The sequence below is a fragment of the Paenibacillus sp. J14 genome, assembly GCF_000518465.1.
Classification (GTDB): Bacteria; Bacillota; Bacilli; order Paenibacillales; family Paenibacillaceae; genus Fontibacillus; species Fontibacillus barengoltzii.
The window spans coordinates 1-49766 of sequence record NZ_JADQ01000035.1 but is presented as its reverse complement, the minus strand read 5'-3'; the positions used below and the strand labels follow the sequence as shown (position 1 = coordinate 49766).

The 49766-nt window shown below is 51.6% G+C and carries 39 protein-coding genes and 4 pseudogenes; 36 read left to right on the top strand and 7 right to left on the bottom strand.

The annotated features are described in order from the left end of the window. Positions 1–238 (bottom strand): annotated as a pseudogene (locus tag M891_RS25840) (DDE-type integrase/transposase/recombinase); the annotation flags it as partial. A gap of 204 nt (positions 239–442) precedes the next feature. On the opposite strand from M891_RS25840, the gene rpsF reads away from it, so the two are divergent. From rpsF to M891_RS0114015, 25 genes are all read left to right on the top strand, one after another. Beyond that, positions 443–727, top strand: a complete 285-nt coding sequence (rpsF, locus tag M891_RS0114135; protein WP_009223358.1) for a 30S ribosomal protein S6 — start codon at positions 443–445, stop codon at positions 725–727. A gap of 40 nt (positions 728–767) precedes the next feature. After that, a complete protein-coding gene (gene ssb, locus M891_RS0114130) occupies positions 768–1250 on the top strand; it encodes a single-stranded DNA-binding protein (RefSeq protein WP_028539301.1) in 483 nt (160 codons plus the stop codon). A gap of 21 nt (positions 1251–1271) precedes the next feature. Beyond that, the gene (rpsR, locus tag M891_RS0114125) at positions 1272–1541 is read left to right on the top strand and encodes a 30S ribosomal protein S18 (RefSeq protein ID WP_009223360.1); all 270 of its coding nucleotides are present in this window, start codon (positions 1272–1274) and stop codon (positions 1539–1541) included. Positions 1542–2172: 631 nt separating this feature from the next. Next, complete coding sequence (locus tag M891_RS0114120; protein WP_036700534.1) at positions 2173–3912, top strand: peptide-binding protein; 1740 nt, start codon at positions 2173–2175, stop codon at positions 3910–3912. A 128-nt stretch (positions 3913–4040) separates the two neighbouring features. Further along, positions 4041–5012, top strand: coding sequence for an ABC transporter permease (locus tag M891_RS0114115; protein WP_028539299.1), 972 nt, complete (start codon positions 4041–4043; stop codon positions 5010–5012). After that, the gene (locus M891_RS0114110; RefSeq protein ID WP_016314564.1) at positions 5009–6025 is read left to right on the top strand and encodes an ABC transporter permease; all 1017 of its coding nucleotides are present in this window, start codon (positions 5009–5011) and stop codon (positions 6023–6025) included. Before M891_RS0114115 ends, M891_RS0114110 begins: the two co-directional genes overlap by 4 nt. Continuing rightward, positions 5992–7020 (top strand): ABC transporter ATP-binding protein, encoded by a 1029-nt coding sequence (locus M891_RS0114105; protein WP_016314563.1) that lies wholly within the window; start codon positions 5992–5994, stop codon positions 7018–7020. Before M891_RS0114110 ends, M891_RS0114105 begins: the two co-directional genes overlap by 34 nt. After that, positions 7017–8057, top strand: a complete 1041-nt coding sequence (locus tag M891_RS0114100) for an ABC transporter ATP-binding protein (RefSeq protein ID WP_028539297.1) — start codon at positions 7017–7019, stop codon at positions 8055–8057. Before M891_RS0114105 ends, M891_RS0114100 begins: the two co-directional genes overlap by 4 nt. Before the next feature lie 284 nt (positions 8058–8341). Next, on the top strand, positions 8342–9430 hold the full coding sequence (locus M891_RS0114095) for an LCP family protein (protein ID WP_028539296.1): 1089 nt from the start codon (positions 8342–8344) through the stop codon (positions 9428–9430). A gap of 169 nt (positions 9431–9599) precedes the next feature. Next, positions 9600–10025, top strand: a complete 426-nt coding sequence (locus M891_RS0114090) for a CBS domain-containing protein (RefSeq protein WP_016314560.1) — start codon at positions 9600–9602, stop codon at positions 10023–10025. Between the two features lie 88 nt (positions 10026–10113). Further along, the gene (locus M891_RS0114085) at positions 10114–10416 is read left to right on the top strand and encodes a MazG-like family protein (RefSeq protein ID WP_028539295.1); all 303 of its coding nucleotides are present in this window, start codon (positions 10114–10116) and stop codon (positions 10414–10416) included. 6 nt (positions 10417–10422) lie between these two features. Next, positions 10423–11343 (top strand): DUF2232 domain-containing protein, encoded by a 921-nt coding sequence (locus M891_RS0114080; RefSeq protein ID WP_016314558.1) that lies wholly within the window; start codon positions 10423–10425, stop codon positions 11341–11343. An 11-nt stretch (positions 11344–11354) separates the two neighbouring features. Next, positions 11355–13337 (top strand): DHH family phosphoesterase, encoded by a 1983-nt coding sequence (locus M891_RS0114075; protein WP_028539294.1) that lies wholly within the window; start codon positions 11355–11357, stop codon positions 13335–13337. Next, entirely contained in the window at positions 13334–13777 is a 444-nt protein-coding gene (gene rplI / locus M891_RS0114070) for a 50S ribosomal protein L9 (RefSeq protein ID WP_009223371.1), read from the top strand. Before M891_RS0114075 ends, rplI begins: the two co-directional genes overlap by 4 nt. Position 13778: 1 nt before the next feature. Then, entirely contained in the window at positions 13779–15140 is a 1362-nt protein-coding gene (dnaB, locus tag M891_RS0114065) for a replicative DNA helicase (RefSeq protein WP_009223372.1), read from the top strand. 368 nt (positions 15141–15508) lie between these two features. Further along, positions 15509–17170 carry a pyridoxal phosphate-dependent decarboxylase family protein gene (locus tag M891_RS0114060; RefSeq protein ID WP_028539293.1) on the top strand — a complete coding sequence of 554 codons (1662 nt, stop codon included), beginning with the start codon at positions 15509–15511 and terminating at the stop codon, positions 17168–17170. Between the two features lie 79 nt (positions 17171–17249). After that, positions 17250–18956 carry a methyl-accepting chemotaxis protein gene (locus M891_RS0114055; protein ID WP_036700545.1) on the top strand — a complete coding sequence of 569 codons (1707 nt, stop codon included), beginning with the start codon at positions 17250–17252 and terminating at the stop codon, positions 18954–18956. 354 nt (positions 18957–19310) lie between these two features. Continuing rightward, positions 19311–20597 carry an adenylosuccinate synthase gene (locus M891_RS0114050; protein ID WP_028539291.1) on the top strand — a complete coding sequence of 429 codons (1287 nt, stop codon included), beginning with the start codon at positions 19311–19313 and terminating at the stop codon, positions 20595–20597. Between the two features lie 174 nt (positions 20598–20771). Then, positions 20772–21470 (top strand): hypothetical protein, encoded by a 699-nt coding sequence (locus M891_RS0114045; RefSeq protein ID WP_028539290.1) that lies wholly within the window; start codon positions 20772–20774, stop codon positions 21468–21470. A 243-nt stretch (positions 21471–21713) separates the two neighbouring features. Then, positions 21714–23261: a M23 family metallopeptidase gene (locus tag M891_RS0114040; protein ID WP_028539289.1), complete on the top strand. Its 1548-nt coding sequence runs from the start codon at positions 21714–21716 to the stop codon at positions 23259–23261. 316 nt (positions 23262–23577) lie between these two features. Further along, positions 23578–24297: a response regulator YycF gene (gene yycF / locus M891_RS0114035; protein ID WP_028539288.1), complete on the top strand. Its 720-nt coding sequence runs from the start codon at positions 23578–23580 to the stop codon at positions 24295–24297. Position 24298: 1 nt separating this feature from the next. Further along, positions 24299–26122, top strand: coding sequence for a cell wall metabolism sensor histidine kinase WalK (gene walK / locus M891_RS0114030; protein WP_028539287.1), 1824 nt, complete (start codon positions 24299–24301; stop codon positions 26120–26122). Further along, a complete protein-coding gene (locus M891_RS23955) occupies positions 26119–27501 on the top strand; it encodes a YycH family regulatory protein (protein ID WP_051417008.1) in 1383 nt (460 codons plus the stop codon). Before walK ends, M891_RS23955 begins: the two co-directional genes overlap by 4 nt. A gap of 329 nt (positions 27502–27830) precedes the next feature. Further along, the gene (gene yycI / locus M891_RS0114020; RefSeq protein WP_016314548.1) at positions 27831–28580 is read left to right on the top strand and encodes a two-component system regulatory protein YycI; all 750 of its coding nucleotides are present in this window, start codon (positions 27831–27833) and stop codon (positions 28578–28580) included. Positions 28581–28589: 9 nt separating this feature from the next. Beyond that, positions 28590–29396 carry an MBL fold metallo-hydrolase gene (locus M891_RS0114015; protein ID WP_009223382.1) on the top strand — a complete coding sequence of 269 codons (807 nt, stop codon included), beginning with the start codon at positions 28590–28592 and terminating at the stop codon, positions 29394–29396. A gap of 244 nt (positions 29397–29640) precedes the next feature. Here the strand turns inward: M891_RS0114015 and M891_RS0114010 are convergent, their stop codons facing one another. Beyond that, the gene (locus M891_RS0114010; protein ID WP_028539286.1) at positions 29641–31038 is read right to left on the bottom strand and encodes a family 4 glycosyl hydrolase; all 1398 of its coding nucleotides are present in this window, start codon (positions 31036–31038) and stop codon (positions 29641–29643) included. Positions 31039–31174: 136 nt separating this feature from the next. Here M891_RS0114010 and M891_RS0114005 point away from each other — a divergent pair, with 136 nt between their 5' ends. After that, a complete protein-coding gene (locus M891_RS0114005; RefSeq protein WP_051417006.1) occupies positions 31175–32056 on the top strand; it encodes an AraC family transcriptional regulator in 882 nt (293 codons plus the stop codon). Between the two features lie 54 nt (positions 32057–32110). On the opposite strand, the gene M891_RS0114000 is transcribed toward M891_RS0114005, so the two are convergent. Both M891_RS0114000 and M891_RS0113995 read right to left on the bottom strand, forming a co-directional pair. Further along, positions 32111–33883, bottom strand: a complete 1773-nt coding sequence (locus M891_RS0114000; RefSeq protein ID WP_028539284.1) for a sensor histidine kinase — start codon at positions 33881–33883, stop codon at positions 32111–32113. Next, a complete protein-coding gene (locus M891_RS0113995; protein ID WP_009223386.1) occupies positions 33880–34641 on the bottom strand; it encodes a response regulator transcription factor in 762 nt (253 codons plus the stop codon). Before M891_RS0113995 ends, M891_RS0114000 begins: the two co-directional genes overlap by 4 nt. Positions 34642–34905: 264 nt before the next feature. Between M891_RS0113995 and M891_RS0113990 the strand changes: the two genes are divergently transcribed. From M891_RS0113990 to M891_RS0113980, 3 genes are read left to right on the top strand one after another with little or no spacing between them, the layout of a single operon-like run. Continuing rightward, on the top strand, positions 34906–36270 hold the full coding sequence (locus M891_RS0113990) for an ABC transporter substrate-binding protein (RefSeq protein ID WP_232228347.1): 1365 nt from the start codon (positions 34906–34908) through the stop codon (positions 36268–36270). Positions 36271–36305: 35 nt separating this feature from the next. Then, entirely contained in the window at positions 36306–37196 is an 891-nt protein-coding gene (locus tag M891_RS0113985) for a carbohydrate ABC transporter permease (RefSeq protein WP_009223388.1), read from the top strand. Between the two features lies 1 nt (position 37197). Beyond that, positions 37198–38043: a carbohydrate ABC transporter permease gene (locus M891_RS0113980; RefSeq protein ID WP_050769681.1), complete on the top strand. Its 846-nt coding sequence runs from the start codon at positions 37198–37200 to the stop codon at positions 38041–38043. A 42-nt stretch (positions 38044–38085) separates the two neighbouring features. On the opposite strand, the pseudogene M891_RS0113975 reads toward M891_RS0113980, so the two are convergent. Beyond that, positions 38086–38607, bottom strand: a pseudogene (locus M891_RS0113975) (6-phospho-beta-glucosidase); the annotation flags it as partial. A gap of 173 nt (positions 38608–38780) precedes the next feature. After that, positions 38781–38990 (bottom strand): hypothetical protein, encoded by a 210-nt coding sequence (locus tag M891_RS0113970; RefSeq protein WP_016314543.1) that lies wholly within the window; start codon positions 38988–38990, stop codon positions 38781–38783. Between the two features lie 404 nt (positions 38991–39394). Here M891_RS0113970 and M891_RS0113965 point away from each other — a divergent pair, with 404 nt between their 5' ends. The 7 genes and pseudogenes from M891_RS0113965 to M891_RS25835 form a co-directional block, all read left to right on the top strand. Next, positions 39395–40663 (top strand): S1C family serine protease, encoded by a 1269-nt coding sequence (locus M891_RS0113965; RefSeq protein WP_028539280.1) that lies wholly within the window; start codon positions 39395–39397, stop codon positions 40661–40663. 103 nt (positions 40664–40766) lie between these two features. Beyond that, positions 40767–42464 (top strand): glycerol-3-phosphate dehydrogenase/oxidase, encoded by a 1698-nt coding sequence (locus M891_RS0113960; protein WP_028539279.1) that lies wholly within the window; start codon positions 40767–40769, stop codon positions 42462–42464. Positions 42465–42594: 130 nt separating this feature from the next. Further along, positions 42595–44016 (top strand): CAP-associated domain-containing protein, encoded by a 1422-nt coding sequence (locus M891_RS0113955; protein WP_028539278.1) that lies wholly within the window; start codon positions 42595–42597, stop codon positions 44014–44016. Between the two features lie 177 nt (positions 44017–44193). Beyond that, entirely contained in the window at positions 44194–44361 is a 168-nt protein-coding gene (locus M891_RS24985; protein WP_009223395.1) for a CxxH/CxxC protein, read from the top strand. 176 nt (positions 44362–44537) lie between these two features. Next, positions 44538–45017, top strand: coding sequence for a 23S rRNA (pseudouridine(1915)-N(3))-methyltransferase RlmH (gene rlmH, locus M891_RS0113945; protein WP_028539277.1), 480 nt, complete (start codon positions 44538–44540; stop codon positions 45015–45017). 1139 nt (positions 45018–46156) lie between these two features. Continuing rightward, positions 46157–49105 carry an SIR2 family protein gene (locus M891_RS0113935; RefSeq protein ID WP_028539276.1) on the top strand — a complete coding sequence of 983 codons (2949 nt, stop codon included), beginning with the start codon at positions 46157–46159 and terminating at the stop codon, positions 49103–49105. A 242-nt stretch (positions 49106–49347) separates the two neighbouring features. Next, positions 49348–49443 (top strand): annotated as a pseudogene (locus M891_RS25835) (antibiotic biosynthesis monooxygenase); the annotation flags it as partial. Between the two features lie 131 nt (positions 49444–49574). Here the strand turns inward: M891_RS25835 and M891_RS25830 are convergent. Continuing rightward, positions 49575–49766 (bottom strand): annotated as a pseudogene (locus tag M891_RS25830) (DDE-type integrase/transposase/recombinase); the annotation flags it as partial.

Below are 49766 nucleotides of genomic sequence, written 5' to 3'. Positions count from 1 at the left end.
CCAGGGCTTCCCAAACGCGCTCAATGACGGGCATCGCCTCCTGGTAAGCTAATGGCCGATTACGTTTCGATTTCGCTGGTGTCAGCGCAGGAGGGTTCGTGAGAGCGCGGATAGCATGCTTCCGATGGCACCCCAGCACCTTCACGGCGTTGTCAAGGATTGCAGATTTCTCATTTCGCGATTTCGCTCTCATGTATTGATCAGCCAAGGTACGGATTACTTCACGTCGTGTTTTCATGCTCAGTTTCAAAACACATCCCTTCGGTAACATTTCGATGTGAGTGAACCGATGCCTCTTTAGTAACATTTTAACTGAGTGATCGCGGATCCTTGCGTGCCGACTTTGGATTTGATATACTATTACGGTGCGAGTTTACTCTCGCTCCTTGCTCCCAAACGGGACACGTATTGGGGGCCATAGTCCAAGAGGAGGTGAATCAGAATGCGCAAATACGAAGTGATGTACATTATTCGTCCTGACGTTGAACAAGAAGCTGTTCAAGCTACAGTCGAAAAATTCCAAGGCATCATCCAAAACGGCGGTGAAATTACCAAACATGAAGTTTTGGGCAAACGCCGGCTTGCGTATGAGATTAACAAGGTTCGTGATGGAATTTACGTTCTCGTGAATTTCACCGCTGCTCCAGAAGTTGTTGCTGAGCTGGAACGGATCTTGAAGATTTCCGACGAGGTTATCCGTTATCTCATCACGAAAGACGTAGCCTAATTCAAGTTTGAGTAACCATTGCCCGAAGGAGGGGATTTGATTGTTGAACCGTGTCATTCTCATCGGACGTCTTACCCGGGATCCGGAGCTGCGATATACGCCAGCTGGCGTAGCGGTAACTCAGTTTACTCTTGCTGTGGACAGACCGTTCACCTCGCAAGGGGGCGAACGTGAGGCGGATTTCATCCCGGTTGTTACCTGGAGACAGCTTGCCGAGACTTGCGCGAATTATTTGCGTAAAGGGCGGTTAACGGCTGTTGAAGGACGTATTCAAGTACGGAACTACGAAAATAACGAAGGTAAACGTGTATACGTAACCGAAGTTATTGCCGATAATGTCCGTTTCTTGGAATCGAACCGCGAGGGCGGTGCAGGTGGCGGCGGTACGCGGGAAGAGTCTCCATTTGGAGGCGGCAGCGGCGGCAACAGCCGTGGCGGCGGATTCTCGCGCAGCAATCAGAACGATCCTTTCTCCGACGACGGGAAACCGATCGATATATCGGATGACGATTTGCCATTTTAACAACGGAAAGGACTGAAAAGCATGAGCTTCAAGCAAAGAGAAGGCGGAGACGACAAAAGACCGGCTCGCCGCGGCGGCCGCAACAAACGTCGTAAAGTGTGCTACTTCACTGTGAATAAAATTACTCACATTGACTATAAAGATACGGAGCTGTTGAAGAAATTCATCAGCGAGCGCGGCAAAATTTTGCCTCGTCGTGTAACTGGCACTAGCGCGAAATACCAACGCCTTTTGACGATCGCGATCAAACGCTCCCGTCAAATCGCATTGCTTCCATACACAACGGAATAAGCGTGATCAGTTAGAACAACAACCGAACCTCAGGGTTCGGTTGTTTTTTGTTTCTATACAAAAAGGACTTAAGTCATAGAGCTTCGCTTACGACAAATCCAAGTAAACCTATTTAAAATAAAGTCGATTTATGACGAGAAAGATAGAACGAACTCGAAAAATGTTAACATCAATAGTACAGGACAAGTAAGAAAAATTAACGTTCAACTTTTTGTAAACGCTTTATATTAATTATTTCTATAAAATACTAGTAAATCAGGGTTAATTAGGGGCCAACAAACGTTTAAAAAAATTATTGACGTAAGATATTTTCACATGTATTATGATCAATAATTGAACTGGTGCATATCCCTGATAGGGACCGGCTTAAGATGCTTATTAACCGATGGTTTATATCAAACCTATGTCACACTTTGTTACAAACGGCTGACGTTGTGTCTCTGTTTTTAGGGTATAAGTCATGGGGAGATAGAGCCATAGGGGCGTAAGTGAGTTGTTTTGTCCAGGATTACGCACTGTGAGAAGCAACTAGAGAGTGATGAAGGGGGAGGTCGAAAGGAACATCCTGGCAAGAGGAAAGGCATGACGAACTGCACGTTCTCAACAATTAAACAAGGAGGAGTCAACTCACATGGTGGCAAAGAAGAGAAGATTATGGTCCATCTTACTTATTTTATCTCTCGTAGGTATTTTGTTTGCAGGTTGCAGTACCAATAACACAGCTTCCAATTCGCCGACTCCGACAGAGAACAACACAACTCCAGAAAACACAACGGAACCGGAAACAGAACCATCGGCAGATGAGCCGGTAGACGGAGGTACAATTGTCCTTTCAACTTTTTCGGATATTGTTACTTTAAATCCTATCTTTATTGGTGATACTTCTTCCGGAGATGTGGAGCAGTTCCTTTTCTCCAAACTGTACGATCTAGACCGTGAAGGAAATGTAGTTGTCGAGCCTTGGTCTTTGGCAGCCGAGCCTCCACAAATTTCTGAGGACGGTTTAACTTATACCGTGAAGCTGAAAGATACCGCAAAATGGAGTGACGGGCAGCCGGTAACGGCCGACGACATCGTATTTACATTTGATACGATTCGTAACCCAGAAACGGGTTCCCCAGCGATCAGCTCCTTCGATAAGGTAGAGAGCGTTACAAAAGTGGATGATTTGACCGTCAACATTAAGTTGCAATCCGTTTACGCTCCGTTCTTATATACGCTGGTTACCGATTTGGTCCCTTACCATGTGTTGAAGGATGTTCCTGTGAAGGAACTTCAACAACATCCATATGGTACAGATCCATCGAAAACCGTAACGAACGGGCCATGGAAGTGGACAGAATGGAAACAAGGCGAAAGCCACACGTTGGATCTCGATCCAAACTACTGGGGTACGCAGAAGCCGCATATTCATCAAGTCATCTATAAAATTTATGCCGACCAAAACACCCAAGTTCAAGCCTTGTTGAAAGGTGATGCAGACCATATCAGCGCCATTCCGGTGACGCAGGTTGAAGCTGTTAAATCGAATAAGGATATTAACGTCATCCAAAAACCGGGTCCGACTTACGAATACGTCGGGTTTAACTTCGATCCGAAGAACTTCCCGGACAACTACGGTTTGTTCCAAAGTCAAAAGACAAGACAGGCGATTGCATACGCAATTAACCGTCAAGGGATGGTTGATAATGTCTTGAAAGGTGTCGGTGCGCTGATGAACGCTCCGTTCCTGCCGGACACTTGGGCGGATCCGAAGGATGCTGCTGTCAACTATAACTATGATACGGAGAAAGCAAAACAATTGCTGGCAGAAGACGGTTGGGTTCCTGGCAAAGACGAGATCCTTGAGAAAGACGGTCACCGCTTCTCCTTCGAACTGCAATATAACGCCGGTAACAGCCGCCGTGAACAAGTGGCTGCGATTATCCAGCAAAACTTAGCAGATGTTGGTATCGAAGTTACGCCTAAAGGCATCGACTTTGCCGCATGGATCGATCAGAACGTCAACCCAGGTAAGTATCAAGCCATTTTGTTGGCATGGTCTCTGAACAACCCGGATCCGGATGCAGAAAGCATTTATTCCTCGAAATACTTCCCGCCGGCAGGTCAAAACACCGGCTGGTATAAGAACGAAAAGCTCGACCAATTGTGGGTAGACGGATACTCCACAGTTGATCAAACGGAACGTCAAGCGATCTATAAGGAACTGGCGAAGGAAATCTCTACAGACTTGCCATATGTCTTCCTTTATCAATATGGTAACGCCATCGGTACGGGTCCAAGAGTTCATTGGAAAGAAGAAGACCGTCCAGAACCATCGTTGGGCTACGGATACTACTTCCATCTGATCAACTGGTGGGTAACGGAATAAGAAGAAGAGCGGATACAGGAAATAGAACCGCAGGAGGGGGAAAGGGAGTATTCTCTTTCTCCTTCTCCCTTTCAAGCTCTATTTTTATCCTGTGGTTCTATACCTAACTATGTTTAGGAGGATAAAAGATGACAGAATATCTGATCCGTCGCTTGCTGCAATCGGTCTTGGTCATTTTCTTGATCACCGTCGTGACGTTTTTGCTGATCCATGCCGCTCCAGGGGGACCAACGCAAGTCTTCCTTGCTCCGGGTTTATCGCCGGAAGCATTCGAGCAGCAGAAGCAAAACCTCGGTCTGGATAAACCCTTACCCGTTCAATATCTCCGGTGGGTTGGGGACTTGCTGCAAGGTGACTTAGGATATACGTTCAAAAACCATTTGCCAGTTGGGGATTTATTGTGGCCTCGTATCGGGAATACGTTCGTTTTAATGGGCTCCGCTTGGTTGTTAACCTTGATTATTGCGCTCCCTTGGGGCATTTATAACAGTACAAAAGAATATGGATTATCTGATCAAACGGCATCCTTTATTTCTTATATCGGATTTGCGATGCCAACCTTCTGGTTCGGTATACTTTTGCAACAGTGGTTCTCACTAGGCCTCGATTGGCTTCCCCTATCGGACATGCACTCCAGGGGGAAGGAAGACAGCCTGCTTGACCTATTACTGCATCTAGTGCTTCCCATCACGGTATTATCGTTAGGATTCCTTGCTTCTTATATTAAGTATGCCCGTGCAAGTATGTTGGAGGTCCTTGAAATGGACTACATCCGCACGGCTCGGGCAAAGGGTGTTAAGGAAAGAAAGGTTGTGTTCCGACACGCCTTACGGAATGCGCTTATTCCGATCATCACCATTTTAGGACTGGATTTACCGCTGCTTGTCGGCGGCGCTGCCCTCACGGAAAACGTGTTTAACTGGCCGGGGATGGGGCGCCTCTATGTCGAGATGGCTACGGCACGGGAGTATTCTGTTCTGATGGCGATTACGATCGTTACTTCGGTTATGGTTATCCTTGGTAGCTTACTCGCGGATATTTTATATGCCATTGTAGATCCACGGGTTAAATTGGGTGGAAAGGGGACGAAAGCTGCATGAGTGATCTCAAGGTAACGATATCGCCGGGAACATCTCCCGACGTGCCAACTCCTGAACCAAGTCATGCATCGGATCCCCAGAATGCGGTAGCTGCACTTCCAGCCAAGAAGCCGCTGGGTCCTTGGGGCCTATTATGGAGAAAATTCTCGCATAATCCCTATGCAATGACAGGGTTAGTCGTGTTACTGATTTTTATTCTGGCTGCGATTTTTGCCCCTTGGCTTACCAAGTATGATCCGGCCAAGATCGATCTGATGTTCCCGAATCTCCCAGCAGGGACCGATGGGCACCTGTTAGGCACGGATGAATTAGGACGTGACGTGTTCACAAGACTGCTGTATAGTGCAAGAATTTCCTTATTAATTGGTTTTTCCGTCGCCGTAGCTTCGGTCATCATCGGTTCGATTATCGGTGCGTTATCCGGTTATTTCGGCGGATGGGTCGATACGGTCTTCATGCGGATCGTCGATGTGATGAACTCGGTACCTACGTTGTTCCTTAACATTTTGGTACTGGCGATTTTTGGGTCGGATATGAAATATATGATTATGATTTTGGCCTTTACCAGCTGGATGAGTATTGCACGGTTGGTGCGCGGGAATTTCCTTCAATTGCGGGAAATGCAATACGTTGAAGCTGCGCGTGCCATCGGGGTATCGAATACAGGCATTATTTTCCGTCATTTATTACGGAACTCTACGTTTCCGATTATCGTTAACGCAACCTTGATGGTTGGTTCGGCGATTTTGAGCGAATCGGCTTTGTCTTACCTTGGTTTAGGCATCCAACCACCGGCAACAAGCTGGGGATTGATGTTAAGTAATGCGCAAGAATTTATGCTCGTTGATAAAATGCAGGCAGTTTATCCCGGCTTATGCATCTTGATCGTCGTTCTGGCGGTGAACTTCATCGGGGACGGCATCCGCGATGCGCTGGATCCAAGACAGAATCTGAATAAATCCCGGAGGAGGCTGGCAAAATGGCGGAGAAACTTCTCGAAATCCGGAAACTGACGGCGGGCTTCTTAACGGAAAATGGGGTTGTGAAAGCGACCGACCGGATCTCGTTATCCATAGAAAAGGGACAGACGGTTTGCTTAGTTGGTGAATCGGGGAGCGGAAAGAGCGTGACCTCACTCGCCATCATGCGGCTGATTGATTATGCCGGCGGAGTGATCATGGATGGCAGCATTAAGTTTCGCGGTCAGGATTTAGCCACCAAGAAACAGGAAGAGATGCGGCAGATCCGCGGCAACCAAATTGCGATGATCTTTCAGGATCCCATGTCGGCGTTAAACCCGGTATTTACGGTAGGGGAACAGATTGCCGAAAGCTTGCGGTTGCATCAGAATAAGGATGCGGATGAGGCTTGGAATATGGCTGTTAACCTGTTGAAGCTCGTAGGCATCCCTGCGCCGGAAATTCGCGCCAAGCAATATCCCCATGAATTGTCGGGCGGCATGTGCCAACGGGTCGTCATTGCCATTGCCTTAGCCTGCAACCCAGAGCTGTTGATTGCTGACGAACCTACGACCGCGCTGGACGTGACGGTACAGGCGCAAATCCTTGATTTGCTGCGGAAGCTGCAGGCCGAGCTCGGCATGTCCATTCTGCTGATTACCCATGATATGGGCGTAGCTGCGGAAATGGCAGATCGGGTCGCTGTTATGTATGCGGGGGCGATCGTTGAAGAAGGTCCAGTGGAAGATATCTTCAATCAACCCAGTCACCCATACACCACAGGGTTGCTCCAATCGATCCCTGGATTTGAAGGGGAACGGGGAGGAGAACTGTACACGATCCAGGGGACAATCCCGCCAATCGGTCAATTGCCTTCCGGCTGCCGGTTCCACCCCCGCTGCCCGCATGCGAAGGAGGTTTGTCGGCAGAAGGAACCACCGGAGTTTATGATCGGAGCAGATCATCGCGCTTCCTGCTGGCTCTATGAGGATAAGCCGGTAAGCAAAAGCGATGACCACAGCAGCAGAGATGAGGTGAAACCCGCATGACGACAGAAACGGCGAATGTAGAAGTAAAGCGACCGAGCGGTTTGAAGTCCGATGAGATTCTGGTAGATATCCGCGGGATTAAGAAGTATTTCCCGATTCATAAAGGCTTGCTCAGCCGGGTCGTTGGTCAAGTGAAAGCGGTAGATGACGTATCCTTAGCGATTCGAAAAGGGGAGACCTTCGGGCTCGTCGGAGAATCCGGCTGCGGCAAGTCAACGCTGGGACGTGTCATTCTTCGCTTGCAAGGAGCCACGGAAGGAGAAGTCATCTACCAGGGGCGGGACATTCATTCTTTACGGGGGCAAGAGCTGCGGAAGCTTCGGGAAGAGATGCAGATTATTTTCCAGGATCCGTTCGGTTCCCTAAATCCTCGTTTTCTAGTAAAAGACATCATCGGCGAACCTTTACGCGTTCATCGCAACCTATCTTCCAAGGAAATAGATGCTAGAGTCGTGGAGCTCATGGAATTGGTAGGGCTGGATGCCAGCCGGCGCAATCGCTATCCGCACGAATTTTCCGGCGGTCAGCGGCAACGGATTGGTATTGCCCGGGCAATAGCTCTGAATCCGAAGTTTATCGTCGCGGATGAGGCGGTATCGGCGCTGGACGTGTCCGTGCAATCACAGGTCATTAACCTGTTGATGAAGCTGCAACGTGAGCTCGGATTGACGTTCCTCTTCATTGCCCATGGCCTTAACGTCGTTCGGCATATCTCCGATCGGGTCGGCGTCATGTATTTGGGTAAGCTGGTAGAGGTCGGAGAAACGGAGACGTTATTCAATTCTCCGCTGCATCCATATACAGCCGCTTTATTGTCGGCCATTCCAAAGCCGACGCCAGGTCGGAAGCGGGAACGGATCGTGCTACAGGGGGATGTTCCTTCTCCCGCAAATCCGCCTTCCGGATGCCGCTTCCACACCCGCTGTCCGTTTGCCCAGGAGCAATGCGCCAAGGTGGAACCGCCATTGATTGAGGCAGCTCCCGGACGCCAAGTGGCCTGCCACTTCCCGTTGCAACCGGAGACCGTGTTGGCTTAAACAGACGCCTTCTCGCAAAAAAACAGGCTGGTTCATGACGGTAGAGGTCCGATCTCCGGTAGGAGCGGGCCTCCCTTCTTTTTTCGTCCAAGCTTCATTGGTTAGTAGACCAGCATCTACATATCCCGCATTGTTGTACCCGATTTCCTCGATGTGTTATAGTACAAAGCGGTAGAGTTGTTTTGAAAAATGATAGATAAGTTAAGCAAGGATGAGTAAAAACGTAGTGATATGGCAGATAGAGAAGGAAATCAACCAGAATGGCGATGGAGGCGTAAAAAACCATGATCGAACGTCGTAGCAGAAAGAAGATGAAATCGAAGAATAAACGCAAGAAAATCGCGTGGATTGTACTCATAGTTCTGTTGGTGGCGGGGGCCGGGGGATATTTGTTCCGCAAGCCGCTTGCCGTGATGGCCTTTGACTTGTTCCTGTCAGGCAAAGTTGAGCAGACGTTGGAACGCTCGTATTCGCCAATTGAAGGGGAAGAGCCCCGTCCGGTGGAGCCGGTGGAAGAGAAGATGAAGCCATTCAGCACTCTGCTGTTAGGTGTGGATCAACGGAATAACGAGCCAGCTCGCTCCGATACGATGATCTATGCGGTGGTGCGTCCGGAGGATGCCAAGGTGTTGCTGATCTCCATCCCGCGCGACACGTATACCGAGATCGTCGGCAAGGGTAAGGAAGATAAGATTAATCATGCGTATGCGTTTGGCGGGGAGAAGATGGCCAAGGATACGGTGGAGAACTTCATCGGCTATCCGGTGGATTACTATGCAGCCGTGAACTTCCAAGGGGTGCGTGACATCGTGGACGCGCTGGGCGGTGTAGAGCTGCCGATTACGAAGGATATTGTCAATAAACAAGCGGATCATGAGAAGTTTACGATTAAGGCAAATAAACCGTTGTACGACGGTACGGAGGCGCTCAACTTCGTCCGTTATCGGGAAGACAGTGATTTTAACCGGACAAAACGACATCAGGTGTTCCTGAACGCCATGGTGAACCGGATGTTAAAGCTGAACCAAGTGACAAAAATCCCTGAATTAATCAACCTGATGGGGGATAATTTTAAGACCGACTTGCCGCCAAGCCAAATCATCGAATTGTCCAAGAAGGTCTTGTTGGGAGATACTTCTCCGCAAATTAGCGGCTTTACGATTTTAGGCAAAGGCATTCGGATCAATGGGGTTTATTATGATAAAGCGAATGAAGAGGATGTTGATTTCGCCAAAGAGATGATCGACAATTGGCTGAACCCGGATACGGAGGCGTTTGAATTGATCCTTCCGGAATCCCGTGATGCAGAGAAGACAGATGCGGGGCAAAACGGCGCGCAGGGAACGGCGGCAAATACGAGCAAGAATGAGTGATCGTGGGGCATCATACCTTAGATTATAATGTGAATATACCCTGATTTCAGACAACGGCAGTCCGGAGTTCCGGCTGCCGCTTTCATGCCGCCGGTTCTGGAACAACTTCGGTTTCGAAACGTATCAAATAGGGGAGTCTGAATGAAAGGATGAGGAGGATTTCGTTCTCATGAATATAGCGTTTTTTCTGCTTCCGAAAAATGACGTGGTCACCATGACGTTGGAGTCCACGTTACGCCAGACGCTGGAGCGTATGGAGTATCACCGTTATACGGCCGTGCCGATCATCGATCACGATGGGGTGTATGTCGGTACGGTCACGGAAGGCGATTTATTATGGCACATGAAAAATTCGAGCGGCAAGATTACTTTTGAGACCGCTTCAAAATTTCTCCTGAAGGACGTGCCGCTGAAGATGGACATCAAGCCGGTACGAATCGATGCCGATATGGAGGATTTGATTAATCTGGCGAAGGTGCAGAACTTCGTGCCGGTTGTCGATGACCGGTGCCGGTTTATTGGGATCGTGCGGCGTAGTCAGATCATCGAATATTGCGAGAAGTTCGTGACCCGAAATACGGCACAAACCCAATAAATCCTAAAGGTTTGCGTCTTTTGTCGCGTTTGCTATATGCTATAATGAAGAATAAAGCTTTTTTCGGGGAGGGTCGAAGCTGTCCGAGATGCAAAGGGAAATGGATGTAGCCAAGCGTGCCAAAGTGATTGAATGGCTCAAAACGGAAGTAGTCGATCACGTATCCCGTTTGTTTAAGGCATTATGGGAAGGCAGCACGACACGGGTAACGGACAGTCTTGCCAGCCTTATCGTCAGCAGTTATATTTTGGGGCGGAGACTCGGTGTTTCCTATCGGGATATGGATGACAGTATCTTGGAGAAACTGAGAAAACATAAGCAGGAGGGTCACCAGCTCGAGGATTGGTATCAAGATATTTCTACCCTGGAAGAACATATGTCTAAGAGGTGAACCCATTTGAAGTTACGCTGGACATCGGTGGCCTGGAGCGCCGTATATTTGCTGCTTCTGTTGTCACTTGCAACTCCGCTGACCGTGATCACGATGTTTTTTCTGATCGTGCCGGGTATTTTGCTGTACACCACCTTGTCGACAAGAGCGTTTCTTGTGCACGTCGCGGTGGTCTGGCTGGCGGTTGCATTGATCTTCGGCCCGCTGATCTTGTTGCAGGCCGTCTATTTTATTGTTCCTTCGATCGTGATGGGCTATTTATATAAGAAAAGAAGCCCGGCGTTCCGCACGGTCATGGCGGGAGCCGGCACCATTTTGCTGGAGTTTTTGCTGGTACTGCTGATCAGCACCGTCTTCTTCAACTTTAATCTGGCGAATGCGATTGAGGACCTGGTGAATGCGGCGATGGCTCCGTTCACGAATGTCGCTGACAGCTCGTTGACTGGCACCATTGTCTGGTCGCCAGAGATGAGCCAGCAATTCTCCAGCTTGACGGTGCGGATGATTCCCTTTACGATGATCGTCTGCTCACTGCTCATGGCTGCAGTAGCCCATGCCATCTCCCGGCCTACGTTGTCCAGCTTGGGTCATGCGGTGCCGAAGATGCCGCCGATCCGTGATTGGCGGTTGCCGCGTTCGCTGATTTGGTACTATTTGATCGGCGTATTGCTGCAGTGGTTTGGCGGAGAAGCAGTAAGCCAAGGATTCTTGGGCACGATTGTGCTGAATCTGATGCCGCTGCTGCAATTTCTCTTCATGGTGCAAACGGCAAGCTTCTTCTTCTTTGCCGCCTACCATCGCAAGTGGAATCCGGTGATTCCGATTCTGCTCATTGTAGCGCTGTTGTTTATTCCGCCGCTTCGAATCGTGGGGATTTTGGACATTGCATTCCCGCTGCGGGATATGATTACGAGACCAAGACGATAGGGTGAGAAGGCATGCCAAATGTTTTGCAAAAACGTTGGTACGGTTACCAGACCGTATGGATGTTCATGCTCCAGTTGCTGCTCGTCATCTTCGTCTCCTTCTTTAATTGGATCCTGGGACTGGTTTGCTTATGTCTCGTGAGTGTGCTGACCTTCAGCATGCTGCGGGCGGAGCGGCAGTTCCGCCAAGAGCTGATTCGCTACGTGACCGATTTGAATTACCGGATCAAACGGGTGGAAGGCGAGGCTGTCAGTAAGCTTCCGTTTGGTTTGATCCTGTATAGCGAAGAACGGACAGTTGAGTGGCATAATCAGTTCGTGGCTGGCATGTACGACAAAGATTCCGTCGTGGGCCAACCGCTGTCCGAGCTGCTGCCGCAGCTCCCCTTGCCAAGTAAAGACAAGAAGGATGCGGCGGGCGCTCGGACCACGGCAGAAGTCATGGTCGGGGAGCGTTACTATGAGCTTACCGTCGATGCGAACGAGCGCATCATTTATCTCCATGATATGACGGAGCTGGCGGTACTGCGCAGACGGTACGAAGACGAACGGGCTGCGCTGGGGATCGTGCTGCTGGACAATCTGGATGAGGCCACCCAGGGCATGGACGACCAGCAGCGCACCGCCTTAATCGCTCGCGTGGCGACGGCGATTACGGAATGGGCCAAACAGTACCGCGTGTACTTGCGGCGACTGTCCTCTGAGCGATATCTGATGATTCTGAATCAGAAATCGCTGGACGAACTCGAGCAGAGCCGGTTCGTCATTCTGGACGAGGTCCGCGAAATGACCGCGGACCTGAAGGTGCCGATTACGCTCAGCATCGGCCTCGCTTTTGGCGCCGAGCGCTTCAGTGAGCTGGGCGAACTCGCCCAGTCCAGCTTGGATATGGCGCTCGGCCGCGGGGGCGACCAGGCCGCAGTCAAGGCCGGTCAGCGGCTCTCGTTCTATGGCGGCAAATCTGGCGCCATAGAGAAGCGGACGCGCGTTCGCGCCCGCGTTATCGCGCATGCCTTGCGCGATTTGATGCAGGAGAGCGACCGCGTCATCATCATGGGCCATCGCGTGCCGGACCTCGACGTGATCGGCGCCTCCATCGGCGTGCTGAAGGCTGCCGATATGTACAAGGTCGAGGCCCACATTGTACTGGATGGCCCGAACCCGGCGATCGAGCGCCTGATGGAGCGCATCGGCAAAGAAGAGACCTTGCTCCGGCGGTTTATTTCGCCGGAGCAAGCCATGCATTTGATGACCGAGCACACGCTGCTCGTACTTGTCGATACGCATAAGGCTTCCATGACGATGGAGCCTCGGCTTGTGGAAGAAGCAAGCCGCGTCGTCATCGTGGACCACCACCGCCGCGGCGAGGAATTTGTAACCGACGCGGTGCTCGTCTACCTGGAGCCTTATGCTTCCTCAGCCTGCGAGCTCGTCACCGAGCTGCTGCAGTACATTCACGAGAAGGTGGAGCTGAGCCCTCTGGAAGCGACGACGCTGCTCGCAGGCATCACCGTCGATACGAAGCATTTCGCGCTTCATACCGGCTCGCGGACGTTTGAGGCCGCAGCGTTCCTCCGCCGAAATGGAGCGGACACGGTGATGGTGCAGCGATTGTTGAAGGAAGATTTGCAGGAGTACATCGCCAAGGCCGATATCATCAAGCATGCCCGAATGATACACGGGCATATCGCTTTGGCGGTGACGGAGCCGAATCGCAAAATTCCACAGATGTTAATTGCTCAAGTCGCGGATACGCTGCTGAATATGACCGGCGTCCTGGCGTCTTTTGTGATCAGCGAGCGGCCAGACGGCTTAATTGGCATCAGCGCCCGGTCGCTGGGGAACATGAACGTGCAGGTGGTCATGGAGCGGCTGGGCGGCGGCGGACATTTAACGAATGCAGCTGTTCAATTGGAAGGCACCCAGGCGGAAGCAGAGAAGAAACTGCTCGCCGTGCTGGATGAAATAGAGAAGGAAGAGGGGTTGTTCGAATGAAAGTGATCTTCTTGCAAGATGTCAAAGGTCAAGGGAAAAAGGGAGAAATCAAAAACGTCTCCGAAGGGTATGCGCAAAACTTCCTGATTCCCCGGGGGTTGGTGCGTCCGGCCACCGAAGGGAATGTGAAGACGTTGGAGCAGCAAACAGCAGCGGAGCAGAAGCGGAAGCAGAAGGAGAAGGAAGAGGCCATCGAACTCGGCAAGAAGCTGGAGGAGATGACCGTGCAGCTGAAAGCGAAAGCCGGAGAAGGCGGCCGCTTGTTTGGTGCGATTACGAGCAAGCAGGTTGCCGAAGCGCTGGAGAAAGCCGGCGTGAAGCTGGATAAACGCAAAATTGAAATGCATGACCCGATCCGGACGCTAGGCGTAACACAAGTGCCGGTGAAGCTGCATCCCGAAGTGAAGTCGACGTTGAAGGTTCAAGTGACGGAGGAATAAGATGAGCGGCGATCTGTTTTTTGACCGGATCCCCCCGCAAAATCTAGAAGCAGAGCAGGCGGTACTTGGGGCAGTGCTGCTGCAATCGGAGGCACTTATTACCGCGATGGAGCGGGTGCGGACCGAGGATTTTTACGATAAGCCTCATCAATTAATCTTTGAAGCGATGGTTCAACTCGGCGAGGAAGGCAAGCCGATTGACCTTGTGACGTTAACTGCCAAGCTGAAGGACCGCGGTGAGCTGGAGGAGATCGGCGGCGTCAGTTATTTGGCCAAGCTGGCTCATGCCGTACCGACGGCAGCCAATGTGGATTATTACGCGCGGATCATCGAAGAGAAATCGATGCTGCGGCGCTTAATTCGCACGGCTACGCAAATCGTCAGCGACGGTTATGCCGGCGGCGAAGATGTGGCCGACATGCTGAGCGATGCCGAGCGACGCATTCTGGAGATCTCCAACCGCCGTTCGGGCAGCGGGTTTATCCCGATTCGCGATGTGCTGATGGAAGTGTTCGAGCGCGTTGAGACGCTGCATCAGAACCGCGGAACAACCACCGGGATTCCTTCCGGGTTCGTTGATTTGGACCGCATGACGGCGGGCTTCCAGCGCAGTGACTTGATTATCGTTGCGGCGCGCCCTTCCGTAGGTAAAACGGCGTTTGCCTTGAACATTGCCCAGAATGTCGCCGTACGAGCGAAAGAAACCGTGGCCATCTTCAGTCTGGAGATGTCCGCAGCTCAGTTGGTGCAGCGGATGATCTGCGCCGAAGCGAACCTCGATGCCAGCGTAATGCGGACCGGGGATTTCAAGAGCGATGACGATTGGGCGAAGCTGACGATGGGGATTGCGGCCTTGTCGGAAGCGGAGATTTATATTGACGATACCCCTGGCGTAACCGTGGCGGATATCCGGGCGAAATGCCGCCGGCTCAAGAAGGAACGCGGTCTGGGCATGATCGTGATCGACTACCTGCAGCTGATCCAAGGCCGGGGCAAACCCGGCGAGAATCGGCAGCAGGAGGTCTCGGAAATCTCCCGGACCCTCAAGCAAATTGGCCGGGAGCTGGAAGTGCCCGTGATCGCCTTGTCTCAGTTAAGCCGGGGCGTTGAGCAGCGGCAGGACAAGCGTCCGATGATGTCTGACCTTCGGGAATCGGGTTCCATCGAGCAGGACGCCGATATCGTAGCGTTCCTGTACCGGGACGATTATTACAACCAAGAGACAGAGAAGAAGAACATCATCGAAATCATCATTGCCAAACAGCGGAACGGCCCGGTAGGGACCGTTGAGTTGGTGTTCTTGAAGAACTTTAACAAGTTCGCCAATTATGAGCGAGCGCATGCGGATGCGTTTGCAGGTTAGGTGTAACCAAAGACAGGAATCCTCTTGATAGTAGGGCTGACGATCTTCGTCAGTCCTTTTTGGTGTTCCGGGATAGCGTCGACCCCCCCGATTCTTCCCATTCTCATCTATGGGACAATTATGGGACAATCTAGGGGATTAAACCAGAAATCTAAACAATTTTCGACACATTCCATATCATGGAATATATGCCTGCGACTTGTCTGTACGCAGGAAGAAATGACTGTATAATTTAGATTTGTAAGGAAATGAAAGTTGCGGAAAGAGGGTGTAAATTATAAGTTCTCATTCAAGATATCGGACGAGCTTCTTCAACTTCGTGATCCAGTAGAGAAAGAACTCAAATGGAGGTATGGGAGAGGATGAAGATGGAAATGAACGGCAAGCCAGATGTACGGGATTGGTTCCCAAGTGAAGACGGAAATTCGGCACAGCAGAAGCGAATGTTAGATCTATTCGAACAACTGGTTCGCGGCGTAGATGAGTTGAAGGACCCCGAAGGCGTTAACTTGAAAGGGGAGAAGCGGCGGGATGCGAATTTCTATGGCGAGCTGGCGGCGGAAAGCGAGATCCCCCAAGTAGGTGCCCCGATGGAAAATGTCAACGAAGAGTTACTCAAGTTACTGCACGGCCATCCCTATCATACGAAATACTTTTTTACGAATATTTTGCCGATGGCTTCGATTCCCGGCATGCTGGGGATGCTGACGGCCATGTTGGTCAATGGGAACAACCTTTGGGATGTCTATGGGCCAGCCGGTGCCGAAGCAGAGGTTCGGGTCATCGCCATGATGTCCAAGCTTGTCGGCTATGATGCGGCAACCAGTGGAGGATATACGACATGGGGCGGGCAAGGAGCAGTCTTTTCCGGTCTGCGTATTGCGATTGCCAAAGCGGTGCCGGACGCACTGAAGCGGGGGGTTCCCAACAACCTGTTCGCTTTCTGTTCCGAGGCAGCCCATTACAGCTTGCTCAAATCGGTGGAAGCTACCGGGCTGGGCAGCGATCGACTGGTGAAGGTCAAAACTTTACCTGACAGCTCGATGGACATTGCCGATTTGAAACGGAAACTGGAGACCGTTTCCCGAATGGGGGGCGTGCCGGTATATATCGTAGCTACAACCGGAACGACGGATGCGATTGGGATTGACGATATCCGACAAATTCGTGCCGCCGCAGAGGAAAACGCGGATCGGTTCGGTTTGCCATGCCCGCATATCCATGCGGATTCAGCTCTAGGCGGTTTCTTTGCCTTCTTTAACGACTACGATATGGAGCAAAATCCGCTGGGGTTCAGCGAAGGTGTCCTCGCCATGCTGGAGCCGATCCGGCGGAAAATGCAGATGCTCTCGCTTGCAGATTCCCTCTGCTTTGATTTTCAGAAGCTGGGCCAGGCTCCGTACGTATCTAGTTTGTTCCTCTTGAAAAATGCTGCCGATCTTAAGCTCATGGATCTGGAAGCGGAGGATACGCCGTACGTCGGTCACCGGGGTTATGGCGAGTACCATACCGGCTATACGCTGGAATGCTCCCGGATGGCAAGTTCGATCAGCATGTACAGCTTGCTGCTGTCTTTTGGCACAGAAGGGTATCAGCGCTTGTTAGGGCAGTTCCTAGAAGTGAACCGGGTATTCCGAGAGCAGTTGACCGCGGAAATTCCGCAGGCAGACATTGCGAATCCGGACAATCCGGGCATTTCTACGCTGATCCGCATCTATTTGCCAGGATGCCCGAGGTTTGCCGACGAAATCAAGGGGACGTGCTCCGCACAGGAGATTGAACGCAACAACCAGCTTAACGAGCGGTTGTTCGAGAAGCTGGGAGAACGTCGTGACCGGATGTTCTTTGGCGATACGAAGAAACATCTGCTGGTCAGCTCGTCCGAAGGCCGGGAGATTCCGCTGTATGTGAGCAAATTTTTTGTCATTTCGCCGCATACCCAACCGCAGCATGTGCCTGAAATCGTGCAATATTTGAAGGAATGCGTAACGGAGGTATGTGAAGCATTTAGTGTACCGGCAGTGAACTAAAGAATGACTTAGGACTTTGACCTAGCAATGACCGCAACTATTAAACTACCCAGGAGATGAACTCGCAGTGAAAGATAAAATGAAACGTTTACTGTTCGGACATATCTCTTCAAAGATCATGTTAGGTACGACAGGTTTGCTCCTGATCGCGGTGCTTTGCTTCATCGGGCTGCTCACCGTCGTGAATTCCACGCTGAGCGGCAAGCTGAAGAACGAGCTGGATCACCGGCTGGAGAGCAATATCCGCATCGTACAAAGCGAATTGGAGCGGATTGAAGGCAATAAGCTGGAAATCGACGGCATCGACAGCCCGCTGTATCAAGAAACCCGTGAAGCGATGGACCGGCTGAAGGAATTATACAATTTGGAGAACGTGTATATTTTGTCCAATGACGGGGGCACGGAGCGCATCATCGCTTTGTCTGATACCGAAGGCGACTACAACTTGGAATATCCGTTTTCTGATGAGATGAAACAGGCCATTACCAACGACCAAGAAACGATTAGCAGCATTTATAAAGATGAGTTTGGCGTACATAAATCGATGTTTGTTCCTTTGAAAAATGAAAACGGCACGACCGCCGGGCTGCTGGGTATCGATCTTGATGCCTCTGTCATTCCGGAAACCGCCTCGGCGGTGTTATGGTACAGCATCGCGATCACCATTCTGGTTCTTGTCATCGGTTTGCTGTTCGCTTACCTGCTGGGCCGGATGATTGCGAAGCCGATCCGAACGCTGGTGCAGGTGACGGATCGTTTTGCGACCGGGGATTTGACCCAGGAGATCGAAATTCGCAGCCGCGATGAGGTCGGTCGGTTGGCGGAGGCGTTTGATACGATGCGTTCGAATATGAAACAGTTAATCGGTCATATTTCCGCTTCGTCCCTCGAGGTATCGGGAACCAGCGCCCAGTTGATGCAAGTTGCTAAAGAGTCCAGCGAAAGCGCACAGCAGGTGGCGGTTTCGATGAACAATATGAGTGAAGGCATTAACGAGGTCGTGGAATCGATCACTCATAGCTCCGCCTCGGTGCAGGAAATTCAACAACAGTTAAGCGGCGTTGTCGCCGATGTGAACACGATGCAGTCTATTGCCGAGAAGGTCAGCAAACAATCGTCCGAGGGCCAAAACATGGTGGACGAGACACTGCGTCATATGAACAAGATCGAACAGGTCATGCAACACTCGGAAACGATGGCCGGACAACTGGAGGATCACTCCCGAGAGATCGGCGAAGTGATCAATATGATTACGGAGATCGCGCAGCAGACGAATCTGTTGGCGTTGAATGCCTCTATCGAAGCGGCGCGCGTTGGCGAAATGGGTCGCGGCTTTGCCGTGGTCGCCGGCGAAGTCCGCAAGCTGGCAGAGCAATCGGCTGAAGCCGCCTCTTCGATTACCGAACTGGTGGCCGGGACGCAGGAAAACAGCCGACTCGTTATAGAAAGCATCGGCGAAGGCAGCCGGGCAATTGAAGAGGGCCAGGAATGGATGAGCAAGACACATCAAAATTTCCGAGAAATCTTTCAGGGCATCAGCGATTTCTCGGCCCGTACCGATCAACTGCTGCAGTCGTTGCTGCTGGTGGAAAACTCCTATCACAGCATTTCCGCCTCGGTACAGCAAATTTCCGGCGTGACCCAAGAGCAGGCCGCTTCTTCCGAGGAGGTCGCAGCCGCGTCTGAACAACAAAGCGCAGCCATGCAGGAAATCGCCGGGGCGATTCGCCAGCTCTCGGTATTGTCTGAGAATTTGCAGCAGGCTGTGGCGATTTTTAAAATTTAAGCAAGATTTGCGTGTTGTTTCAGTGATCCGAAGGTGCCTTTGCCAATCTAGGCTCTGCCTGGATTCGGCGAGGCATCTTCTTTTTTGAAAACAGGAATTCCGAACATTTGTAAAATTAAACAGAAGCATCGTTCGCTTTTTAATTTGACTTTAAAAATGGAGACTGTTAAACTGGTATTGCTGCGTTAAAGCGATAGATGGTCGGATTAACGTTAGCAGCGCGTTTGTGAGCGCGTACAATTATGGAAAAATGTCGGATCAGCCTAAGGATGGCGGCAAGCCATCGGCAAGACGAAGGCTGTCTTTTGCAATGTTCAAATACAGGTGCTTGACGCACCAAGCGGGGGAATGTACATGTCAACGGTAGTCGTTGTAGGAACGCAATGGGGAGACGAAGGTAAAGGTAAAATCACGGATTTCTTGGCGGAAAGCGCCGATGTGGTGGCCCGTTATCAAGGCGGTAACAACGCCGGTCACACCATTCTGATCGACGGCAAGAAGTACAAACTCACCTTGATTCCGTCAGGCATCTTTAATCAAAATAAACGCTGTGTGATCGGCAATGGGGTTGTGATCAACCCGGCTGCCCTGATCGATGAAATCAACTACGTGGAAGAGAACGGATTTAGCACGAAGAATCTTGTGATCAGCGACCGGGCGCATGTGATTTTGCCGTATCATCTGGTCTTGGATAAGCTGGAGGAAGAACGTAAGGGAGAGAACAAGATCGGAACGACCGGGAAAGGGATCGGGCCGGCGTATATGGACAAAGCTTCCCGCAACGGGATTCGGATCGCGGATTTGATGGACCCAGAGGAGTTTGAATCGAAGCTGCGTCACATCATGAAGGAGAAGAACCATCTGATCGAGACCATTTACGGCGGGCAGCCGCTGGACGTGGAGGAAGTGCTGCAGCAATATCTGGGATATGCAGAATTTCTGCGCCCGTACGTTGCGGACACGTCGGTGGTTTTGAACGATGCGATTGATGCCGGACAGAAGGTGTTGTTCGAAGGCGCGCAAGGCGTCATGCTCGACATCGACCAAGGCACCTATCCGTTCGTAACCTCGTCCAATCCGTCGGCTGGCGGAGTCTGCAACGGCAGTGGTGTAGGACCTACGAAGATTCATCAAATCATTGGGGTGGCTAAAGCATACACCACCCGTGTCGGCGACGGTCCGTTCCCGACCGAACTGTTCGACGAAGTGGGCGACATGATCCGGGAGACAGGTCATGAATACGGAACGGTTACCGGGCGTCCGCGTCGGGTAGGCTGGTTCGACAGCGTGGTAGTCCGCCATACGCGGCGCGTCAGCGGCTTGACCGGGCTCTCGCTGAACTCCCTGGACGTGTTGACCGGACTCAAGACCGTCAAAATCTGCACCGGCTACAAATACCGCGGTGAGATCATCACCCACTATCCGGCAAGTCTCAAGGTGCTTGCTGAATGCGAAGCTATATATGAAGAAATGCCAGGTTGGTCCGAGGATATCTCGGGGGCGAAAACGCTGGAGGATCTCCCGGAATCCACCCGGAATTACGTCCGCCGGATCTCGGAATTGACCGGTGTGCCTATCGCGATTTTCTCCGTTGGTCGGAACCGCAGTCAAACCAATCAAGTGTTGCCAATCTACGAATAATTCAATAGATAGACGATTCAGACGATTTCTAAGCCGCCGAACGAGCGATGTGTTCATCCTCGGTCGGCGGTTTCTTTTTCGAGTTTCGGTTCCTTGCTTAGGTTGAAATCTGGTTTTGCCGTCCATACTGAAGGTTGAGAGACTAGATTCTTAGGCAGTGGGAGGATACAAACGATGAAATGGTTCGGATGGATCTTGAAATTATGCGTAACGATCGTAGCGGTTAGTTTATTAACCGTGGCCACAACGGGATATATCGTCAATTCGTATATCCAATCTTTACTCAGCAGTTACAACCTGCCGATCACCGCAGAAGCTCCTAGCTTTAGCGGGATGATGAAGGGCATGCTGGGACTAGGCGGTGCCTCAAACCGTACGGATCAGGCAAAAGGGGAGGATAAAGTAGACAACCGTGCGGACAAGACGAAGGACGATGTGGCGGATTCATCCTCTGGCGGCAGTGGAGAGAGTGGTACCTCCGGGGGGGCGACAACGGGGACGAATGGAACCCCGGCTAGCGGCAAGGATCCAGGCACGGAGGGGAAGGACGCCAACACCACAGATGAAAATGCACCGGAGGATGCTTTGCCGGTGATGGGCGGAATGAGTGGCGGAGAAGCAATGGGCGAGGATCAGCAGGTGGTCGTGACGCCGGATGATCTCGTGGCCAAGAAGAAGGAACTGCCGGATCAGCAGAAGGAGGAAATTTTTGCGATCCTTATGAAGAAGCTGCCACAAGAGGAAATGCAAATGTTGACTGTGGCCCTGGAAGGTGGTTTGACGGAAACGGAAATGATTAACATTGAACAGGTTCTGTCGAAACATTTGGATAAAACGGAATACGCCAAGGTCATGGAATTGTTAAAAAAATAAAATCGCTTTAACTGCCTGATCTAAAGGGAATGTCAGCGCTAACATTCACAGGATTGTAAATTCAATAAACTAGCTTGCTTACTGACCAAACCGTGAGAACCCGCTTGTTAAGCGGGTTCTTTGCTTTTGACCGAAAGTTGATAATTTTCACCCCACTGTGTTAAAGTAATCAATAGTGATTAAAGGTTAAAATTTTGAAACCATTTCAAGTCGAATCGAGTCGATGGATAAAAGGAGATCGGTATGAAAGGTTTTACGGGAAAACGCTGGCAGCTGTGGCGCGTGAACGATTCTCGGACGCAAGAGCAACACAGCCGCCCGGAAAACGATTCAGAGATATCCGAACCAGAGAGCAGGCGAAAATGGCGTGATCTTCTTAAGCCCCGCAAGCTTGTCTTAGCCGGAGCCGCTGTGGTTGTCATTGCCGGAGCGGTCTATTGGGGAGGCCAGCAATACGTTAAGGCGAATACGGTATCTTATTACCGGGTTTACGTCGGCGGGAAAGAAATTGGCACGATCGCAAGTGAATCGCAATTACAGGCTCTGATTGCACGTAAGGAGCAGGAATATAAGCAAAAATATCCGGATGTGGAGATGGCAGTGAATACCGAGGGCATCACCATCAAGCCGGAGCAGGCCTACAAGGCTGACGTGGATGCGGAGTCTACGCTCGACGAGCTGTACGGGATGCTAACCGGGTACGCCAAAGGTGTGGAGCTGAAGGTGGACGGCAAAGTGATCGCCGTGGTGAAGGACCAGGCGGCCGCCCGAGAGGTTCTGGAACAGGTGAAATCGAAATATGCACCGGATGTGGCTGTCAGCACGCTGGCTGCTAAAGTGAAACGAACTGGCGGGAGTAAGTCAGCCCAAGCGAAAACAAAGGCCTCCAGCGCAACGTTGGAAACGGTGGAAATCGCTGAAGACGTGAATCAGGGAGAGATCAAGGCCGATCCGAACAAGGTGATGAGTCCAGAGGAAGCGGTACGAAAGATCCTTCAAGGGGACGAGGCAGCAATTCAATATGAAGTCCAGGAAGGGGATACGATCTCGTCGATCGCGGCCCGTTTTGGTGTGTCACAGAAGGAGTTGTTTGCGAACAATCCCGGGATTGAAGAGCTGACGCTGCAAATTGGAACGTTGCTCAACGTGAAGGCGGTGCAGCCGGCCCTAACGGTTCGTACGGTGGAGCATGTAACAGAGGAAATTGTTACGGAACCGCAGGTGATCATTAAGAAGAATGCCAGTATGCGTGCAGGAGAAACGAAAGTGATTTCTCCAGGTTCCAGCGGCCTCAAGACCATGGAGTACAGGATCACGAAGGAAAACGGCATCGTGGTCAATGAAGAATGGCTGGGCCAGGAAGTCACGAAGAAGTCTTCGCCGAAGATCGTTGTGCGCGGCACGAAGGTTGTGTTGGGTGAGGGCACCGGGCAGTTTGCCTGGCCGGTATCCAGCGCGAAAATGACAAGCAGCTACGGCGAACGTTGGGGACGGACGCATAAAGGCGTTGATTTGGTCTCCTCCAACCGCAGCATTTTAGCTGCCGATGACGGCGTTGTTACCTTCGTTGGAACGAAGTCGGGTTATGGCAACTGCATCATCATTGACCACAAGAATGGCTATGAAACGTTGTACGGTCATTTAAGCAAAATCAGCGTGAAGAAAGGTCAAGTCGTCGAGAAGGGCGACAAGATTGGCGTCATGGGCAGCACCGGGCGTTCGACCGGCACGCATTTGCATTTTGAGATTCATAAGAACGGCAGCATTCAGAATCCGTTGAAATATCTATAAGATGTGAGTCCGTCTCCTGTAAGGGGGATGGGCTTTTTTTGTGGATTTGGGCGGGTATAGGTTTTGGCTCCCTTTGTTTGAGGATTATCCCGTTTCATCAGGCGGTGGAAATAAGAGCAATGGGATTCTATCGATCCATCTTCTCTCTGAGCCAAGGGGATAATCGCATAGACAGGCGACAGTAAAAGGTATACAGGGAGGAGATGAAAGCGTGCTGTCAATCGTTACCGTCTCCGAAGATAGCTGATGCGGTGCCAGATATGGTAAGATAGAGGGAGCAAAAGCCCATGGCTGAAAGTTGGGGTGAACTTGATTCATGCAAGGAAAAATTCTAGTCGTGGATGACGAGAAACCCATTGCGGATATTTTAAAATTTAACTTGGAGAAAGAAGGCTATGAGGTCGTGCTTGCCTTCGACGGGATTGAGGCCACTCAGCTGGCCTTCTCCGAACAACCGGACTTGATTCTGCTCGACTTGATGCTGCCTGGCAAGGATGGAATGGACGTATGCCGGGAGGTGCGGGCGAAGCTCGAGACTCCGATCATCATGCTGACTGCGAAGGACGGAGAGATCGATAAGGTGCTGGGCTTAGAGCTGGGCGCTGACGATTATGTGACCAAGCCTTTCAGTACCCGGGAGCTGTTAGCTCGAGTGAAGGCGCAGATGCGGCGTCAGCAGAAGGCTGCCGCAGCGGCCGAAGGTGCGGAGGACACGAAGCAGGGCATCAGTCTGTTCGAGTTGTTTATCGACACGGATATGTATACGGTCTATAAGAACGGCGAGCCGCTGGACCTGACACACCGGGAGTTCGAGTTAATGCATTATCTGGTGAAGAACTCAGGTAAAGTGATGACCCGCGAACACTTGCTGCAAGCAGTATGGGGCTTTGAGTATTTTGGTGATGTTCGCACGGTGGACGTGACGATTCGCCGCTTGCGCGAGAAGATCGAGAAGGACCCCAGCAAGCCGGAATACATTTTGACGCGGCGCGGGTTGGGGTATATGATGCGAAGCTCCAAGGCGGGTGGACTCTAGAATGAATCTGCCCTCTTTTTTTCGCACGATCCAGGCAAAACTGATTATTATTTACGTGCTGCTCATCCTGATTGCCATGCAACTGATCGGGGTGTATTTCGTGAGCGCGATGAAGACCTCGCTGACCAGCAACTTTACCAAGGAGCTGCAGGAGCGAGCGGAGCTGCTCTCCGTGTTGGCGGCACAAAACCTGGGCGTGACTGGAGAGTCGGCGGAGGAATCGTTAGAGAATTTGCGTGTATTGGTTAACAACTTGTTTAATATCGGCGGGGCCGAGATTCAGGTGCTCGATGCGAGCGGCAAGGTGCTGACGACGTCCAAGCCCTCCCATGCCGATTACGTCGGCACGAAGAACACGCAGACCGTCGTCAGCCGGGCTCTGCAGGGCATCCGCGATAACGAGGAGTATATCATCGACGAGGACAACGTCCGGAAGAAGGTCGTCGCCAAGCCCGTTGTCAGCGGCGGGAAGATCGTCGGGGCTATTTACATTGCGGCGTCAATGAGCGAGCTGTACAGTACGATGGAGCGGATTAACAATATTTTTATCTCCGGGATCTTGCTGGCGCTGGGGTTGACGGCGGTATTAGGTGTGATTTTGGCGCATACGATCACCTCGCCGATTAAGGAGCTGACGCGGCGGGCGACGGCGGTGGCTGAAGGGCAGTTCCATCAGAAAATGCCGGTGCTTGGCAATGACGAAATCGGCCAACTCAGCAAGGCATTTAACTACATGACCAGCCGTTTGCGCGATGCGCTGGCGCAGAACGAGGAAGAGAAGGAGAAGCTCGCTTCGATCCTCACGAACATGAGCGACGGGGTGATCGCCACCGACGAGACCGGCCGGGTCATCCTGATGAACCGGCGTGCGAGCGAGATGCTGGGGACATCGGATAAGGATCTCGATCGGGCCGATATCATGTCGCTGTTGAACCTCCCAGATGAGGAGCGGGACGTGCTGGAGCAAGGAACGATGCATTCGACGATCCTGGAGAATACCGGGCCGGACGGTGACGTCTTCCTGATCCGGGTGACGTTTACACCGATCCATCGGCGGGAAATCGGGATCATTGGCACGATCGCCGTCCTCCAGGACGTTACCGAGCAAGAGAAGCTGGAGGCGTCGCGGCGGGAGTTTGTCGCGAACGTATCGCATGAGCTGCGGACGCCGCTGACGACGATCAAGAGCTATACCGAGGCGCTGGAGGATGGCGCGATGGAGGATCCAGAGCTTGGACCGCGGTTCGTGTCCGTGATTCAGAGCCAGACCGAGCGGATGATCCGTCTGGTCACAGATCTGCTGCATTTGTCGCGGTTCGACTCGCATGAGGCCGAACTGCGAAAGCAGCCGACGAACGTGATGGAGATGCTGGAGGATGTGGTGGATCGGTTTTCTTTTCAGATGCAGGAGAAAGAGATCAAGCCCACGTTGTTTATTGCCAGTGACGTGGACACGGCCTGGATTGACCGCGACCAGATTGACCAAGTTCTGGATAATCTGTTCTCCAATGCAATGAAGTATACGCCGGAGGGCGGAGTCATAGCGCTAGAAGCTCGTTTAACCGATGACCGCCAACTGGCCATTTCAGTGCAGGATAACGGGATCGGGATTCCGAAGAAGGATCTGGACCGGATTTTTGAACGGTTCTATCGCGTGGATAAGGCGCGTTCACGGAATATGGGCGGGACGGGCCTCGGCCTATCCATTGCCCGGGAAATTGTAAAAGCCCACGGCGGGACCATTTCTCTGCAGTCCGAATTGGGCAAAGGCACGAAGGTGACCTTTACGTTGCCGGCGGAGAAGCAAGGAGGCGAAGCGCGGTGAAAGAGAAGGTCAAATCGCTGACGCTGGCCTTGCTGGTCGCGTGCAGTTTGGTACAGAGTTATTTTCTTATCTATCAGTTGCCGGGCAGCAATCCGGTGGTCAAGTCGGAGAGTGACTATATCCGTACGGAGAACATGGGAACCACCTTGGAAGCCGATGTGATGCTCTTTCCGGCGCATATCGCCGTGCATTTGGGTGAGGAACGGCACACCGTGTTTTATCCGGATTCGACGTTCTACAAGTTGATTTATAACCGGCTGAAGGGCCGTCAGTTCGACGGGTTCCAGCGCTATGACATCGATAATATGAATTGGACGGAGATTCGCAGCAAGGATATCGGGGTGGAACTGGACTTTGGCGGAGGCGTTCCTGTAGAACTGCTGCAGAAGGTGATGCAGATCGCACCGGACCCGTTGTTTGATGCGGAGAGCGTGAACCGGTTGATGATCTTTAACTCGGGCAGCGACGATCAGGTGCGGGTGTTCTTCTTTAGCTCGCGAGGCGATGTGGTCTACGAGGCAACGAAAGCCGACTTGACGGTGCAGGACGTGCAGCAACAGGTGGATTTCGGTAAGGATTGGGTGCCGTACACGTTAACGGATGGGTATTATGTCCCCGAGAAGTCGATTGATTTGGTTGAAACCGGCTTGAACATCGGGTTATATACGACGGAGCAGATGCAGCGAAGCTTGTTCTTTGATCCGAGCATCACCCGGTACATCCGGGAGAAAGACGGCTCCGAAATCTACACCGACAGTAAACGCAGCCTTCAGGTCAAGCAGAACCGAAACTGGATCAACTACACCGATCCGGCCGCACCTTCAGCGGGCGAGAACAGCCCAAGCAAGAACGTGCTGTCGGCGATTGACTTCGTCAACCAACATGGCGGCTGGAATGGAACTTACCGGTTGGAGCAAACGACGGAAGGCGTTGAGGAAGACCAGCATCGGGTGGTGTTCCAGCAGTATTACGGCACAGGGCAATTTGGCTCTTTCCCGATCCTTGACCTGTCGACGTTCCATTACGGAGCGATCTCGTTGGAAATGCGTCAAGGCACCATCACCGGCTATGAACGGTCGTTGATTTACGGCTCCGGCGGCAATTGGGAGAAGAAAGTCGTCTCTCTGCCCGGCGGCAAGGCGTTGCGGGAGAGCATCGCGGCGCTGAAGGCGGAAGCGCGTATTGCTAACTTGTATCCGGCCTACCTGCCCTCACTCACCGAGCAAGGGCTGCTGTTGAAGCCAACTTGGGTTGTTGAGCTCAGCAACGGTGCGACTCGGGTGCTCACCTTGGAAGCGGTGGAGAAGGCAGGAGCAGATGTGGAGGAAGCTGATGAGACTGACGAAGCTGGGGATGGCTCCAGCACGGCTGCGAATTAGTGCTCCCATGGGGTTGTGTGATGCCGAGGCAGATGTTCATGGTTGGTGCTGGTGGTAGGGTGAAGGTAGTGTAGGTCTGAGATGTAGACGATAAACACGTTCTTCTAACGGACTCAGGCGCCGTTATTAGGACGAAAACTTGATGGCTCTTCACGCTAACGGCCCCAGAAGACGCTATTCGGTTGATACGATAGCAAGGTACTTCACTTGAGGGGCAATAAGGTCACTGGAGTCCGTTCGGTTGGGAAATCGTCGGGAAAACCATCATTAACGTCACTACGGTCCGTTAAATTGATGTGAACATGATTTTAACGAAAGGGGGGTGAACCATGGATTGGGGACGGGCGAAAAACGTGTTGATTTACGCCTTCTTGTTGCTGAATCTGGTGTTGGGTTATCAACTGTGGAACGACCTGCGGGAGCAGGCCGACTCCAACCTGGATATCACCGCCCTGGAAAATAACACGCAGCAGGCAATGGACGAGAAGAATATTCGCGTGCTGGCCAAAATTCCGACGGAAACGCCGGAGCTGCCCAAAATCGCTTACCGTTTCCTAGACGATGCGCAAAGCGGCAAGATGGTCGAGTTGCCGGTGCCGGTGGACAGCAGGTTGATTTTTTCGCCGCGGGAGTTAGCAGCTGCACTCAAGGGCAGCATCCCGGACATCGGGGATTACCGCTATGATGAAGTAGCGAGCAGCGCCGACGTGTTCGTTCTGCACCCGCTGGTGGACGGGAAATGGCCGCTTTTCAAAATCGAGCTTAAGCTGCTGGGCAGCAATCAGAAGATCATTTCGTACCAGCGTCGGGCGATTGAGATCAGTTATCCGGAGGAGGAGAAGCCGCAGCGTGTGCTCTCCGCCTCCAAGGCGCTGGGCAACCTGATTGAGAATTTCTTGCCGGAAGGCTCGGTGGTCACGGAGGTTGAACTGGGTTATTACGGCGAGGTGTTCGATTCGGACGCGCATCTGCCGGCAGCTCCGGCGTGGCGATTTATGCTGGAGAGCGGTAAGGAGTATTACGTACAGGGCATCAGCGGTGATGTCATTAGTCCGAATACAGAGAAAACGAAGGAGTAATGGGAGACTATGGGGATCCGATTTTCGGTGCTGTCGAGCGGTTCGACGGGAAATGCAACACTGGTGGCCAATGGGGAAGTCACACTGATGATTGATGCCGGCTTTAGCGCCAAACGCATCGAGGAGCTGATGATGGAGCGCGGGGTAAGCGGGCAGGATTTGACAGGCATTCTGGTTACGCATGAGCATTCGGACCATATCAAAGGTTTAGGTGCGGTGGCGCGAAAATACAATCTTCCGGTATACGCCAACGAGAAGACGTGGGCCGCTATGGAAAAGGCGATTGGGAACCTCGCAGACGACCAACGCTGTATCCTGGGGACCGGGGAAACCCGCGATTTCGGCTCGCTCCGTGTAGAATCGTTCGCCATCTCGCATGACGCTGCCGAGCCGGTGGGCTACAACTTCTACGACGGCAAGGAGAAGCTGAGCGTGTGCACCGACCTGGGCTATGCCAGCGACAAGGTGAAGGAAGCAATATATGATGCCGATGTGCTGGTGCTTGAGGCGAACCACGATATCGAGATGTTGCGGATGGGACGATATCCGTGGAACATCAAGCGGCGCATCCTCGGCGACTTGGGTCACTTGTCCAACGACGCGACCGGGGAACTGATGAGCGAAATTCTGAACGGCCGTCTGAAGCGGACGTATCTGGCTCACCTCAGCCGCGAGCACAATATGCTTGATCTAGCCAAGATGGCGGTTCGCAGCGCCATGGAGGATCGCGGTTGCTTCTTCAAAGACAGTGAGTTCAAGCTATGCGACACGTACTATGATCGGCCGACGCCGTGGGATGTGGTAAGCGAGCGTTAGCATATATTGTATATGATTTTTCGAATATAATGTGTTGCGGATAGAGGAAAACGGTGAATTGTATTCGATTTTTCATATAGAATCGGGCCGATTGACCTTTCGAGGCAAGAATGTGTATGAAAAATCGAATAGATTGGGTTGAAATCGCCGAAACTGGCGAAATGTATTCGATTTTTCGCATACATTTACCGCGTAGACAAGAAGACCGCCTGGTTGGGATGGGATCCCTAGGCGGTCGTTTTTATTATAGCTCCCACCCCGGCAAATACGCCTTGGTGTTGTTCAGCATCGTTGTGAACAGCTCCTCCGCTTGCGAAGGAGTCAAGGTGGAGAGCAGCGGGTCGTTCAGGAAGGCGCGGAAGGCTAAGTCGCGATCCTTGGTTAAGGCTGCTTTCAGAATCGTCTCCTGGTTGTAGACGTGCCGGGTAACCAGATTGTTGATGTCCTCCGGCAAGCTGCCCGCCATCACCGGCTGGACGCTGTTCGCACCGAATACGGCGTTCGTCTCCACGACGGCGTTCAGCGGCAGTGAAGCCACTTGACCGCGGTTCGGCAGGTTGACGTTGGTGATCATCGGGGCGCTGGCACCGGTCAAGCTAAGCAGCATGGCGATCCCTTCCTCGCCGCTGGATTTGAGCGAGAACGTCTCCTCGCCGGCAACAAGACGGCGGCTGCGCTCCCGCAGCTTCTGCAGATTGTTGATCCGCCAGTCGACGGTCGTCAGGCCGAATTTCCACTGCTTTACGTGCTCGGGGCTCCGCAGATACCAGGTGTTTGGCATAAATTCGGCCAAATGTCGGTCACCGGCAGCGGCGATCAGGCCGAAGCGGCGGAACAGGTCGAAATGAATGCGGTTCGCGGATGCAAAGCTGTTGTTCATCCAGTGGTCTTTTTGCCCATGGGTACTAAAGCCTTCTTCGGCATATTTCTCGGCAAAAGCCTGATATAGCGGGAATAGGTCCGTACCGCGATAGGAAGCACGGTCCAGCCAAGTGAAATGGTTAATCCCCAGCACATTTACCTCGATCTCTTGGCGCCGGACACCGGTTACCCCCGTCATGTCCTCCAGCATCTCGGCAAGCAGCTCCTGCGTGCCGAAGACCTCATGGCAGCAGCCGAAGGCTTTGATGCCTGGGAACACCTCGTACAGCGTGCGGGTCAGGACGCTCATCGGGTTCGTGTAATTGATGACCCAGGCGTTGGGGGCATGGTCGCGAATTGCTTCGGCGATTTCTACGTACATCGGGATACTGCGTAGCGCGCGAATCGCTCCGCCCGGGCCGACGGTATCGCCCACAGACTGGTAGATGCCGTAAGCCTCCGGTGCGTGCACGTCGGAGCGCATCTCCTCGAACGTTCCGGGAAGGATGGAGATGATGACAAAGTCGGAACCCTTGAGCGCTTCTGGCAATGTCTGCACCGCTTCGTAACGCCAGCGTCCCACCGCATCAGGATGATCTTGTAAACGGTTACCAATGATCTCATTTGCTTGGGCTGCCTCAAAGTCGATATCGTATAAGGCCACGTGTCCCGAAAGCGCCGGTTCCAGAGCCAAGTCGCTCATTAATCCCCAGGCCCAGCCGCGGGAACCGCCGCCGATATAAGCGATCTTCAAATGTTTAACCATTGTGGCTTCTTGCATATCGTTCACTCCCTTGATTGATGTTACAATAAACATAGAGCAAAAATAGAAAAGTTACTGCACGGATTTTGTTAATTTGAGCTGGAATTCTACATTTTTTGCTGTCGAGAGACGAGCGTGTTGGGAGGGGAGCAGAATGACGTTGGAAGGGCAGTTAGCGCCGATTCGCCGGATGCTGTTCATCGAGGCAGCGAAGCAGCCCGGGCGGTTCTCGATGGATGGGGAGCATTTTCACGATGCGTGGGAGATTTATTATCTGGTGTCCGGGGAACGGTGTTATTTCATCAAGGATCAAATCTATCGCATCGGTGCAGGCGATCTGGTGTTGATCCCGGTGAATGTGCTGCACAAGACATCGCCATCGGGGAAGCTGTCGCAGCCCCATGAGCGGATCCTGGTGAATTTCCGTACGGAGGTGGTGAGCGCGCTGCTGCCCGGGAGGGAGGAAGAGCTGGAGCAACTTTTTGCCAAGTATCCGGTTCTGCGTTTAAGCGCCGAGGAGCAGCAGCTTGTGCAACAGCTGTTAGCTCGTATGCTGGCAGAGCAGAAGCAGCAGGCAGGCGGATATGAGGAATATTGCCAACTGCTGCTGGCTGAGTTGCTGCTTAACCTGCTGCGCCTGGCGAACGCTCGGCCAAACCATGATGGGGAAGAAGGGGGCGGGAAACGCCCCTACCGGGAAATTGCTGAAGTCGCCCGCTACATCAATGCGCATTACGATGAGAATCTCAGCTTAAGCGATCTCGCCAATCGATTTCATCTCAGCCCGTATTACCTCAGCCATCTCTTCCCCAGAGTTACCGGGCTGACGCTGGTCGCTTACATTAACCGCGTCCGCATCGAGGAAGCCTGCGCGCTGCTGCGCGAAACGGAGCTGCCTGTGACCGAGATCGCGTACCGCGTTGGCTATCAAAGCGGCACCCACTTTGGCCGCGTGTTCAAGAAGGCCAAGGCGGTGTCGCCGCAAAGCTACCGGCGCGAGCAGCGGATGCTCAGCGGCGGGGCGGGGGTGCGGTAAAAGGGGAGTGGTACAGGTTAACGTAACGACCTTAACCCGCATCATCGCCGCTCTTCACTCGCGCTCGGTCAACGGCCGCTCTTCTACCGCGGGCACGGTTAACTCCACCATCGTGCCCAATCCCGGCTTGCTGCGCATCCGGAAGGTAAATTCGTGCTCATAGGTTAATCTCAAACGCTTGCACGTATTATACAGTCCGACATGCTCCGTCCGCTCCTCGTCGGAATGCAGCCGCTCCACGAGCTGGCGCAGCTCCTCTGGCGGGATGCCGCAGCCATTATCGATTACGGTAATGAGCAGCCGATCCTCCTTCCGCCGGAATTTCACCTTGATCAGGCCATGTCCGTCTTTTTCCTTAATGCCGTGGTAGATGCTGTTCTCAACCAAAGGCTGCAGCACCAGCTTGATCGTGTACAGGCGGGTGATCTCCTCCTCGTAGTCGAACTGGACGTCGAACTTGTTTTTGTACCTTTTTCGCTGGATATTGACGTAGCTGACGGTGTTAGCGATTTCTTCGCCCCAGGTGACGATTTTGGTCGGGTCGCTGAACGAGTAGGAGAGGATATCGGACAAGTCCTCGATCATCTCGCTGGCTTTGTTCGGCTTGCCGGTCAAGGCCACGGACTCCCAATACACCGAATGCAGCGTGTTGTACAAGAAATGCGGATTGATCTGCGATTGCAGCGCGAGCAGCTCCATGACCTGGAGGCGGTATTTTTTCTCCAGCAGCTGGGTTTTGATGTACCGGTGTTCGATAAAATGGGTGATCATGTTCTGGATGATATAGGAGTATTCGTCCCGAACCTTCAAAGGCGGCTTCAACGGCACGCAGCTGTCGTCGGCCGATTTGATCAAGGTGCGAATCATCTTGAGCTGCTTATAGTTGCGGCGGATCAGGTAAAACGTCAACGCAAATCCGCAGGCGACCGCGATCGCAGCGAACACCAGCGTGTAGTTGAAAATACGCGTTGGCGTTTTGTACAACTCGCTGTGCGGGATCACCGAGACGTACTTCCATTTGTACCGTTCGGATTCAACTTTGGTCACGTTCACCTTGCCCTGGGGCGTGTCCATATCGAAGAAGGACGCTGGATTTTCGGCAATGGACCGGATATCACTCTCCTGCAGCCTACCGCCGTGGTGGTTGGAGAAAATGATGTGGTTTTCCTCATCCAACACAAACAGCTGTTGGTCCGGGTACTTGGTGATATCGTCCAAAATGCTTTCGATATACTTCGGCTTAATGTTCAGGATGATTGCGATTTTCTGCGGTACCAGCACGTTATAGAAAGTGACAATCGGCGTCGCGTCCGATTCGAAATCGTAAAACTTGATGTTCCGCCGCGACGTCCATTTGGCCGGCGGTCCGGTATAGTCCATAAAAGCATCATACCAAGCGGTATCATAAAAATGATCCAGCGTCACCAGTCCCCCCACCGACGACAGGAAACGCTGATACGGGTTGTCGACGTACAGGTAAAAGGATTGGATATACGGTTTCGCGCTCGTAAATCCGTTGAGGAAGCTGGAGATAATCCGGTATGAAGTGGAGCTTTCGTAGGTGTAATGCGGATTTTTCAATACGGCCGAGAGTTCGTTGAAGATCGCGGTATTATCGTAAAGCGCCAGATACAGCGTATCGATTTCGTTTAGGATCATCTCCAGTTGGGTCTGCGATTGATGAAGCAGGAAGCTGCTGTTCTGGTTGATGTCTCGCTTGACGTCGTGTTGTGTCGTCAGGAAGGAAAGCGAGCCAAGCAGGACGATGGGCACGAGCAGCGGAACAAGAAACGCGGTCAGCTGTTTGGCGAAATATTTATCTCTCATGGGCTCGAGGGACCGTTTCGGAATTCGCTGGGCGTTTGACCGTAATAGCTTTTAAACGTCCGCGTGAAGTTTTTGGCGTTGCTGTAGCCGACTTTTTCGCTGATTTCGTAGGTTTTGTAGCTCACGTCCCGAAGCAGAGCGGCTGCCATTTCCATTTTTGTCTGCAGCACGTAGTCGGAGAAGTTTTGTCCGGTTTTTTGCTTGAAAAAGAAGCTAAGATAGTTGGCATTCATATGCACAAGCCTCGCGACCTCCTCAAGGGAGGCATTTTTATAGTTGGCTTTGACGTATTCCTTGATCTTCTGGATAATGAGGCTTTCGCCGCCTTGTCCGGGTGCGGAGGGGTTCGGCCCCAGATCTTGGTTTTCCGCAGCAGCCTCTGCTTCCAGTTCCTCTTTGATCTTGCCGAAAACATCCAATAGCACATGATATTTGGCCGGCTTCAGAATGTAGTTGATGACGCGAAAATGCAGGGCCTGCTGGGCATATTCAAAATCCCGGTATCCGCTGAGAAAGACGACCTTAATCTGCCGCCGGTGGTTGTACAGCTGCTCGGCCAGCTCGATCCCGGACATCACGGGCATCTTAATATCGGTCAGCACGATGTCAACGCGCTCGCCTTCGGCGATCAAACGGAGCGCTTCTTGGCCGTTGTTGGCCTGGCCGACGACCTGAAAGCCTACTTCGTTCCACGGAAAATAACTCGACAACGCTTCGCGCGTCTCCGCTTCGTCATCTACGATTAACAGGTTATACATTCGCTCACCCCGGCTTCTATGAAGTCAAATGTAATGGCATACATCGATTATAGCAGATCGCCCGAAATTGGTTGTAAGCGTTTAAACAACGGACCGCAAACATGTGAAAAAACGATTCTTTTTATAACAAGAAGATACCTTGGAGTAAAATTTCCGCGAAATGTGATACCTTTTTCTAAGGACAGCTACCTTATCGAAGGGCCGAAGCCGATTTTATAATAAAAGCGCTTACAAATTTAGTGAGTCCTAAGGGGGAAATGAATGATGGGAAGAAAAAAAGTTTGGGCGCTGGGCTTGGCCATGGCACTCCTTCTCGCACTTCTGAACGGCTGCTCATCCGGAGGGAACGAGGCGGCAAACAACACCTCCACTTCAGTCAATAACGGATCAAGCGAGAATGCCGGGGATACGGGGAATCCGGTGACCTTGCGTTTCAGCTGGTGGGGCGGCGAGGATCGTCATGCGGCTACGCTGGAGGCGATCGAGGCGTATAAGAAAATCGCGCCCAATGTCACCATCGAGGCGGAATATCAGGGCTTTGACGGATACGAGCAAAAGATCAAAACCCAGCTGACCAGCGGCACTTCGGCTGACATCATGCAGCTCGACCTGCCGTGGGTCCAGGAACTGGTGACGAAAGGCGACTTCTTCGTCGATCTGAAGACGGTGGGAGATTTCGATGCCACGGGGTTCGATCCGACGTTCCTGGACAACTTCGGCGTTTATGACGGCAAGCTGGTGGCAGTGCCAACCGGCGTTAACGCCTACTGCTTGATCATCAACAAGACGCTGGCCGATCAGTTAGGCATCCCGACGGACATTCAATGGGATTGGGATACGCTTTACGAGCAAGGCAAAAAGCTGCATGAAGCCGACAGCGGTAAATACCTGCTGCTGGCCGACCACGCGGCGTTAACCCAGGATTTCCGGACGATGCTGAAGCAGCGTACGGGCGAGCAATGGATCAAAGAGGACTATACCGTAGGCTTTACGAAGGAAGATGCGGTAGCCAGCTTCGAGTGGCTGCAGAAGGCGATGGAAGCGGGGGTGTACCAGCCGCTGGGTGAAGCCGACCTGTTCTTCGGGAAGCTCGATCAGAACCCGAAATGGATCAATCAAGAAATGCCGATGACCACGTCGATGAGCAGCACGCTGCCCACGTTGAAGACGGTACTGCCGGAAGGAACTGAAATTGTAACGGCGCTCCCGGCGATCGCCAAGGATGCCAAAAACACCGGCGTCGTCGTCCGTCCGTCGCAGCTGTTCGCGGTCAGCCAAAAAAGCCAACATCAAGAAGAAGCCGTGAAGTTCCTCAACTGGTTGATGAACGATCCAGAAGCGGCGGTGATCCTGGGCAGTGTCCGTTCGATTCCGCCTGTGAAGTCGTCGCAGCAAGCTGCCGTGGAAGCCGGCAAAATCGATCCGGCGATTACGAATGCGGTGGAGCTGGGGCTCGAGAACGCGGGTCTCGTGGACAACAGCATCTCTAACAACTCGGAGGTTGCAAAAATCCTTGAGGACGTCATTCAGAAGGTCAGCTATAACAAAGCCACGCCGGAGCAGGCCGCCGACGAGCTGATCGCCAGCTTAACGTCCAAATTGGCCGAAATTAAAGACCGTACTCAATAAACAGGTCGTAAGCGGTAGGAGGGAGAGGGTCCGTCATGATTAAACGCAAGCGGAACTATCAGTATGTCGGACTGCTGTACATTTCGCCATGGATCATCGGGTTATTGCTGTTCCAGTTGTATCCGTTCTTGTCTTCGTTTTATTACTCGTTTACGAATTACAACATGGTTAGCGCCCCGACATGGACGGGTTGGGACAATTACGTCAAAATTTTTACGGGGGACCCGGAGTTTTACCAGTCCCTGAAGGTCACTGGCATATACGTGGTGCTGGCCGTTCCGGTCAAGCTCGCCTTCGCCTTGTTTATCGCCATGCTGCTAAGCGCGAAGCTGAAGGGCATCAACTTCTTCCGCACGGTGTATTATCTCCCCTCCATCCTGGGGGGGAGCGTGGCGATCTCCGTCCTCTGGCGTTTCCTGTTCATGAAGGAAGGGGTCGTGAACGCCATGTTGGCCCGGCTCCATCTCGGTCCGGTCGATTGGCTGGGCAGCCCGGATGTGGCCCTGTATACGCTGGGCTTGCTGACCGTGTGGCAGTTCGGCTCTTCGATGGTGTTATTTTTGGCCGGTCTTCAGCAAATTCCGAGCGAACTGTATGAGGCCGGATCGATTGACGGCGCCTCCAAAACGCGAATGTTCTTCAAAATCACCATTCCGCTCCTGACGCCTATCGTCTTGTTCAACCTGGTGATGCAGATGGTCAATGCGTTCCAGGAGTTCACCGGTGCCTTTGTCATTACCGGAGGGGGACCGCTGAAATCGACTTATCTGTACGCGTTGAAGCTGTACGAAGAAGCTTTTACTTTCTTCAACATGGGTTATGCGTCGGCGTTGTCCTGGGTGCTGTTCGTGATCATCATGGGCGTGACGGCGGTTATTTTCAAGAGCTCGGGCAGCTGGGTGCATTATGAGGATGGGGGGCGATGACATGAGAGCAGGCGTTAGTTTGAAAAAAACATGGGCGAACTACCTCTTTCTGATCGTGCTCGGTTTCATCATGGTGTATCCGCTGCTGTGGTTGTTCGCTTCTTCGTTCAAGACCAATGCGGACATCTTTGGCTCAACGAAGCTGCTGCCAAGCAGCTACGTGTGGGATGCCTACTCACTGGGCTGGCAGGGCACGGGCCAATACGGGTTCCAGGACTTCTTCGTGAACACGTTTATCTTGGTCGTGCCAACCGTGTTGTTTACGATCCTCTCCAGCGTGTTGGTGGCGTACGGGTTCGCTCGGTTTCATTTCCCATTGAAGACATTGCTGTTCTCCATCATGATCGCCACCTTGATGCTGCCCAACGCTTCGATCATGATTCCCCGGTACATTTTGTTTAATAAGCTAGGGTGGCTGGATTCGTACCTGCCGTTTATCATCCCGGCGGCCTTCGCCACCGGCGCGTTCTTCGTCTACCTGATGATCCAGTTCATCCGCGGCTTGCCTCGGGATCTGGACGAAGCGGCGACGATCGACGGGTGCAACTCGTTTACGGTGTTGACCCGGGTGCTGCTGCCGCTGTGCAAACCGGCGATCTTCTCGGTGGGGATTTTCCAGTTCATGTGGACGTGGAACGACTTCTTCAACTCGATTATCTACATCAGCAGCGTGCGGAAGTTCACCGTGTCGCTGGGGCTGCGCTTGTCGCTGGACGCCTCGTCCGCGGTCTCCTGGAACCAGGTCATCGCGATGTCGGTCGTCAGCATCGTACCGTGCATTCTGCTGTTCTTCCTAGCTCAGAAATACTTCGTTGAGGGGATTTCGACAACGGGGTTGAAGGGGTAAAAAATAAAATCCCCTCCGTCCAAAACCGGAGGGGATAATGACTTATTTAAAGAAGTTCGGCAAATACTCTTTGTTCGCTTCCAGCATTTCATCGAGCAACTTGATGGCGACGCCGACGGATGGAACCAGCGGGGTGACCACGCAGTTAACCTCGATGCTGGCGTCGTCCGGTAGAAAATCGAGGATGCCATTGTTAGCCACGTTCAGCGTCTGAATTTCGTTCTTACCGTTATACAGCGAACACATCAGGTTTACCGCGGCCTCCGAGTAGTAAGCACCGCCGCGTTGCTCCAGCTGCTTCGGCTTCTCCTTCAGCTCGACATCGCTGTAGAGCTCGAACCGCTCTTCTTCAACGCGCTTGACGACCTCGGCGCGGTTTTCCCCTTTCTTCAGAGATTCCAACTGCTCCTCGAGCATTTCGTCCGTCATGTAAAAATACTTCAACCAGTGCAGGTGATTCAGGCCAACGAATTCCGCATACACCCGGTCCGGGGTCACGCCGTACTTACTGGATACTCGCTTGATTAAGCCGATTGGAGCGTTACAAAGGCCGATGCTCTTCACGGGATACGGGTTGCAGCCGGCCGCGTTCGTGCCGGTGCCGCAAATCAGGGTTGTCAGAGAAGGAGTTGGGGATTTACGGCTGTCCTATGTAATGTAAGATCACATCTAAAAAATGAAAAACCAGCCCTTATTTTCGCCACGCTAGGCGGATCAGGGCTGGCTGGTTATCCACTTTAAACGGTGGGATAGGGGGGCGGGGTCATAAATCCGTCGATTTCGAGCGCTTTTTTCTCGATCTCCTCACGGGTTAAGATGCCCTTCTCTATAAGCAACTCCATGATGGCGCTTAAGGTCACGAGCTGGTGATAATGCTCTTCCTTCATATCCGCCAGCTTGGCGAGTACATTCACTTCGTTCATCGGCGTGGAATAATAGGAATCCATCTGATTACCTCCTTCAGGCAGCCGTGCAAGGCACACGGTTGAATGATTTTTCTTTTGGTTTGCGATGGGTATAGCCCACGGGATGTGGGTAAAATTGCCGTTTTTTCCCTGATAGAAATCTGCTTCTAAACCATCAAAATATGGTAAAATAAATCTATCAATCTATCGCATTAATATAGTGTAGTCATGGGCAAGGTCAAACATTCCAGTTTTCAGAAAAAAAAGCGGTAAACTTCTCAAATTCCAGGCAACCTATCTTCGGTTCATGACGTTAATAAAATTAAGGATACGCATGAATATGGCTTTGCTGTAATGGCATAAAGTTGAAGGGGATCTTTGCCTGGGGCAGATGGCATGTCGATGCCAGGCCTTTTGGGAAGGCATGATGGAGGGGGAGAATAGAGATGGGATGGTTTGACGATGACTTTTATTCCACCAAGGTTCCGGGGCGTATGCGCTTGTCCGAAGGCGGCAGCTTGCGGCGTTGGCGCGGTAGGCCGCGTAGGCATCGCCTGGAGCTGTCCACGCTGCAGATCTCTTTAATCTCTTCCGTTCTTAGTGCGGTAGTGGCCGTGCTGTTATTCAGTTTCATTACGGGGCTTCCTTCTTCATCGAACCGCCATGTTGCAACCAGCAGTGCGGTGTTGCTCTCGGATGCCGGCGATCCTTATGACCGGATCAGCGCGGCGGCGGCCAAAGTGGCGCCCGCTGTGGTGAGCATCCTCAATCATGGGGAGCTGTCGGATGGCGATCCGGAGCAGGCGGCGCTGGGTTCGGGTGTGATTTTTAAGAAGGAGAAAGGAAAGGCCTTCATTATAACGAATACGCATGTCATTAGCGGTGCAAGCGATCTGGAAATTGTGACGAGCGACGGAGCCTCGCGTAAGGCAGAGGTTGTCGGACAGGATTCGATCAACGATATTGCGGTGCTGGCCATCGACGGACAAGGCATCGATACGGTGATCGAGCTAGGTGATTCGAAGAAGCTGCGGGCCGGAGAAACGGTCATTGCCGTCGGCAATCCGCTGGGCCTTGGAGGGACTCTGACCTCCGGCATCGTGAGCTATACCAGCCGGATGATTCCGGTGTCGCTGAACCAGGATGGCGTGTACGACTGGGAGCAGGAAGTGATCCAGACGGACGCGGCGATTAATGAGGGGAACAGCGGCGGAGCGCTGGTTGATTTGAACGGCCGGCTGATCGGCATCAATACGATGAAGATTTCCGATACGGGCGTTGAGGGATTGGGTTTTGCCATCCCGGTGAATGAAGTGATGAAGACGGTCGACGATTTGCTCCTGCACGGCAAGGTAGTTCGTCCTTATATGGGCGTGTACACGTTGGACCTCAACAACCGCTATTCTCCGATCACTGACGAACAGCGTGAGGATCTCAACCTGCCGAACCATGTCACCGCAGGAGTGATCGTCTTGGAGGCCCATGGCCCAGCGCTGAAAGCGGGACTGAAATTAAACGATGTCATTACCCAGCTCGACAAGCAACCGATCAAATCGACGTTGGAATTGCGCCGGTACTTGTATGAGCATAAGAAGATCGGGGATGAGTTGGAGGTTACGTACTACCGTGACGGCAAGCTGGAGAAAGTGACCTTGGAGCTGACCGATAAGCCGTCGGAGGCGGAAATCGAACAAGGATTAGACGATAACGAATAAACATATTCCATGGAGAGATTCCGAAGTCATGACAGACGTAGATAGAAGCGACTGGAGTGGGGGAGGAATCTCTTTTTTTGCGGGGAGCTGAAGGAGGATGGAGATGAACGGAACCTATTCGTTTTCGGGTAAGGATCGGCGTCACCTGTTAGAGCAAATGGCCAATCCGGCTGAGCCGCTGGACCTGTTGGTCGTGGGCGGCGGGATTACCGGGGCTGGAATCGCCCTCGATGCGGCGGCGCGGGGGATGCGGGTGGGTCTTGTGGAGATGCAGGACTTTGCCGCGGGAACATCAAGCCGTTCGACGAAGCTAGTCCATGGCGGCTTGCGTTACCTGAAGCAACTGGAGATCGGCGTTGTGGCGGAGGTAGGGCGCGAGCGGGCGATCGTCTACGAGAACGGCCCGCATGTGACAACGCCGGAATGGATGCTGCTGCCGATTTATCGGGGCGGGACGTTTGGCCGGTTCAGCACGTCGCTGGGGTTGCGCGTGTACGACTTCCTCGCGGGGGTGAAGCGCGGGGAGCGGCGCAGCATGCTGTCGGCGGCGGAGACGCTGGCGAAAGAGCCGCTGCTGAAGCAAGACGGTCTGCTGGGCGGCGGGTACTATGTGGAGTACCGCACGGACGACGCCCGTCTGACCCTTGAAGTGCTCAAGGAAGCAGCGGCTCGTGGAGCGATGCCGGTCAACTATACCAAGGTGACCGGGTTTCGGTACGAAGGCGCGCAGCTGGTGGGCGCTGAGGTGACGGATCTGGCCGAGGGGCGGACATATGAGTTGCGCGCCCGGAAGATCGTCAATGCGGCGGGCCCGTGGGTGGATGCGCTGCGCGAGATGGACGGGTCAAAGCAGGGCAAAATGCTGCAGCTGACCAAAGGCGTGCACCTGGTGTTCGACCAGGGGCGGTTTCCGTTGCGGCAGGCGGTTTATTTTGATACGCCGGATGGCCGCATGGTGTTTGCGATTCCGCGCGATGGCAAGACCTACGTGGGCACAACGGACACAGTGTACCACGGCGAGATTCATCATCCGCGGATGACGGAGGCGGATCGCGATTATATCTTGGGTGCGATTGACAGCATGTTTCCCGGGCTGGCGATCACGGCGGCGAACGTGGAATCCAGCTGGGCCGGCGTGCGGCCGCTTATCTACGAGGAGGGCAAATCGCCTTCGGAAATTTCCCGCAAGGATGAAATTTGGGAGTCCGCGTCCGGCCTGATCACGATTGCTGGCGGCAAGCTGACCGGCTACCGCAAGATGGCGGAGCTGGTCGTGGACCGCGTGGCCGCCAAGCTGATGCGGGAATACGGCCGGAGCTTCACGCCCTGCGCAACCCGGCTGCTGCCGATCTCCGGCGGGCAGGTGGGCGGCTCGCAGGGACTGCTCGGCTTCGTGGCACGCAAGGCGCTGGAAGCGGCGGAGCGTGGCATCCCGAAGGATCTTGCCGCTAAATGGGCGGCTAGATATGGATCCAACGTGGACCGGCTGTTGGCTTTGGCCGACGATGCTGCGGCTACGGGCGAGCCAGCCGACTCGGCCGGTGCAGCCCGGCTCCCGCTGGAGGTGGCTGTTCCGCTGAGGTATGCCCTGGAAGCGGAGATGGCGATGACGCCGGTGGATTTTTTTGTGCGGAGAACAGGGGCTTTGTTATTTGATATCGCATGGGTACGGCGGTGGAAGGAGCCGGTCGTCGATGCGATGGCCCGGTATTTCGACTGGCCGGAGGACGTGAAGCGCCGGCGGGCGGAGGAGCTGGAGCAGGCGTTGACGGAGGCGGTTTTCCCTATAAACGAAGAGTAAATCATTTGATAATCAGCATGTAAATGCAAATAAATGTAAAAAACTGCTGCAAGGATTTTCTCCTCGATCTGTCGAATTACATCGAAAAGAGCAAGCCAAAAGATCGAGGATGGAAAGAGGGCAGGGGTTCATGAAGAATGAAATGAAGCGCGGGATTCGCGGATTGGTGATTCTCGCGGGGGTCGGAGCCGCCTGGTTGGCTGCGGGATCCGCGGTACAAGCGGCTGCGGTGAACTTTAAAGATGTACCGGCAACCCATTGGGCGTATGACAATGTCATGTGGGCGAAGAACAATGGAGTGACCGACGGGTATCCGGATGGCACGTTCCGCCCAGCACAGTCGGTGACGGAAGCGGAGTTTCTAAGCATGCTGGTGCGGGCCTATCCCGAGATTAAGCTGGATCAGGTGAAAGAGCAGGAGGCCTGGTATACGCCATATTACAACTTGGCCTCTGAATTGGCATGGCCGGTGAGCGATAAGCCGAATGAGCCGATTACACGCGGTTCCGTGGCTCGGTTGATGGCGGCTTTTTATGGGCAGAGCTTAAGTGAAGATGAGGCAGTCCAATGGATTCTGGCACAAGGCTTGGCTCAAGGGAAGAATGGTGCCGGTGTGGAAGGCTTCGCGCCTAAGGATGCGTTGTCGCGGGCGGAAGCGCAGACGTTCCTGTATCGGTTGAAGCTGACGCTGCCTAAGGCGACCAGCCCGGATTTGATCAAACCGGAAATCCAGCTGAAGGGCGTGGGTATCGGCGATTCGACAGAACGCGTGATTGAGCTGCTCGGCGAGCCGGCGCGCAAGGATGTTACGAACTATGGACTGGAATGGTACATCTATAATAAGGATTACAAGCATTATACGCAGGTTGGCGTAGCGGACGGCAAGGTTGTTGGCTTGTTTGGTAATCATGACGAGTGGCAGTTTGCGCCTGATGCGGAGAAAGGGCTGGAGAACCTGCGGATCAGCCTGGCGAGTATTTGGAAGAAGAGCGAGCGTCCGCCGCGGGAGTATGTCGAGACGTATACGCCGAGAGGGTTGTACATCAACCTGTATTTGGATAAGCACGAGAAGTACCGCGTGGACGGCGTGCTGCTGATGGACCAAAAGTTTACGGAGAGCCATGTGTATGCGCCGAATACACCGGAGTCGCTTAAGGCGACGGAGCGGGAGATTTTTGACCTGACCAATTCGTTCCGGGCGCAACGAGGCTTAGGCGTGCTGAGCTGGAATGAATCGGTGGCTGAGGTGGCGCGCGGGCATAGTCGGGATATGGCGGAACGGAATTATTTTGAGCATGATAATCCTGAGGGGAAGTCGGCCGGTGACCGCATGATGGCTCGCGGGATTCCGCAGTTCCGGGCTTGGGGTGAAAATATCGCCGCCGGTTACCTGGATGCCATCGACGGACATTATGGCTGGCTGAACTCCTGGGGTCACCGGGAGAATATGCTGGAGCCTGTATTCACGATGCTGGGTGTGGGTGCGGTAGATGGGCTCAGCAGCAGCGATTACAGAACGTACTACACGCAAAACTTCTATACGCCGTTGTAAACCTGTTCGGCCTTCTCTGCCTGTTCGGTTGGGTTGGCCAGCAGGGGAGGGACCGCTTGCCGGAAGTGACGGGGGCGGTTCCTTTTTTGCACGGAGTATGGTAGAAAAGATAAAGGACAACCTGTTAATACGTAAGTCGGCCGCAGGAGTGCGGTACAGAGAAAGGATGCTTTGACTATGTACGTCGTTTGCAAAGATCATGTGGAACTGGCCATCGATATGTTCGTGGATGAGTTTGAGGATGCCCCGGATGTGGTCGATTTGGAGCACACCAAGTTTATTGATTGGGAGCCGCCGGTGAAATGTCAGGAATGTGACCAGGAGGCGCGGTTTTTGGTGGTGTAAGTGCGGGGCAGGTGAAGGTGCTGGACCGGTGTCAGGTGACTGACAGGTGACTGGCGAGGCACACAACGGAATGAGACACAAAGAAACGGGGCGACGGCATGGGATGCGGGCCCCGCTTGTTTTTTTAGATATCTGAGTTTATGGACTTTGGACGGACGATAACGGAGGGTGTTACGGTGCAGATTCAAATCGTGGCGGTTGGCAAATTGAAGGAAAAATATCTGGTCCAGGGCATTGCGGAATACGCCAAACGCCTGGCGCCTTATGTGAAATTCCAAGTCGTGGAGGTGCCCGACGAGAAAGCGCCGGAGACGCTGAGCGAGGCGGAGCTCATCGGCGTGAAGGAGCGCGAGGGTGAACGCATCCTCGCGCAGATCAAGAGCGATGCGCATGTTATCGCGCTCGCGATTGACGGCCAGCTCTGGAGCTCGGAGGAGCTGGCCGCGGAGATCGACCGGCTCGGCACCTACGGGACGAGCCATGTCGTGTTCGTCATCGGCGGGAGCCACGGGCTCGCCGATGCGGTACTCCGCCGTGCGCAGCAGCGGCTGTCGTTCGGGCGCATGACGCTGCCCCACCAGCTCATGCGCCTGGTGCTCACCGAGCAGATTTATCGCGCGGTGAAGATCAATCGGGGGGAGCCGTATCACAAATGAGTCGAAATTTTCACACCCGGCTAGCGGGTACTCGCGCCATCGGTCGAGCGGCTCCGTCTGGTACTTGGCGTAGGGGAACTTGGACATGTGTTGGTCGAAGTGATCGTTGATGTAGGTGACGATTGCTTTCTTCCCTGTTTTCGCTGATGGCGAAGGTCATAGTGGTGAGTCCTCCTTGCTTGGGGTGTGTTCCGGACTTGTTGTGTTGTTATGCGATCAAGGCTAGAACTTTTTGCCACGACCGTTACTGAACTTGCTGAAGATTGCCTGTCGGAAAATTGAGAGATATAATGTAAATAGGGACTGATGTCCCTATACTAAACTACGGGTAAGTCCGTAGGCTAGTGCAGTTTGAGGAGTGACTCATAAATAACATGAGTCAGCTAAATACCCCTTGTTTGGGGACTAAGGATACCAGGCGAAGCTTGGTGAATGCGCTCGTTAAGAGCGGAGGAGATGACGAAGAAGTCGGTCAAAAGGTATTGTGGAAGAGTAGGTAATTTACTTTCTACAGGAGTGTAATTTGAAAATCATGTTCTGCCCTAGTCTCGGTACGTACCCCATGAACTCATGGAGGTTACGTATGAGAAGGAAACGGAAGAACAAAGGCAAGATGCGCGATATCATTGAGCAGTATCTGATTGGAGTGGTAATAAGTCTAACAGCTGGCTTATTGCTTCACTTCATTCAGAGGCACTGGTAATAGGCGCATAGTAAAGGAGAGGGGTGTGCGCAGCCCCTCTCCTTTACTATGCGCCTAAGAGTTCCTAATCACTTTCTTTACAATTAATCCGTGTGAATAGCCGTAAACAAAGATGTTTTTGACACTTCTATAATTCGCCGTTTAAGTGATAAGGTGAGCCGTATCATAAATAGTTGTAAAGCAGAGGATCCCCATCTCCGAAATTGATGGATTAATTGGTGAGTGTATGAATCAATCGGAATCAATAGTTGAAAATGACGATAAGAAAAGGAAACTTGCTGTGATAGCCAGCGCGGAGAGCCGCATCACAAGAAGAAATAGTTGATACTATCTGCTTTCTGTATATTCATTCAGACTCTAAAGAGTCAAGGGGTTCGAAAAAGTTTTCAAAACAAGTTGAACCCTTATGTTACTAACAAAAAAAGGAGGATTTCATATGGAGAAACTGCATCAGTACATTGAAGATTTGACAGAAGCTTCGAGGAATGGAAAACTAGTATTTTTCGTTGGTGCAGGGCTTTCAACACTTTCAGGGTACCCGCAATGGTGGGAATTGGTGGATAAATTCTATATAGAATTATACGGAAGACCGAAGGAAAGCCAATATTCATCCGACGAATATTTACTAATTCCACAGATCTTCTACGATGTGAAAGGCCAAGGAGAATTTGATAGAATTCTTGAAGATGTATTTTCAGTGGATAGGCCTATAAATCCAATACATGATAAGATTCTTGCTATGAACCCAGTGCATATCATCACGACAAACTACGATAACTTGATTGAAACGGCATGTTGGAAACGAGGACGGTATTTCAGTGTGGTGAGCGCCGAGGAGGATGTTGCGAAAGCGACTTCCTCTAGATATTTGCTAAAAGTGCATGGTGATTTCAGACGTGGTTACCAAGGAAAAAATGTCGTATTGAAGGAAATCGACTATTTGAATTACGAACACAATTATCCACTGATTAGTAATCTCATGAAGACAATTATGGCTACCCATACCATCGTATTCATAGGATACGGTTTAGGGGACTATAATATCAAACTGTTGCTTAACTGGGTCAAGAAATTACAGAATGATGAATATATCAAACCTTTTTTTATTAGGACAGATCCTCAACCAATTGAAAAAAACACTGCTGTATATTATGAAAGCAAAGGACTTCGCATCATTGATGCGGCCAGTATTGGACAGAGTGACGAAAAGGAATACATGAAGCGCTATAGTGCAGTAATGGATCTTCTCATTGAGTCAAGAGAAAATGGACTACTTTCAAAAGACGATGAAGTCGTTGAATACATTTACAAAAAGCTAAGCCCATTGTTTCTGCTACAGTCTGTTCGGAAGCTTGATCTCAAACACGTTTTTGAATATGATTACCATTTTGAAGTGAATGGTCTAGTTGTTCGAAACAAGAACAAGGGATTCCCATATATGGAGCGATTCTTTGAGCTCAAAGAAAAAGGACAAAATAACCTTTCCAAAAATTTCAAGAAGAAATTTGAAGAAATAATAGTTTTTTTTGAACGAAACGGTATTCTCTGTATGTTGAAGAATGCGGGTAGCAGAATTGCAACTAAATTTAGTATCGAAAGTCCGGCTTACCATGGCAATTATGACGAAATGGAACGAATTATCAAATTAGCATCAAGCAATCTTGAAGATGATTACAGAAGAGCGTTTTACTTAGCATGTCTTGGCAAATGGGAAGACGCATACAACCTCTATTCAGATATACTTTTAAGGTCAATAGATGAATCAAATTGGTGGATACATTACCTATCGCAGATAAACAGATATCGACTATATCAGAGCATTACACAAGCAACTAAGCAACTTGAGAGTATTGGTATTCTAGCGTATGGAAGAATATTTAAGCCATTTTCGGATGAATTTATAAGCAGAATTGAAAGGGAAATGAAAAATTTCAATATTGATGATGTCTACGGTGGTATGCCATATGAATTCCAGCAGAAATACCGAATTCTTGAATTTCTTAGTGACCACCAATTTTTATATGATGATATAGTCAAGCTATTTGAATTGACTAATAAGGTCCGCTCCGAAATGAGCAAAGGTACTTATTCTTTTGGAAGTCTGACGTCTGACGTTGAGGTACAATGCCGACTTAACGAAAACCTCCGCTTCCTGTATGAAAATTGCCTGTGGCTAGCAGCGTTTAAAGAGTTCAAGCAATACATGAGAAACTCACTGATGTTACTATTTGAAAAAGCAGAGTATGATAAAACTCGTGATATCGATGAATTTGGAATCTCTATGGGAGTGTCAGGTTTCTATGTTGATTATTATGACTTTGTTAATGTGGTGAGATCTTTCAGTATTGATGACATTAAGCACATCGAACGTGTTTGTAAGATCGAACGATTCGAATTTCGAGACAGAGAGAAAATCGAAGAATATTTGATACGAATTGCCGATGAGATTATTAAGCAGTTCTCCAATAATGACATGGATATTGTTTTCTATACACAATTGATCTCAGAAGCTAAGGTTGCTTTTTATTTCGCAAGATACGTAAAACTCTCTGCGAAAGCGCTTATAAAAATATTTAAGGCATTGTTATTTTATTTTCCAGAAAGGGATTTGGATACCGGGAAGAGATACTTGTATTGCCAGAGACTTATTGTAGGAAGTGGAAAGCTTAATGAATTAATTCCCATCCTTGAAGAATTTCTAATACAACGAGCTTATAAACATATAAATTGCGAGTTCTCTGAAGAATCAACAAATGGCCTAAGCTCAGGTTATTTCGGAAATTTAATCCGACATCTTGATAATACGTATGTTTCGTATGAATTGTCCAAGTATGCACTAGCTCTTTCAGAAGAAACGAAGAATCAGATTGATTTCATATATCGTTTGTTGCCAATCTTATCAAGCGATGCAAGAAACCATATCTTAGGTCTAAAAAAAGTAGAAGATATTGCTGGATTATTTGACGGTTTTATAATTGGTGCAATTGAGAATATTTCAGAATATCAAGATTTGATTATTGAATATATGGAAGATTGGAAACTGAAAGTTTTGGAAGATAGAAAAAGGAATCTTATCAAACTATCTGGAAACAATGATTATTTTGTGCAATTTGGTATTCTTTACTTCCTTGGAGAGTTGACCGATATTAGAATGAAAGACTATCGGGGTGTCGACGACGAATATGATATGTTCGTCAGTCCTGAATCATTCGATTTCACTAAGTTTAGGCCTTCATGGCTGAAAAACTATGATGATGTATTGTTAGGGAAGATTGCTCAAAATGAACACATGCGCCCTCATGTTATTGATATGCTAAAGGAACGCATTAAGAACACAAAAGATAGAAGATATATCGAGATATTTTTGGATTATTTTTCGACATAATGAAAATGAAAGAACACTATGGAGGCATATTAATAATTTTATAAACTTCATCTTTAAGGGTTCTGAAAACTCTCTTGACATAGTCATTCGTACAACGGTGACGAAACCATAGAACGATTAGATATTTGTAAAGCTGCAGGTAAAAGCATTGAGTCCGTCAGGGGGAACCTTATGAAAAACACTTGATTGCTTATGCAATTATAATCAAATCATTCATCCATAACTTTTTTCGGAAGGGACTTATGAGCGGAATCGCAAGGACACTGGAGCCCCCTTATTACGCGGTTATTTTCACATTTGAAAGAACAGAAGGGGATCAGGGACATGCCGAAATGGCTTGGGGATTACGGAATCCTATTGGGAATCTCTCGAATCGATGCCAACGTTCTCCCCATCGTGTCAACTCATATAAAAATGTTACCGAAGGATAATGGTTCACTCACGTAATTTTGTTACCCAGTGGAGGCTGTTACATAGCCTCCACTGGGCGCGTAGCGGAGGCAGGCGTCACGGGTTGGGAAAGCAGCGCTTCCAACTGATTGTGTAATGCAAGCGGATCTTGGGAAGTCTGATACGCCTGTAACCGTTGGGTTTGTTCTGGTCGTAGCACGCCCAATTCGATTAACCGGGCAACGGGTGTTTTGGCCGTGTCGAATGTTTT

What these genes read in the sequence shown, in the direction of transcription:
- rpsF (WP_009223358.1), top strand. Translation starts at nt 443, where the DNA reads ATGCGCAAATACGAAGTGATGTACATTATTCGTCCTGACGTTGAACAA.
- rpsR (WP_009223360.1), top strand. Translation starts at nt 1,272, where the DNA reads ATGAGCTTCAAGCAAAGAGAAGGCGGAGACGACAAAAGACCGGCTCGC.
- M891_RS0114120 (WP_036700534.1), top strand. Translation starts at nt 2,173, where the DNA reads ATGGTGGCAAAGAAGAGAAGATTATGGTCCATCTTACTTATTTTATCT.
- M891_RS0114115 (WP_028539299.1), top strand. Translation starts at nt 4,041, where the DNA reads ATGACAGAATATCTGATCCGTCGCTTGCTGCAATCGGTCTTGGTCATT.
- M891_RS0114110 (WP_016314564.1), top strand. Translation starts at nt 5,009, where the DNA reads ATGAGTGATCTCAAGGTAACGATATCGCCGGGAACATCTCCCGACGTG.
- M891_RS0114105 (WP_016314563.1), top strand. Translation starts at nt 5,992, where the DNA reads ATGGCGGAGAAACTTCTCGAAATCCGGAAACTGACGGCGGGCTTCTTA.
- M891_RS0114100 (WP_028539297.1), top strand. Translation starts at nt 7,017, where the DNA reads ATGACGACAGAAACGGCGAATGTAGAAGTAAAGCGACCGAGCGGTTTG.
- M891_RS0114095 (WP_028539296.1), top strand. Translation starts at nt 8,342, where the DNA reads ATGATCGAACGTCGTAGCAGAAAGAAGATGAAATCGAAGAATAAACGC.
- M891_RS0114090 (WP_016314560.1), top strand. Translation starts at nt 9,600, where the DNA reads ATGAATATAGCGTTTTTTCTGCTTCCGAAAAATGACGTGGTCACCATG.
- M891_RS0114085 (WP_028539295.1), top strand. Translation starts at nt 10,114, where the DNA reads ATGCAAAGGGAAATGGATGTAGCCAAGCGTGCCAAAGTGATTGAATGG.
- M891_RS0114075 (WP_028539294.1), top strand. Translation starts at nt 11,355, where the DNA reads ATGCCAAATGTTTTGCAAAAACGTTGGTACGGTTACCAGACCGTATGG.
- rplI (WP_009223371.1), top strand. Translation starts at nt 13,334, where the DNA reads ATGAAAGTGATCTTCTTGCAAGATGTCAAAGGTCAAGGGAAAAAGGGA.
- dnaB (WP_009223372.1), top strand. Translation starts at nt 13,779, where the DNA reads ATGAGCGGCGATCTGTTTTTTGACCGGATCCCCCCGCAAAATCTAGAA.
- M891_RS0114060 (WP_028539293.1), top strand. Translation starts at nt 15,509, where the DNA reads ATGGAAATGAACGGCAAGCCAGATGTACGGGATTGGTTCCCAAGTGAA.
- M891_RS0114055 (WP_036700545.1), top strand. Translation starts at nt 17,250, where the DNA reads ATGAAACGTTTACTGTTCGGACATATCTCTTCAAAGATCATGTTAGGT.
- M891_RS0114050 (WP_028539291.1), top strand. Translation starts at nt 19,311, where the DNA reads ATGTCAACGGTAGTCGTTGTAGGAACGCAATGGGGAGACGAAGGTAAA.
- M891_RS0114045 (WP_028539290.1), top strand. Translation starts at nt 20,772, where the DNA reads ATGAAATGGTTCGGATGGATCTTGAAATTATGCGTAACGATCGTAGCG.
- M891_RS0114040 (WP_028539289.1), top strand. Translation starts at nt 21,714, where the DNA reads ATGAAAGGTTTTACGGGAAAACGCTGGCAGCTGTGGCGCGTGAACGAT.
- yycF (WP_028539288.1), top strand. Translation starts at nt 23,578, where the DNA reads ATGCAAGGAAAAATTCTAGTCGTGGATGACGAGAAACCCATTGCGGAT.
- walK (WP_028539287.1), top strand. Translation starts at nt 24,299, where the DNA reads ATGAATCTGCCCTCTTTTTTTCGCACGATCCAGGCAAAACTGATTATT.
- yycI (WP_016314548.1), top strand. Translation starts at nt 27,831, where the DNA reads ATGGATTGGGGACGGGCGAAAAACGTGTTGATTTACGCCTTCTTGTTG.
- M891_RS0114015 (WP_009223382.1), top strand. Translation starts at nt 28,590, where the DNA reads ATGGGGATCCGATTTTCGGTGCTGTCGAGCGGTTCGACGGGAAATGCA.
- M891_RS0114010 (WP_028539286.1), bottom strand. Translation starts at nt 31,038, where the DNA reads ATGCAAGAAGCCACAATGGTTAAACATTTGAAGATCGCTTATATCGGC.
- M891_RS0114005 (WP_051417006.1), top strand. Translation starts at nt 31,175, where the DNA reads ATGACGTTGGAAGGGCAGTTAGCGCCGATTCGCCGGATGCTGTTCATC.
- M891_RS0114000 (WP_028539284.1), bottom strand. Translation starts at nt 33,883, where the DNA reads ATGAGAGATAAATATTTCGCCAAACAGCTGACCGCGTTTCTTGTTCCG.
- M891_RS0113995 (WP_009223386.1), bottom strand. Translation starts at nt 34,641, where the DNA reads ATGTATAACCTGTTAATCGTAGATGACGAAGCGGAGACGCGCGAAGCG.
- M891_RS0113990 (WP_232228347.1), top strand. Translation starts at nt 34,906, where the DNA reads ATGGGAAGAAAAAAAGTTTGGGCGCTGGGCTTGGCCATGGCACTCCTT.
- M891_RS0113985 (WP_009223388.1), top strand. Translation starts at nt 36,306, where the DNA reads ATGATTAAACGCAAGCGGAACTATCAGTATGTCGGACTGCTGTACATT.
- M891_RS0113980 (WP_050769681.1), top strand. Translation starts at nt 37,198, where the DNA reads ATGAGAGCAGGCGTTAGTTTGAAAAAAACATGGGCGAACTACCTCTTT.
- M891_RS0113970 (WP_016314543.1), bottom strand. Translation starts at nt 38,990, where the DNA reads ATGGATTCCTATTATTCCACGCCGATGAACGAAGTGAATGTACTCGCC.
- M891_RS0113965 (WP_028539280.1), top strand. Translation starts at nt 39,395, where the DNA reads ATGGGATGGTTTGACGATGACTTTTATTCCACCAAGGTTCCGGGGCGT.
- M891_RS0113960 (WP_028539279.1), top strand. Translation starts at nt 40,767, where the DNA reads ATGAACGGAACCTATTCGTTTTCGGGTAAGGATCGGCGTCACCTGTTA.
- M891_RS0113955 (WP_028539278.1), top strand. Translation starts at nt 42,595, where the DNA reads ATGAAGAATGAAATGAAGCGCGGGATTCGCGGATTGGTGATTCTCGCG.
- M891_RS24985 (WP_009223395.1), top strand. Translation starts at nt 44,194, where the DNA reads ATGTACGTCGTTTGCAAAGATCATGTGGAACTGGCCATCGATATGTTC.
- M891_RS0113935 (WP_028539276.1), top strand. Translation starts at nt 46,157, where the DNA reads ATGGAGAAACTGCATCAGTACATTGAAGATTTGACAGAAGCTTCGAGG.